A 57,671-nucleotide genomic window follows, 5' to 3' on the forward strand; every position below is an offset into this window, starting at 1 on the left:
CAATCTATTTGTTATAAACTTTCTATTAGTACACTACTCTGTTTCTTCCGCTTTCCTTAGCGTTATACAGCTTATCATCCGCTGTATTAACAAATCTGTCAACTGTCATATCCGAATTGTATGTTGCTGCGCCGATGGAAATAGTGAGACCGATTCTCTGGCCCTCACTTTCAAACTTATGATTTTGTACTTGCAGTCTAAGGTTCTCCAGGAATTCACCAAATTCCTTAAAAGAAATGCTTTCAGGCGCGATGAGCATGAATTCTTCTCCGCCCCATCTGCCGTACAAAAGTCCGGAACCACTATTGGCTTTAAATATTGTCACAAGCTCTCTTAACGCTTCATCTCCAACATTATGGCCATATGTATCGTTAATATTCTTGAAATAATCTATATCTACTATAGCTATCGAAAGATTGCTGTCAGGATAGGATTTGGCTCTTTCTACCTCTGCATCCAAGATGATCTGCATGCGCTTTCTGTTGTAAATTCCTGTCAGATAATCATGATCTGCAGCACTTTGAAGCTCAAAGTTTTTCTTGGACATTCTGAAATTATATATTCCTGTGTCCAGAATAATAGCAAGAAACGAGATGACAGCATTAACGTAAAACACTATTTCCGCAAGGCCATCACTTATGTTGTATCGAGTTGACAATAGTCCGTGATTTCCAAGGTAAGTAAGCATAATAAACGTAATGATAATAACCGCACTGAAAGTAAATATCTGTCTCTTTTGCTTCTGTGAAAGCTTCGGAGAAAAGATAGGCAAAAAGATGCTGGCCAAAGTACCAAATAGCCATAACTGGACACCGGCTTTTACCCCAAGGAAAATTGTGGCCAAAGCTACATGGAAATATACCTCCAAGATCATAATCCACACGGAAGTAAGTGTACGACCTTTTAGCACGATAAACGCACTGACTACATAGGTCAGAATACTGGCAACATTGATTATTATCATTGGAGTACATCCAAATGCGATGTACAAAATCTCCAAAAGGCAATGAACAACACAAAGTCCGATGGAAAAACCCAGGTACTGTTGCTGATCCAGGTAATCGACATCGTCCAGTTCTCGGTATGTTCTATCCCTCACGGACATTTTACTATCATTAGTTTTCATACTATGATTGTAATTCCGCTCACAAAAGTATGCAAATAAACAAATAATAAAGTGATGTATTTATAATTCGTCACTAACCTGGAAGATTACAAATTTAAGGTAGTAAGATGCTGCACCGCCCCAAAGTATCGGATGATCAGCTGCCTGCTGCCTAAATTCTACCTGACGAAGACGCTTATGAGCATCTCTTGCTGCATCGGCAATAGTCTTAAGGAATAATTCTTCATCCATGAAATGAGAACAGGAACAGGTAGCAAGATATCCGCCATCCTTTACAAGTTTCATTCCACGCATGTTGATCTCTTTGTATCCGGTTGCAGCCTTCTTGATTGAAGCTCTGGACTTGGTAAATGCAGGAGGATCAAGGATTACCACATCAAATTTCTCGCCCTTCTTTTCAAGATCAGGAAGAAGTTCAAATACATCTGCGCATTGGAAGGTAGCCACCTTCTCAAGGCTGTTTAATGCTGCATTTTCCTCTGCCTGTTTGCAGCCAAGGTCTGACGCATCGACTCCGATAACAGATGTCGCTCCTCCTGCTGCCGCATTAAGTGCAAAAGAGCCTGTGTGTGTGAAGCAGTCTAACACTTTTTTCCCCTTACAAAGTCCTCTTATTGACTGTCTGTTAAACTTCTGATCAAGGAAGAATCCTGTCTTCTGTCCATTTTCTACGTCAACATAGTATTTAACACCGTTTTCTTCTATGAGAACCTTGGTATCAAACTCAGCTCCAATGAAGCCTTTTTCTCTCTCAAGGCCCTCAAGTTCGCGAACCTTGGCGTCACTTCTTTCGTAGATTCCGCGAATCTGTACGCCATTTTCTGCCATAACTTTTTTGCACTTATCAAGGATAATGTCCTTCATACGGTCTGTTCCTAGTGCCAGTGACTCGATAACCAGTACATCCGCAAACTTGTCAATTGTAATTCCCGGAAGGAAATCAGCTTCGCCAAAGATCAGTCTGCAGGAAAGCTTTGTGTACTGTTCTTTAGTATCAGAGCACTTTAGGTACTCATCGATATAACTTGCCATTATGGCCTTTCTGTACTCCCAGGCAGTTCTTACTCTGCTCTCTATAAGCTCCTCTGTTACAGGATGATCCTTCTTCCTGGACATCATGCGGACTCTTATTTTGGATTTTTCATTAATAAAACCGTATCCAAGAAAATATCCATCAAAATCAAGAACTTCGATTACATCTCCGTTCTCGAACTTGCCTTCCACTTTATCAATCTCATTATCATAAATCCAAAGACCACCGGCTTTAAACTCTCTGCCCTGGCCTTTTCTCAGTATTACTCTTGCGTCTGCTGTTACAATTTTATTGTTACTCATATTGCTCCATTTCCATTAAATCTAAACTCAACAACTTCGTACCAAAATTTTAGACCAAATATGTTGACAACACAACATATTTAGTCTAAAATCAATTTTGTTGTCGCACCGAAAACAATAGCGATGATAAATGCGATAGTAGCTTAGTTGGTAAAGCGCCACCTTGCCAAGGTGGAGACCGCGGGTTCGAGCCCCGTCTATCGCTTTTTGAAACCCCAGATGTTTTCTGGGGTTTCAGTTGTTTTAGGCAAAAAATAAGTGGTCTTTTAGTGGTCTTTTTGGTCTTTCAAGCGAAGCATTCCCTGATTTTCTCAGCCTGTGTGTCACTCTGAACCGCTCTGATATAGTGCAGAGTAGTGTTCTTATCAACATGTCCTGCTGCATACATCACCGTCTGAATATCTCCTCCAGTTGCCCTTGCAAGGGCTGTAACACTCCAGAACCTGATCTTGTGACTTGAAAGATAGGGAATACCTACTGCTTCCGTTACCTTTTTCAGGTGCTTATTAAATTTGTTTCCGTCAAGTGGACTTCCGGCTGCGTTGCAACAGATGTGATCTGATACAACCTGCTGTTCCCTTAACGTTTTCAGTGCTTTTTCAGCCCTTTCAGATAAAGGAAGTACTCTCGCTCCATGTTCGCCGCCTTTGGTGTGATTAACTTCAATGAAATGGTTCTTTCCATCATCACCCTTTCGGAGAACTATCTCTCTTGAGATTGAAATCGTATGTTTTCTGAAATCTACATCCGACCATCTGAGAGCTCTCAGCTCACCGATTCTCACACAGAGGCAGAACATAAGCTCAATACCATATTCATAACCCGTCTTTTTTGCAAGTCCATCAAGATAGGCAAGTATCTTGTCTCTGTCTTCATCCGTATATCTGATGTTTTCATTGTCCACAGCCTTGAATTTTAAGTCCTTGCAGCTGATATTTCTGCTTAGATTGCTTGTAACAATGTCATTATCAACAGCTATATCGAAGACAACATTGAAGATACTCTTGATATTGACGAAGTTCTTTCTGCTCATGACGCGACCAGCGGTTAGATCCTTGAAGAACTGTTTAAGGTCTGATGCCTTGATCTCTGATATCGACATATCTGCAAGCGGAGCATCTTCATAATACTTGTTCCAGATCTGGCGGTATCTCGATACTGTAAGAGAAGATGTGTCAGCATCATGTTCCTTGTTGTTCATTACCTCTTCGAACAGTGACCTTACTGTATATCTGTCATCTCCAAACAGATATATATACATCCTCTCATAGGCTTCCTGCTCACTCTTGGCAGTAATCTTACTTCTGTCATCGCTCCTGAGCGCCTTTGGAATCCTTATCTTGTAACTTTTGTTGGTCTTGTCATAGACGACGATCTTACTTCCTTCCCTTGTATAAGGTAGAAAAGCCTCCTTTACTCTTAAAACACGTTTCCGTGCCAAATACTGCATCTTCATATTTGCAATCTCGGCACTCTCCTCTAGGAAAAGTGTAGCACCGCCGTAATCTGACTGTAAAGCAAATAAAGATCTGTTCCTGTTGTCTTTCCCCATATTCTCCTCATAAAGTAAGCTTCACCAAACTCGAAAGAACCTCGTTAGGTGAACTTGCATGGTTCGCACTAAGCTCGGAAATACCTCGCTAAGTGCTCTACTCAAAAGAGCCGGCAGCGAAGTGTAAACGCACCTCGTAAACCGACTCTAAAAACTTTATTCTTATATCCTTTCTATAATTATTTTTTTATTTCTTCCGTTTACCGTTTATCCGTTTATAGATAAAGATCAGGTAAAAGGTATCTCCATCTGTTCGGGGACAGGGACAAATCCGTCCGGATCCTCGACCACTGGTGGAGTGCCTTCCCTTCTCCATGCCCTCTGCTTGCCATACTCAAAGAAGTTGTGAGATGAAACATATTTCCATCCAGGCATGTTGTTCATGATTTCGGCGATAATCTTTGATTCACCCATCTTAGGTCTGTCAAAGAGCTTGCTGTGCCCAAGCGCCTCGTAATAGAGCATGTTGCCACAGACATAGTTTTCTTTGGTAGCATCTAAGAAGTCCCTTATTGATGTTTCCATGGGATCCTCGGGCACGAAGTCTTTCTGAAGCTCCTCCAGCTCATTCTCCATTTCTTCTGAAAGCGTCAGAGAGAAATCACCGCTTCTATAGACGACCATCATTTCAGCCCACATCTGCTCGATATATTTCCTTGACGACTCCTCATCTTTGAGGATGTGAACTTCCGCCAGATAAGCATTGCATTCAACAGGGATAAATCGTCTGTTCCCTGATTTATCCGGTGGAAGGAACTGTTTTTTATTGGAAGTTCCTGCAAACACGCACTTTCTAGGATGTTCGGAAGAAAATTTGTCATAGCGGATTCTGTAAACATCAACCTGCCTTGTAATGAAGGCCTTAATCTCTTCCTCATTGGCTGCTCTTATAGCAGCTAGCATTTCAGCCATCTCTACAATCAGATGTCCCTGAAGCTTTTCAAAAACATCCTCACCATCCAGCTTTTTCACATCATCGGTGAAATATCTGTCATTAACTGCCAGAAATCTTAGGAAAGTTGACTTTCCGGCACCCTGACCGCCCACAAGGCAGAGCATATAGTCAAACTTGTGACCTGGATCATAGACTCTTGATATTATTCCAAGCATGAACAGCTTCAATGCCTGATAGTTTAGCTCTGTTAAAGGCGCTCCAAGGAAATGGTGCAGTGCATATCTGACCCTTTCTTTGCCATCCCAGGCCAGTGACTCCCAGTATTCCTTGACAGGATGGTAGGGATTATCAAATGACACAGTCTTTATCGCCCTTTCTATCATCTTGTCAACCTTAAGCCCGTAATAGGTCTCAAGGTAAGTGATAAGATTAGCCTCATCCACATCAGACAGAGGCTCAGATGTTCTTCTCCATGGCATGGGCTTTATGATATCTATTCTTTCATTTAGCTCGTTATACCTGATGGCATCCTTAAGAACGGGATCCTCCCGAAGCGCTATCTTACAGTTAATATTGGACTGCTTAAGATTTCCTTTCATATCTGTTTCAAGCATTCCTCTTACAAGCTCACGCTGTCTTGTGATTTCATCCGTGGCTTCAGTGGACTCATTTTCTTTGTTTGCTGCGTACTGCTTGGCAAGTTCGGTCATGAATCCTGATTCTATAAGGACCTGCGCCATCTTTGACAGTTCATCATTATTCAAAGTTTTTAATTCGTTCCCCAATACTCTTTATCTCCTCTCCATAAATCTCCAGCACCTCGATCTGCTTGCTTCTTTCTCCAAAGCAAAGGTCATCAAGAAGCTCATTTATAAGATCAAGTTTGTTTAATGCCTCCACGAAAAAGGGATGCCAGTCGGCATCCCTCATATCTTTTGGTTCATATTTCTTTTTCCAATCCCATAAAAGCCTGTGATACTTTGACAAGGTATTGATTGCATCACGTCTAAGAATATCGAAAGCCCTGACTACCTCTCGACTGAATTCCAGATTCTTTTCCTGGCGGATCTGCTCCGGTGTTTTTGCTAAAGATTTGCTATCATATCCAAACTGTATTCCTAAGAAGAAATCTTCATTCACCTTCTTTGCTGACTCTATAGCGGACAGTCCGTAATAGTTCGATACAAAATCAATAGCATCACCATCAGCCCCGCATCCGAAACAGTGATATCTGGTATCGACCTTCATGCTGGGATTTTTGTCATTATGGAAAGGACAGCAGCACATCCCTTTGCTGCCTACCTTTATACCATAGTGGGTAATTACGTCCAAAGCAGTTACTTTTTCCTTTATCTCATCGAATACACTCATCCTGATACCTCCCTCACAGACACTGCTCGTGCCTTTTGTTTCTTGCAGGAATTTCCAGAACCTTTTCCTTTTTATCCCTCTGTATAGCATCATTCTTAAGATGAAGAGCTTCCAAAAGGCTGGGCTTGGCTTCTTCTTTAATCTTTTCAACGAGCCTGTCTCTCTTGGCTGTAGATGAGAAGGTCTTCTTTAGTGTGTCCACAACATTTCTCTTTATACCATGAAGTCTCTGCTGAAGTTTTGTAAGCTGATCCACCGCAAACTTACCAAGAGTCTTGGTTATCAGATTGTCCGATTCTGCGATCTCACTTTTGAGCTTGCTTATCTCTTTTGATTCTTCTTTTCGCATGGTCTCGGCGACTTCATCTATGACTGTCACACAGGCTTTGTCGTAAATAATTTCGGTTACATCACTTATAAAATCATCTACAGAAGCAAGTTTTATCTCTTTCTTAAGCCTTTCATCATCCAGCTTTTCGATATCGCAGGTAAGTTCCTGTTTCTGTTCTATAAGAGCACTGTTATTAAAAAGTAACTGAGTGTTTTCCGTCCGAAGCACCTGGTTCTTTTCATTGATCTGACTATTGATATACTCCTGCTTCTCAAGATATTTTCTTCCGCCATATATGGGTTCCATCTCAATCTGCAATCCGTGCTCTTTGCAGATTTCAATGAAGATTTTTCTGCATTCTGCATCGAAGCTCATCTTTCGATTGTTATATTTTCCCTCTTTTTTGTTCGGATCCGGCAGCTCAAATCCGAGCTCCCTAAGTGCCTGTTCCTGCTTGGGCTGCCTTTCACCATACTGATTGATTACATCGAAAACATGTCTTTCATGAATGTGGGGAGTCGCCTCATCAAGATGAAGCGCCCAGTTTAAGGTATGGTAATGATCACCATACCTTTCATGGATTGTTTCAAAAAACTCTGTTGCACACTCCAGCAGCACATCCGAATCAACAGTTCCATTGATGTTTCCGATCTGATATAGGCTTTCTTCAGGACAGGTCTTTTTGCTTTCACGAAGCTGATCCATAGTCCTGCATCTTTCCTTATGCCTTGCTTCAATGTTCCGCTGATTCTGACCGTCAAGATAATCCTTGTAGGCATCCTCATAGAAAATCTTCTCCACCTCAGTAAAGGAGATGCTGTCATCATCCCTTTCCCCATGACGGACTATTTCCTGGTCAATGCAGTTCCAGTAAACATTCTCATCTGTCATTTCTTTGTTTAGTTCTTCATTTTTATCAAGATCAAACTCTCTGTCATTATGCTTGGGATTATAACTTCCACATTTGCCAGAGCGTCCGTTGTGTCTTGAACATCTCATCATTTTAAAAACCTCCATTTGTGAAAATCACTTTTAGTTTCGCTTCTTTTGATAAAGAAGTTTCAGCCGGGGAGCACCGCCTTCAAAGGCATTTAAGTGCCATAAGCGACTAAAAATACCCAGTACGATGTGTCGCACACGACCACATCTACTGGGCGGGGTTTCACCCTCGACCTGACAAAGGAGCTTCGCCCCCTTGACCCCCTTTCTGCGAAAATGCGTGCACTCATTTTCGCTGGCATCTGCTTTTGGCAGCTGCATGCCTTTCCAAGCTTTGCTGTTTGCCCTCATCAAAGTTTGGAAAAGCAAATGACTTTGTTCCTGCGCATGGAACAAAGTCCATAATGGACAAATCAAAAGTCACCAGCCTGATATAGATAAACTGGTGACCATTCATTTGCTCATTATCAAAAGATAATCAGAGCTTGCTTCTTTTTATTTCTTTCTCACTTAAGCTTTTGCTTAAGGTGTCGTCTCACCGCCTGAGTTCCTGACAAGTCCTCTCTAGATCCATGTTAGCCATTTAGACTTTTTTGAGCTTTGTCGTTTTCTACCCTTGGCCCGCTCCACCTGTTGGTATCATCGCTTGGCTTCCCCGAAATAGTATTCATTTGGAACGCTCATTCACTTTTTCTATACTGATTGTCGCAAAATGAGCCTTCCCATCCCGTATATCCAAAAGGTTGGAAATTTTACCGAAACGATACTTTTTCCACTTTCTTGGAAAGAAGGATTTACACTTGTCAGATAATTGGATGCTTACTTTATTTCAGAAAGTCGTTATACTTATAATTGATTTTTAAATGATTGGGAGATCTAAGATATGAGGTGCAATCTTACTACACAGGAGAAGTTAAGAGACTTGCGTGCAAAGCTCGGATGTAAGCTCCAGCAGGTAGAAATGGAGTCCGGTGTTTCCAGCTCCACCATAAGCAACTATGAAAATGATGATACAAAGGACTTTCAGGTAGGAACCCTGAAAGCTCTGGCGAAATACTATAATGTATCTCTTGGTTATCTGCTTGGCCTTACGGATAATCTGACAGAGAACGGAACTCCTATTGACGAACTCCATCTTGATGATGAGACCATAAAGATCCTTAAGAGCCAGAAACTTAACAACAGACTTTTATGCGAAATGATCAAGCATCCTGAGTTTGAAAATCTGCTATGTGATATGGAAATATATGTTGATAACCATGCAGGTGCCATGATCCATCAGGTGAACAGCTATGTGACAGGACTTAGACGCCTCATCATGGAAAAAGCAAATGTTCCGGCAGATGATATTTATATGAAGACATTTGAAAAAGCAGTGATCGATGACTCCGCATACTTTGGTGATCTGATGGAACGAAGCCTTAAGACTATAGCCAGGGATATAAGAGAAGCTCACAAAGATGATTGGGATACGGGAGATGAAGAGAGTATTGCAGATAAATACATTGAATCAATAAAGGAACTTGCTGAAAGCATGAAGGCAAGTGATTCAACACCTCCTGCAATCGTAGAATGTGAAGAGGATGAAATGTCCATTGTAGATAAAGCTACAGTTATTCAGTGGGGAAAGAAACTAGATATCAATTTTGCCAAGCTATCTCCTGAGGAGACAAGAACCTTAATGAATATCGTTACAAAAGCTTCTCGTAATCCTCTTATCCGGCAGCCTTCTAAAGGCAGGGGAAAGAAAAAATAATGCTATCAAAATGTATTGAAACTACATGGTATCAGTGTTAGTATGAAAAAGGTCTTAAAATATAAAGAAAGAACGCTTTGCGTTTAGGTGAACTGTCATTTTTCTGATAATTTAACTTGAGTGAACACAATGATTTTGGGGATAGCTGCTTATGCAGCTGTTTTGTGTACGCTTAAATTAGATTATCATGCACTTGTAGCCTGAATGTATTGTATGTCTATTTGTGTGAGTCTATTTTGCGTACGCAGGATAGGCTTTTTTGTTTGCCATTATATAGGCAACAGAATACGGGGGTAAAAAAGTGCAAAAAATGATGAACAATGCTCTAAACAAAATACTTAATACGCCTATAAGATTGAATCTTGGTGGAATTATACTAATCTCTTTGGTGCAAGTATTCATTGAAGTTATTAGTATTTCAAACATAGAAATCTGTAGGAGAATGCTCAATTACTTACTGTCACATGAAACAAAACGGTTGATGATGAACAGCATGATCTTTTGTACCATAATGACTATCACTATCATTATGGGTCATGTAAATGCTTATCTGATAGCCCATGTGCGAGGAAGACTTCTACTTGCACTTAGCAACAAACTGCTGATAAAGAATTCAAATCTCTATTGCTGGAGTAGAGCGGATCTAAGTTCCAATGACAGAGTATCTGTTGTAACCGGAGACCTGGAAAGATATGTCGACAGTCTCATAAATAAAGCATTTCTGTTTTCTTCTTTTATGGTTATACCATGCTATGTAATATATGGAATAACCATAAATGCCTGGATCACCTTGATGATTATTGTTTCCAGCATAGTACTTAGTATCTTGAATAAAAACAATAAGTTAAAACTATATGAATTCAATAAAGAAATAAATGATAAATATGGTCTTTGGACCAATTATCTGTGGAAAGCCCTGGATAATCTGGAAGTTATCAGAGCATTCCTTTCCAAGAAAAAAATCATTTCCGAACACAGGAAGCGAGCTGATGACTACTCAAATACTGCGCGTAAATCATGGGAAGCTCAACTAAAAGTGTATCTTGTAGAAGAGACAGCTGATATGATGTTCACTTTAGTAATATTGAGCCTGAGCTTTGTAGCCATGATTATAGGGGCTATGCCGCCAGCTAATATGCTTGCAATGATTCAGTCACTTATTAGTGTTCAAAAGAAAATATTCGAGCTTCCGGAACAGATGATACAGCTGAAGGAACTGGAAAGCATTGCATCAAGGATTATAAAGTTTGAACAGATACCTGATGATAAAGGTGAGCTCGAACTTAATGAAGAATTCAGATTTCTTCAGGTTAAAGATCTGAAAATCAGTTATGACAATCAGGAAATAATAAAAGACATAAATTTCAAATTTGAAAAAGGGAAATTCTACGTTATTGCAGGCTCCTCCGGTTGTGGAAAAAGCACCTTACTTAAAGCAATCGCTAGGCTAATTCCTCTGGACGGAGGAAGTATATGTTGGAATAATACGAATCTTTCTGAGGTGACCAGAAAGTCATATTACCAAAAAGCCGGTTATGTTGAACAGAATCATGTTTTTATACAAGGCAAAATCAGAGAAAACATTGTGTATGGCAGCTTAAATGAGGTTGCATATAACAAGGCTTTGAAAGAGTCCAAACTGCTTGATGTATTTAAGAAAAACAATTTTACAGATGAACTTACAATAAGTCAGTCCGGATATCCATTGTCATCAGGCGAAAGGCAGATGCTGGCATTTGCAAGTGTGCTTTATAACACAAAAGAACTTGTCTTACTTGATGAGTCTTTTTCTGCGATAGATCCGGGAAAAGAAAGAATATTTTACGAGAAATTAAAGGAATGTTCTCGTAATGGGACAACTGTAATTATGGTCTCTCACAGACAGACAAATTTTGATATAGCTGATGAAATCGTCTATATGAATCATGGTAAGATTCTGGAAAACGGTAGTTTTGAAGAGCTATGCAGCAACGAGAATGATTTTTACAGGTGGATAAATAGTGATTTTAAAGAGGAAGAAGCATGATAAATAAACTTAAGAGAGCTTGTGTTCCATTGATGCTTAATAAAAATGCAAGAGGATTCTTTTTAGCCGATTTCTGTATGGAAATATACTATTTGATACAGCTGGCTTTATTGCCTGCATTTATCAATCTGATGATGGAACAATATGAAAACTACAATTATCGCGGAATGGCCATTTATACAGCCATATGGTTTTTGATTACAGCTATTTATATCGTAGTAAAATATCGTTTTGATATATTCATCAACGGAGAGTTCTTTTTCCGTGAAATTGAAAATGTGCGCGAGGAGTGTATTAATACGCTCTACAACTCAAACATGGCTCAGATAGATAAAAACTATGATGGGAACGAAGCATATTCGTTTTTGGCGGACAAAGCTCATATACTTGTTAATACTTTATTTTATTTGAACGAGATTCTGACAGATATGGTTGTTTTTATAGCTGTTGGAATTTGGAGCTTTTACATTGGTAGTTGGATGTCATTGGTGGTAATTATCGGAAGTGTGCTGCAATTAGCCATAGGAAAGCTTGGAAGTGAATCCATAAATAAGCAGAATAAGCAACTCTTTGAAGAAAAATCAAAGATTACCGGGGCATTTAAGCGCTTGATCAGTGGAACGGAGAGTTATATTGTAAGCGGAAAGTATGACTCTAACGTAGAAGAGGTCAATAAGCTATTTGTCGGATACACGAATAAATGTGAAAAGGCAGCATTTAACCAGGCGCAAAGATCGAATCTGATCAGACTATTAGATGCCGCTGTTTATATGCTTCTTTTGGTCACAGCATATTTTTTTATAAAAGACAGCAGCGTCCGAATAATTGTTACAATGTTTTCTGTATACAATACAATGAAGAAGTATATGGGACGTATCACATCTGCTTATATGGGAATAAAGGATAATTCTTATGTCCTTGATAAGTATTTAAAATATGTTGATTGCGAAGAAGGTAGCGTTGAAAAATGCGACGACAATCATGTTATCGAAGCAAAGAATATTAGTTACAGCGTAGATGGTCAGACAATACTTGATAGTATTGATTTTAGCATTACTAAAAACTCAAAGGTGGCGCTTATTGGTAAGAATGGATCTGGAAAGACGACATTTATAAGAATCCTGCTAAGCCTCCTTTCACCAACAAGTGGATGCGTAAAGAAACAGTCAGATGGAGTATACTCTTATATTCCAGTTGCACCTCAGTTATTTCCAGTTTCGATTCATGAGAACATATCATATGGAAATGACAAAAATATAGAATCGCGTATTCAAGAGATTGAGAATCTTGCCGAGCTCAAGAGTCTTGGAGATGAAAGACTTTCAGAAATATTACCTGACGGCGATGAAAATTTGTCAGGTGGCGAAGCGCAGAGAGTAGCCATAGGAAGAGCTATGGTCGCTGGCTCAGATATACTGATTGCCGATGAACCTACCGCAAATCTTGATCCTATAACATCTGGAAAAGTATTTGGAAATTTGATTAAGAGCGCTTCTTCCATTCTTTTTACGACCCATAATCCGGAATTATTGGAATATGCCGATGTTATTCACATCATGGATAGAGGAAAAATTGTTGCTTCCGGTACATATGATAAAATTTGTTCTATGAAAATATACAGGGAATGGGAAAATGAAGTGGTTCAGAATAATTAAATTGTATTTCTATATTTATAACCAATCTTACATAAATGTCATGATTATACTGCTTTGCATATGTCATGAGCTCTTTATATTTCGTAGTATACAAAAAGTGGGTATCGCCATAATAATGGTGCCCACTTTTTTAGATATTAACAATAAGAATCCTCAATATTTTCATATAATTAGCTATATACATATTATAACTAGAAATTGAAACCAACACCTCTAGCAGTAAGTGTTTCGTTATCTTCAAGCTTCATAAAGAAAACTGTCAGTTTAACAACGAAGAAATAGTATCCCAATTGATTTAAAGATCCAATTCTCTGAATTTTATTAGAGTTCAAACCTTCAAATATTAAAGCTTTACTATATGAGTTTATTAACTCAAAGCTCACAAACTTATCAGACATTACCCCATCCGGAATATACATATAGTCAAAAATACAATTAGACTTTAGTTCTGAAATAGGACCAGTAAACTTATCAATTGGAAGAACCGGAGCTAATGTCAATTTGTCTTTATTATCTATATGACAAGATGTACTAATAACCATTGCATCAGAAACAAAAATTTTCTGTGTCCCATCATCATCAAAAAAGCTAAATGGAACGCTTGAAAGAATATCTCCCTGAGACAATTCTCCTAATGGAGTTAGCATCATATATTTCAGTTGTTCGCCATCTTTTTCAAACTGTCTAATTGCGTTCTTTGCACCATCTCGAAAGTCAGGATCTACTGACGGCAAAACACTATCAACGAAATCAATGAATTCTATTAACATAAATCAAAAAAATTAACTCCTGTATCTTTTGATATACTCTTGATATAGCTTTTAACACCTGCAACTTCAGCAGCTGAAGCTGCTCGCATTACGCCAAATAATTCTCTGGCTTCTCTTTCGAGGGATGTATCTTTTTGTGCGTATAAATTGCCCATTTCAAGAGATGCTGCATAAGCAGTACTTGGATTTACGAATTCTGTATAGTATGCTGGTTTTTTCAATATACCATCACTAGGAAGAGTATTTACAACTAATGTACTATTACCATTCATGGCAGAAAGCGTGATACCAAAAACAATAGCTGTTTGCGTGGCATTTCTAATAAATGAATTTCGCTCCATTTTCAATACTCTCCTTTCTCTATTAGTGTAGCAAGTTTATTTTCAACAATACATCTCATGCTGCTTAAAAGATCATCAATAACCGCATCATTAGAGCAATAACCTTCAACATTATTAAATCCATATCGATCATTTATATCTATGATTGCACCAATAGTTTCAGCAATCTGATTCTTAATTGACAAAGATCCCGCTTTATTAATTTCTAAACCAGACTTAAGTAATCTTGCATTTTGTAAAAGAATATTAACAAAATATTTATCACTTTCTACAAAAGTATATTTTATATTTAAGTCATAAATATTTTTGATGTTTGCTGCATTTAAAAGTTTGTCTGCCAACTTCCCAGTTCCATTTGAAGAAACCTCATCATATAAAACACTCGATACAACGCCAACATAAGAATATTGATTATTTGTAAAAAGATTTAGAAACTCAAAAACTTTATTCATTCGTTCTCGAATATATTTCTCACAGCTTTCCCAGTCCTTCTCATATCCCTCATTGTAATGAACCTCAAAAGTTGCTGCCACTGGCGAAATATTTAGCTGTGCATGTTCATGAAGCGTTTTTACTATTATCCTTGGAATTTCATCAGGTGCATCTTCAGGAACAGGTAAAACTGTTGCCTCATTAAAGTACTCCTTGAGAATATCGACATTCGTATAATAAACTTTTTTTATTTGTTCAATCCTATTATAAGCAACAGATACAGATGTGCCTTGAAATAGCATTTTTATTCCTCCAAAGATGATATTTCTACAAATATATTGTACCACAATACATTATTTCTGTGTAAACCACATAAATACAGAACAATACAGTATTATATTTTATTCAGCTTTTATAATCAATTACTACTATCTTTTGCTATAGAGTATGTGGTCTTTGAAGTGGTCTTTTTCTTTCAAGTCGAAAATAGAAGTGGTCTTGAAGTGGTCTTTTTTGAAGAAGAGAGCGCCGAAAACCTCCTTTCCATGCAGTTTTCAAATGGGGCGTTTACTTCGAGCCCCGTCTATCGCTCTTTTTATTGCTTAAAAACCCCAGATCGTGATGATCTGGGGTTTTTGTTATATCTATAATGATTTAATTTCAGCCCTTTAAATCTGTATCTGAAATGACAGAGTCGAGTATTTCATCATCAGAAGCTGCAACAAGGATTTCTTTTTCCGCTTCAGCTGCGACAGCCTGTGCTACGTTTGAATCTGCCATATGAGCAAGATCCATTTTTCTAACGCCATATCCGGCTGCTGCTGAAATGATCATTGTAGCCAAAAGTAAATTAACAAATGATGAAAATCTTTTTCTGTCTCTCATGGTTCCTCCTAATGCCAAGACCCTCATGGCAATTGAATAAATTTCGTAATCTATTAATATATACGAATCAAATTATTCCATGGCAAAAGAAAAACCAATTCTAATTTATCCTAATTTATCAAGACTTTTGAGTTTGTTTCAATACGTACAGAGTAACTATCATAAGCATTATACCTGCGCCCAAGCAGATTACCCAGTTTCTCACAAAACCGGAGATAATGTATGCAACGAAGGATACAGCGGCAGCGGTCATTGCGTAAGGAAGCTGAGTGGATACATGTTTGATGTGATCGCACTGGGCACCGGCACTTGCCATGATTGTCGTGTCTGAAATTGGTGAACAGTGATCTCCGCAAACAGCTCCTGCCATACATGCAGAAATGGCGATGATCATCAGCTCGTTTTCCATATTTGAACCAAATACGTTAACAACTATAGGAATAAGAATACCGAATGTTCCCCAGGATGTACCTGTCGCAAATGCAAGGAAGGTTGCGATGATAAATACTACAGCAGGAATGAAACTCATAACAGCGCCGTTGTCAGCAAAGTTCTCGAAAATTCCTGCAACATAGTTGGCTGCACCAAGAGAATCTGTCATTGCCTTTAAGGTCCAGGCAAAAGTAAGAACCAGAATCGCAGGAACCATACTCTTGAATCCTTCAGGAATTGAATTCATACAATCCTTAAAGCTAAGGACCTTTGTTGCCATGAAGAAGATAACTGTAAGAATGAGAGCTCCTACAGATCCGTAAACAAGTCCTACAGAAGCATCTGATCCTGAAAATGCATCGACAAATCCTGTTCCTTCAAAGAATCCGCCTGTATAGATCATTCCAATAATACAGCAAATTATCAAAGTAACTATAGGGAAGATAAGGTGAATAACCTTACCCTTCTGAGATGTAGGAGGATGCGGCTGATCGCTGGCACCAAGGAGTCCTTCACCATCACCGAAGGGATTCATTATCTCTTTTACCTTCATATGCTCTTCTGCTTTCTTCATTGAGCCATAATCGAAATTCAAAGCAGTGAGGCCGAACATCATTATAATTGTAAGAAGTGCATAGAAATTGTAAGGGATAGCTCTTACGAAAAGAGTCAATCCGTTTACACCATCCACAAAGCCTGTAACAGCAGCCGCCCATGAAGAAATAGGAGCAATTATACAGATAGGAGCGGCAGTGGCATCAATAAGATATGCCAGCTTTTCTCTGGATATTTTCTGTTTATCGGTTACTGGTCTCATAACGGAGCCAACAGTAAGACAGTTAAAATAGTCATCTATGAAAATAAGCATACCGAGGATTATAGTAGCAATCTGGGCTCCGGCTTTTGTTTTTACATGAGACACTGCCCACTTACCAAAGGCTGCGGATCCGCCAGCCCTGTTCATGAGCATTACCATTGTTCCAAGGACAACAAGGAAAATCAGGATGCCGACATTCCAAGCATCAGAAAGTTGCGCGATCATTCCCTCAACAAAAACATGCTCGATTGTTCCTGTAAAACTAAATCCCGAATACAGCATGCCGCCTACAACAATGCCGACAAATAGTGACGAATAAACTTCTTTGGTGATTAGTGCCAGAGCTATGGCGATGATTGCCGGAAGCAGAGACCAGAAAGAGTCGATAAACATAGCGTTCTCCTTTGCATTAACGTGATAAAGTTATCTCTATTATTTTATGAAATAATGTTTATTGTCAATGGGATATTAGTATATAATATTCAATAGACGGTATATCGTTTGTTTTTCTTTTGATGGAGAATAAAAATGGAGAAAGGGAATGTATTAGTTGTCGGTTACGAAGGCGTAGGAAAATCAACGTTGATCAAAGCGGTCCTTGGGGATGAAGTAATGAAAAAATCTGCTTCCGCAAGTAAAGAAACTGCTTCTGACTTTCAGGTGTATGAAAACAAAGCGGTTCCGTTTAGATTGATTGACACAACCGGAATTGAGCCGGGAGTATTTAAAGAGCTCAAGGCCGTAAATGCTGTGCGAAAATGGTCCGGAAAAACAATAAAATCCGGCAAAAAAGACAATCAAATCAGCGTGATCTGGTTTTGCCTGGACAGATACACTGCCAAACTGTTCCCCAAAACAATTGAATCCTTTATGGATGCCATCAGCGTATGGAAAAATGTGCCTGTTATCACGGTAATTACACAGTCCTACGAAGAAAGCGATGCCAATGCCGCTAAGGAAATTGTTGAGAAAGCTTTTTTATCCAAGAAAAAATACATGACCAGGCTTTCGGAAATCATCTCTGTTGTTGCAAAGCCTAAAAAAACCGAGGATGGAAGCCTGCTTCCACCTATGGGTATTACGGAGCTTATCGAAGCTACAAATAATCTTTTACCTGAGGGCCTTCAGGCCGCGGAAAAAGATATTGCGCGATACAACCTTTCCAGGAAAAGAGCCATGTCACACGCAGTAGTAAGCGTAGCTACGCTGACCGGAATCACTGTTGGCAGTGTTGGACTGCCGGTTATGGATGTCATGCTGCTTAAGCCAACAGAATCCCTGGAAATAGAATCAATCTTCAAAATTTGGGGTATTAAAAAGACCAAGAAGGCAAAAGAGCTACTTAAATTCATTCTTGATATAGGAACCGTCAGTATCACCGGAAAGATGCTTGCTTCCAGTATGAAGCTTATCCCGGGAGTCAACCTGGGTGCCGCCGTAATCAATGGCGTTATCTCCGGAACCATTGTTTTTGCCCTGGGCGAAGCTTCTGCTTTTGTCTTTGAAAAGATATATACCGGTGAAAAAACTATAGACGACATGGAATGGGTTAAGAAAGTTGTAAGCGAGAGTCTGACCAGTAACGCTTTGGACAAGGTTACTTCCTCTGTGAAGGGCATAACCAAGAGCTCTGACAAAACTGAAATCCTTAATGCAGTCACTACTGCATTTACTAAAAAGGGCTTTGCGTAGCTTGAATATGGTTGTTAAATCTAATATAATACTCTTTGTTATTTTGTTTTAGCGATATCAAGAAAAATGCGATAAACAGAGAAGGCATTATATATGAACGAAAAGATGAGATCAGTCCAGAACGAGTTGGTAATGAGTAAGATCCAGGTGCTGAAGGCACTAGGTTTTGAACTCAGGAAGGACATGAAAATCCTTGATTTTGGCTGTGGCGATGGGGAAATTGTTCAAGGATTGTTAGAGCTTGGATATGACGCGCAAGGCGTAGATATTATGGAGTCTTCTGCACTGGATAGTAGTTATTACAAGCAGATTGAAATGAATCCATATCGTATTCCATATGACGATAACACCTTTGATTACGTTTTCAGCACATCAGTTTTCGAGCACGTACAGAATACAGAAGAAGCATTAAAGGAAATATATAGAGTTTTAAAGCCAGGCGGAATATCAACACACTGCATGCCTAGCAGATTTAGGGCAAAAGAACCTCATATCGGCGTTCCATTTGGTGGCCTCTGCCATTCAGATGCATGGCTTCGTATGTGGGCAGCTCTAGGAGTAAGAAATGAGTTTCAGACAGGTCTTCCGGCCAAAGAAGTATACGAGAGAAATAAAGGCTACTTCAGAGATTGCCTGAACTATATGAGTTATAGTAAGTTCAAGAAAAAGGTAGTATCCGTTTTTGGAAATATTAACATATACAAATGGAAACATATTAAGTACATGCCAGGCGGAGCAGTTAAGCTTGGAAAGAAGTTCCCTATTCCAGGCTACGGATATCTTCTTTTCGCCTTCAGAGAATGGAATATCTACATGAAGAAATAAATCAAAAACCCTCAGACATTTGTCTGAGGGTTTTATATTAGCTATTTTTAAGCAATAAAAAGAGCGATAGACGGGGCTCGAACCCGCGGTCTCCACCTTGGCAAGGTGGCGCTTTACCAACTAAGCTACTATCGCATATATGTAAAGTCGCTTTCGCGACAGCAAAATAAATGATACACTAGTGTTTTATATTTGTCAACAACATTTTTAAGATTTTTTAATAAATATTTTTCAACCTCAAAAACGTTGTTGACATCAGTATTTATGCGCCTTTACAGTTCTGCAAGAATTGCCATGGCAGAAAAATCTTTATCTGCCTGACCATATTTTTCAATTATCTTGAAACGTTCCATATCAATTCCAAGGTTCTTTCCATATTCTGAAAGGCTGACAGAATCAGCAAATCTGTGATAAACAACAAGTGCCTTATCTCCCAGCTCTCTGATAACAAGCTGAGATCCTGTAGGTTCATTGTAGCTATCTGTATCAGCTTCAAGAACTGTGGTCTTACCATCTTTTATAATATCTGAGACCTTGTTATAGAAGGCCATTCCCTGATCAAGGAGCTGCCACTGGTGGTCGCTCAGATCATAAACATCTCCGGAAAGTCCCATTCTGCCCAGGAATGTGGCGCAGATAGAATACCATATTCTCTCGTCACTGTCCCTTGCTCTCATTACTGCCCAGATCTGGCTCTGAGAGGGCTTAATTACTCTCTGAACATTGGCAGCGATAATAGGAAGTGATAAGCATTCGTGGGCATCGGAAAAGCTTGCCATGGAAGATAGTTCCATGAAGGAAGGCTCAAGGCGGTGTCCGCCACTGGAGCAGTTCTCGATTACAAGCTCCGGAATCTCGCGTTTCATTCTCTTAAAGAACTCCTGAGTAGCCAGAACTTTCTTTCTAAGATTCTCTCCCATTCCCTCAGGCCCGTCACAGCCCATACCCATGGTGTCATTGTAGTCAATCTTGATATACCCAAAGCCATTATCCTTAAGATTATCAATTACATATTTATCCAGATGTTCAATAACCCACGGATCTTCCATATCCAGGAAATGCACATTCCCAACAGTAAGCGGCACGCCGTCCTTTTTAACAAGGTGCTCTGTTTCATAAAAAGAAGGTGCCTCCTGAGAGGTATTCTCAAGTTCGTACCATATGCCGGGAATCATGCCCTTTGACTTAATATAATCTGTCAGTTCCTTAAGGCCATTTGGAAATCTCTTTGTATTGATTCTCCAGTCACCACGCCAATCCCACCAGTTGCCGCAATCTCCGTACCAACCGGAATCCATGACAAGGTATTTAATGCCTTTTCCTTCAATCTTATCTGCCAGCTTCTTGAGATTGTCTATAGTTGGATTTCCCCAGGTTGCGCAGTATTCGTTAAATACAATTCCCATATCCTCATCCACCGGGCTGATATCCGGATTCTGGGCCTTTACCAGCTTGTCGCAGACATCCAAAAGAGAATTACCGCAGGCAACAAGTGCCTTGGGCGCTTCATAGCTCTCCCCAGGCATAAGCTTCTTGGTCCAGTGTCCAAAATCCCTGTCCGCAAGACCTCCTGCAATCTTAACTACATCTCCGGACTTAACGCACACTTCTATCTGCCATGAACTTGGGGCATACAGCTGTACTGCTGTAAAGGTAGAAGTCTCAGAATCCTCCACGGCAACAAATGGGAAAAACTGTCTGACAGGCATTGATCCCAGGTTTCCAAACTTAAGAACCCTGTAGCCATGATCACTCCAGGAGTGCTCCATATCAAGTTCTTTTATTGTATCCACCTTGTGCCTGCCCTCTGCGCTCCAGAAGGACGAAAACCTGTGAATCTTGTCAGCCTTTATTCCCTTTAAGAGGACAGAAGTCAGCATCTCCATAGTCAGTGGCTCTTTTCCCTCGTTGCTCACCACTGTAATAACCTCTGTAGCCTCTGAAAGAGAGCTTTTCCTATTAGTAACCTCAAGTACAAGACCATCCTCTCGTCTGTACTTTGCTACTTCATCTGTTTCTTTTTCCAGCTTGAAGCCATCCATAGAGCCGCTTCCAAGCATTGTAAGACCACATGTATAGTTATCAGAATATCTTTCTCCGATTATCTTAACTTCTGCAGTTGATTTCATAATCTTTTTCACCTCTAAACTTATGCTCAAACTTCATATACTGATTATATTGATTAGCAATCTGCCATGCAATTCAAGCCGGCGCTGATCACATAAATTAATAGAACTTTTACCAATCGGCAATTTATATGCGTTTTCTCGTATGCTAGAATAGTATATGGGGTTTATTGCGATTTTTGATTCATGAATTCATGAGGGTAAACAATGACCTTGTTCTTTAACTTTCCGGAAAAAAATAAATCTGCTTCGGAAACCTACGAAGATTTCCTTTTGGAAAACAGAGCTAAGATCAATCAGTATCTTAACAAAGCTCTGTGGTTCTGCGTCTTGACAGGCCCTGCCATCGCGCTTGGCGTTGCCACGGGTGTTTTTAAAGATGTCTCATATTTAGCCTGCCTAAATATAACAGTTTTCGTTGTAATACTTACCCTAAGTCATATTTTGGCTATAAAAAATAATCCTCAGTCCGATTTTACCAGTGTATACGCTCTGTTTATACTGGATATTCTTTTATTTTACCTGGCCTATTCTCACGTTTATCTTCGTCTGACCTGGTTTTTGGTTCCACTGTTGTCGCTTCTTTTTTGTAGCTACAGAGTCTACTTCATTTCCCTTATCATAAACTATGGCACAATGCTGATGACTACATGGGTTACTGCACCCTTTTATGCAAGCCATCGTGCCGATTACAATTCGGTCATGAAGTATTTCTTCAATGTTATCAGCGGAAATACTATCGAGATGTTCATCATGCTGATTGCAGGCTTTGCTATTCTAAAGACAACTCACCGCTATCTACGTGAGCAATTTGATATGTACAACACCATGAAAGAACGTGAACAGCAGGCTGCCGATTCCGTTAACACCCTTTCTTCCATGGCAGGTATTTACGACAGGGTTAACCTCCTAAACTTCCGCAATATGACGGAACATTCTCTTTCTGACATTGACACTGAGCAGGCCACACTTAACATCAACGGCTTCGACCACACCAGCATGGTTATGGGCATGAGAAAGCAGGTTGCTCCGGAGCAGCTGGATTCCTTCTGGGAATTCACCAATCTAACCACCTTAAGAGAACGTTTATTGGAAAAGAAATCCATCTCCGCGGAGTTTATCAATATTGTTTCCGGCTGGTTCAGAGCCCAGTATATCACTGTTGAAAAGAACGAAGATGGTATTCCTATTACCATTATTTTTACTGTACAGAACATAGAAAAAGACAAGCAAAAAGAAGAAAAACTCATCAGAATCGCCATGACAGACGAGCTTACCAGGCTTTATAACCGAAGAAGCTATGACGATGATATAGCAATTTACAGAGAAAATGGCCTTGATGAAGACTTTATACTATTGTCGGCAGACGTAAATGGGCTTAAAATAACCAATGACACCAAGGGGCACGCAGCAGGCGATGAACTTATAAAGGGCGCCGCTGATTGTCTGCAGAAAACCATTGGAAGTAGCGGCAAAGTATACCGTACCGGAGGCGACGAATTCATTGCTATCATCCATATGGATGACTACAAGAATCTCATGGAAAACATTGTAATCAACACCAGAACCTGGCATGGTGCATATTCAGATTCTCTTTCCATCTCCATAGGATTCGCCAGCCACAAGGAATTTCCTGCAGCCTCAGTGGATGAACTTGAGCGTATTTCAGACAGCCGCATGTACGAAAACAAGCAGGCATACTACAGGCAGACTGGGCATGACCGAAGGAAGAAATAGGACTTTTTACTATGAGTTTTAATGGGGAAAAGATAAAGAACACTATTGGGGCAGTACTGGGCTTTATCGCGTTTATAGTATTCATTTATATAATCAGATTCGCTATGGGAAATGATGTATGGTACGACGAAGTCTTTTCCCTTTCCTTTGCGGAGCATAATTTTTCCGATATCACAGCCCTTACATCAAGGGATGTTCACCCACCTCTATACTATTGTTATCTAAAAGTAGCCGAATCTCTGATCTCTAAGCTTTCAGGCTATGCGAACATTATCAGAGTAGCCAAGATAGCATCTCTTATTCCATGGGCATTTCTCTTTATCCTTGGCATAACCTATATCAGAAAGCACTTTGGAACTCTGACTTTTGGACTTTTCATGCTGCTTATTACTGTAATGCCTCAGATTCCAAGCTACTATTTAGAGATAAGGATGTATTCCCTGGCACTTCTTTTCATTACCGCAGAGATTCTTATTTCTTACCAAATCCTTACCAATTTGGATAAAAAGAATAATCTGGCCTGGACTCTGTTTTTCTTAATCGGAATACTTACCGCCTACACACAGTACTACGCCTGCATTGCCATCATTGGCTCCTATATTGGTGCTTTTCTTTTGCTTGTTGTTCTTAAGGGGCAAAAGAAAGCCGACAACCTGGTTCGCCTTGTTGTATGCAGCGTTTTATCTGTTATCTGTTACCTTCCATGGCTTCCGGTGTTGAGTAGCCAGATAGCTAACATCTCAGGTAAATACTGGATCCAGCCCCTTACTCTTAGAAGTATCCTTGGCTGCATCAAGTTCATTATCCTTCCTATTGTTTACTTTGGAAAAATGCCGGAAATATCTGCAGGGCTTCTCATTTTTGCTCTCGCTGTGCTGACAATTTTCTTTTTCATGAAGGCCAAGAAAGGCGACTACATTCTTATTGTCTGCTGCCTCATGCCGATTATAATTGTGGTAGTCAGCGGATTTATCCTCTCCGCCTTGGGAACTCCCATCTTTGTATACAGATATCTCGTTCCTACTCTGGGCGGCTTGTGGCTTTTTGTCAGCTTTATGGTTAATAAAGTATCCGACAAAAAATTGTTCCTGCTGCCTCTTATTATTCCTATGCTGCTTGTTGGCACTCTCAACATGATGGGACTAAGAACAGAAGAAGGCGGAAAGCTGACAAATATGCGAGCTTCCGACGAGGCGCTTTCACAGATACCTGAGGGTAGTGTAATAATCACAAACTTTGATCACGTATGTGCGGTCATGGCTTACTACAGACCTGACTGCAAGGTTCTTTTGTATGAGAACGAAATCGACAAGCTCCTTCCGGATATGCTTGGAAATATTCAGGATAATGTCACTGATGCAAATATTGTCACCCTGATTGAGAGCGGCAATGAAAATGTGTATTTCTGGGGAAGCTTTAACTCAAGGGAAGAAATTGTAGCTTCCTGGGAAAGCCTTGGAATAAATAATAAATTACTTCATAACATTCTCATAGAGAGATATTGGATAAACGTATATAAACTAAGTGGAGTTTAATGATGACCAAGAAATTTTCACCGGATTTTATAAAAGAACACATTGTAGCCGCAGTGCTCATCCTATTCATGGCTGTAGTCTATATTTACAACATGTTTACCAATAAGCCTTGGTATGACGAGCTTTATACCTACTACTACTTCATTAGCAGGGGGCCGATTTATGCAGCGATTCACTGGCCTGTTCCCAATAACCACGTAGGATATTCTGTTGTATCAGCATTCCTTGATTATTTGGGTAATCCATACATTGGCCTTCGCGGTATTTCCTGTATTGCCGCAATTGCCAATCTGATACTGATCTACAAGCTTTCTTATAAGTTCATGAATAAATGGTACTCGGTAGCTGCTACAGCTCTCTATGCCGGAACATATCTGGTTTTCAGACTCGCGTTTCAGGGAAGAGGCTATACCCTTTCCACCACCTGCCTTTTGGTAGCGATTCTCGCCGCATACAGAGTTGCCCTCGGAGACTGCAGAATCAAGAATTACTTTTTCTTTGCTGCTGCCCTCACCTTTGGACTTTACATTGTTCCAAGCTCAATTTACTGGGTAATACCGGTTTGCATAACAGGAGGTCTGTATCTCCTTATTCAAAAGAGATACCGAGACCTCTGGCATCTTGTTTTATCAGGCATCATCGCAGCCTTGGCCACACTCTTTTTATACATGCTGATATGGCTGGCCATCGGAGCAAATCTTGTTAGCAAAGACGCATCCAGTTCCTTTTATGGGATTTCACAGGTTAAAATAATCCTCAAAGCGCCTTTCCTTGCTGCCAAAACCGGTATCGACTACATGCTGGCAACACCATACATTCAAAGCATAGACAGGTTTGAATGTATCAGAACAATGCCCGAGTACTTCATATCTCTTTTGGGTAACTTCTATGACAGGGCCGGCTTAGCTGTATTTATCCTCTATATCGCTGTAGCGATACTTTCAGTAATATCACTGATAATGCTTATAAGACATAGGGAGAACTTTTTCCTTAGCCTGTTTATCAGCTGCGGACTTATCCTTGTTCCAATAATGCTTATTGTTCAGAGTGTCCACCCTTATCTCAGAGTCCTGAGTTTTTTGGCGGTATTTCTTTTTATAGGACTGGTATACATGCTGAATCAGGCTCTTGAGCTTATTAAGAGAGATTCGCTCCTTATCAGATGCGGCTATGTGCTCGCTGGTTGTACGATATTGATCACAGTAATAAACTGCGTTAGTCCATTTTACAGAAGCCCTCTTGCAACGAGAGAAAATGATATTCAGGCTGCTCTGGCTAAGATGGATAATCCTACCGATATCGACAATATCTTTTACGCCGATGATTTCCAGAAATATGTCCTGAAATTTTACTACGATGTGACCCCTAATGAGGTTTACGCCTTAGAAGCCGCTGATTTCGTTATGACCGGTCCTGAGTTTAGCGATCCTTCAAATGAGGTTCCGACCTGGCCTGTACTATACGGCTACAGCAAGGACATGGAAGACTATGTCAAAGGCAACATGACAGAGCTTGTACATACAGACAGCTACAGCATTTATAAGAAATAAAGAAAATCCTGATACCAATCATCAAATCGGTATCAGGATTATTTTTATGGTCCAAAGTATTTCATGCCCAGCATGGTGATATCATCAAACTGTTTGGCATCTCCCACGAATGCTTCAATTGATTTTGTCATGTTGCCAAGTACTGTCTCCGGTTTTGCATCAGGGTCTTTATTAAGAGATTCCATCATTCTCTCAGTTCCAAAGAGAACATTCTCGTTATTTGTTGCCTCAGGAACACCGTCAGTGTAAACAAAAAGGCTGTCCCCTGGATTAAGCTGGAATTCATGCTCTCTAAAAGGTATTCCCTCTATAGTTGCCACAGCCGGTGAATGCTTATAGGTTACAAGCTCGTAATTCCCATCTGCTCTTCTTATTACAGGATGCTCATGGCCTGCATTTACCGCCACACCCTTGCCTGTTGAAAGAGATATAACCGCCAGCCATACTGTAACGAAAAGCTCGGCCTTATTTCCTTCACAAAGCTGATTGTTCACGCTTTCCAGCGCCTTTGCGGGACTGTCTCCAATCAGTACTCTGTTTCTTATGAGTGTCCTGGCAACCATCATAAATAAAGCCGCCGGTATTCCCTTTCCGGAAACATCCGCCATAACAAGGGCTATATGATCATCATCCACCATGAAAAAGTCGTAGAAGTCGCCGCCAACCTCTTTTGCAGGATTCATTGTGGCGTAAAGATCAAACTCTTTTCTCTCCGGAAGATAAGGGAAGGTCTTGGGAAGGATATTCTCCTGAATGTCTGCGGCCAGTGTCAGATCTCTGTCGGCAACAGCTTTTTCTTTTCCCTGAGCAACGTTCAAAACGCAGTACATGAGGAGTACGTCAAGCATTACCACACCCGCACTAAGGCTCAGCCCATAAACAGCCAGTGTCATGATTCCCACAATCATAGGTGCAAAAGCATAGATCACAAAAACCACCATCTGATATGTCTGCAATTGTTTTCGTTTGATTCCAACGGCAATCAGTGCGCCAATCAAGGTAATAAGCGGATACAACATGGATACCGGATAGAGCGGCTGTCTATGGTAAATATCTTGAGCATCTACTATAAAGTACCATCCTGTCACAAGATTCAGGATTCTCATTCCAATAGATATTAGGAACCCTATCTGAATTATCTTTCCAAACTTTTGGATCACGCCTTTGTTTATCTTGAGATAGTTCATGGTATACAGCCAGAAAAAGCAGGCTTCAGCCGGAGCACACATATAATAAAGGGTATTGTCGATAATATTGACTACCCTGAGCCCCTCTACTCCGTCCACAAGCCACGCAACAGCATCTGTAAACAGGCCCATATAAGCCGCATTTAGAAGATACAGGAAATATCTATGGTCTGTGCCATTTTTCTGTACATCAATTATGCAACAGACAAAAACCAGATACCCCATTACCATTCCGAATATATCGCCGGAGATATTAAAAATATAAATAGGAATTAGATTAGAGATTCCTCTTATAAAGAGAAACTGACAACATAAGAAAATCATTGAAATGTAGATAAGACTTACTATTGTGACCTGTCTTCTCTGCTTTTTGCTAAGAAAATTCATTGCTCCCCCCATACAACGCCTAAATGCCTATATGTATTATACCCCAAGGAATGCACAAGAATTTATTAAGAAAAAATGAAAAACTCAGTTATTCGATATTTTCGAACAACTGAGTTTCCTTCATCATCTATAGTCGAGGCGACAAGATTCGAACTTGCGACCTCTGCGTCCCGAACGCAGCGCTCTACCAAACTGAGCCACGCCTCGATAAACTGATAATGCTTGCAGTGCTGTCCGCAAGCATTATCGATTATAACAATATTTCTATTCTTTTACAAGCTTATACTTCTTCAGGCTCTGCTTTTTCTTCTTCGCCTTTTTCTTCAGACTCTTTTGCCTCTGCTTCTGTATCAGATGGCTTATCAGTCTCTCCCTGATCCTTGGTACCTGCTAGAACTGACAGATCCTCAAGGTCCTCACGAAGGATAGTCATCATATCATCTCCAGAAGGATTCTCAAGAGTTGAGATTCTTCTTGCCTGGTTGGTAATGATCTCCTCAAAGAGGTTTCTGATTTCTCTTGCGTTAGCAAAATTATCGATGTTCTCAAGCTTCTTGGCTGTAATAAGTGCTCTGATCTGATGCTTAACTTCCTCATCAACCTTGTAGTCGTACTTATTGCAGTTCATGTAGAAGATTTCTTCAAGCTCATCAATGCTGTAGTCAGGGAACTCGATGTACTTGTTGAATCTGGACTTCAGTCCCGGGTTAGATTCTATGAACTTCTTCATAGACTCTGTGTATCCGGCAACAATTACAACAAAGTCATCTCTGTTATCTTCCATAGCCTTGAGGATTGTATCAATAGCCTCCTGACCAAAGGCATCATCTTTCTGGGAAAGAGCATATGCCTCATCAATGAAAAGAACTCCGCCCTTAGCCTTCTTGATCTGCTCCTGTGTCTTGATAGCTGTCTGTCCAACATATCCGGCAACAAGTCCTGATCTGTCAACTTCAACCAGCTGACCCTTGGACAACACTCCTATCTGCTTGTAAATTCTTGCAATAATTCTTGCTACTGTAGTCTTACCTGTTCCCGGGTTACCTGTAAATACAAGGTGAAGTGATACAGGAACAGACTTAAGTCCCTGATCTTTTCTGGCCTTCTGAACCTTAACAAAAGCGGCAAGTTCTTTAACGTCATCCTTGATTGAAGTTAATCCGATAAGCTTATCAAGAGATTCCATCGGATCCTCTTCAGGCTCCTGTGGCTCTTCCTTGGCCTCTGCAGACTTGATATTAGGGTCTGCAGCAATCAGGTTCTTGGCCTCGCCAAGAGCTGCATTTGCATTCTCTATAGCATCTCCGAGAGAATCTGCTTTCTCTTCTATTTTCTTTTCCTGTTCAAGCTTCTCAGGATCCTTGGCAAAAGACTTATCATTTGCCATTGTATTGTTTGAGGAAGCAGAAAAGAAATCTCCGTAAATACTGCCCAGCAAATCCTTTTGCATATTTGTAATCTTATTAAGTGTTTCTAACTCTTTATCTAAATTAGTCATTTAAAAACCAGCCGTTTCTAGAAAGGAATGTACGGTTAGCAACCAGTGAATTGATGTCGTAACCGATAATGGCTGAGGCCTTAGCAACATAAGTCTGCTGCTGATTGGTTCCCATAGCCTTGTAGTAGTCGTATGCCATCTTGTGGGTTCCGTCCAGGTTCTTAAGACCCTGTGCGATATGGCTTTCCATCTCGTGAGCATCATCTGTCTCTCTAAAGAGGATAAAGCTCTTAATATATGGGTTCGTTGAAGCCATTGTGTATGCATAAGCAACTGAAGCTGCCTGCCACTCTTCGCCAAAATCTGATGTGAATCCGATTTCTGAAAGAGAAATATCACGAACCTTGCCTGTTGGGCTAAGGAATGAAGACTGGCACATATAATCTGTAAGAACGTACAGGTTCTCCATTGTGATATATTTACTTGTTACGTTATTACTAACGTACTGTGACTGCTGTTTCCATGTGTATGGATCATACAAAGGAGCGTTGTAAGGATGAATTGAAAGTCCCCAGTCAACGTTACCTTCTCTTGTCATGTAGTAGTTGAACCTATCAAGGAAGTCCTTGGAAAGAGAACATCCCGGATTAGATTTTCTCTGCCATTCCTGGTCGATTGAATTGTAAACCTTGGCATTGGCATTAACTGCCTTGATCTCGTTGTAGAAAATACGGAAAGCCTTAACATACTCACTTACATTAAGCTCAAGGTTTGTTGAGCTCATGTAGTACCACTCTGTTCTGGCATTAACCTCATTACCGATTACCCAGTTATCAATGGTTCCGTAAGCGCCGCCTGAATATCTCATAGCAAGGAATGCTGCGATAGCCTTAAGGTGCTGTGTACCGCCATCTTCCTTAGTGTTCATGGCATAACCAGGGCAAACATGAGAATCTCTAGCAAGTGGATGGATAAGATCTGCACCTGCAGCAGTCTTGTTGTTAAGGATTGTCATTGTAAGCTGGAAACCGCTTAAATGGCACCAACGAACAAATGCATCATACTGACCAAGTGTTGTTGGGTTGAAATAGTAATCTGTTCCGTTGTAATTAAAAAGGATTGCTCCCGGAACTGTCGCATCACAAACGATATCGCCCATGTACAGGTTATAAACCATCTGAGCAACACCAAGATCCTTGAATGTAGCTGCGTCAGCGTTTGTAGGAAGAATTCCCTTGATACCATGATCATTTCTGGCAACTGTCTTGTAAGCATTTCCTTCAGGGTTAGTGATGTAATGCTCATCACTTACCTGGATCATAGATCCACCGCTCTTTACAGCAACCAAAAACTTTCTGGAAAGATTAGATTCAGCTGAATTATATCCAAGAGGGAAAGAGAATGTAGCGCTTGTGCCTCTCTGGGCAGTAGCAACTACCTTTCCTGTTGTTCCATCCTGATATACTTCATCTGCATACAGATAAAACAAACCATCATCAGAAGCCGGTACTGAGCTGCAGGAAACATTAGCAACAATGTTTCCGCCCTGGATCACACAGGAATTGAACTTAACCGGTCTTCCGGCAGCTTCTGAAATAACCCCCGCATTATCAGTTACAACATGGGCTGTCTTAACGCCGCATGCTATCGTAGCCGCCATAGTAACTATAGCGACAATCTTCTTAATCACACTTGTACTCTTTTTCACACTCAACCTCCAAAAATAATCTTATTACGCCTTTACAATGGCATCCGTAAATGCCTCAAGGCTCTCAGTATCTTTTTTATGAAGTGCACTTTTTATTGTAAGACTCTCTTCGAGAATTGTCACGTTTTTAAATGACTGAAGTTTTTCTGTCATAAGTTTAACCGTGGCAGGAGCCCATGTTCCGTTCTGTGCCATCGCAAAAATTCTGTTCTGAACCCCAAGAGCAGCCATGTCGCTTATAAAACTCTCCATTGGAGGATAAATTCCATTATTATAAGTCGGGCACATAAGTACAAGCTTCTTGCAGCGCCAAACCTCTCCAATAAGATAGGACACATCCGTACCTGATACATCATACACCTTAACACGGTCTTTTGTCTTGCCCATTAAGCTGGAAGCAACAGCCATAGCAGCACTTGCAGTATGTCCGTACAAGCTTCCGTAAATAACGGCAATATCATCTGTCTCCGGCTCATAGGTGCTCCACTTCTGGTACTTATCAATGAACCAGGCAATATCCTTTCTCCAAACCGGGCCATGCAAAGGAAGCAGCATCTGTATATCCAGACCCTGAGCCTTTTTAAGAACAGCCTGAACCTGCATTCCGTATTTTCCCACAATATTTGCATAATAACGTCTTGCAGAATCAAGGAATTCCTTCTCGAAATCATAATCATCCGCAAACAGTCCGCCATCAAGTGCTCCAAAGGTTCCAAAGGCATCAGCACACAAAAGAGCCTTGCTGCTTTCATCATAAGCAAACAAAACCTCCGGCCAGTGTACCATAGGGGCTGTCACAAAGTGGAAAGTATGACTACCGGTTGAAAGAGTATCTCCTTCCTTAACTTCAAGCTTATTAAAGCCAGCTGCCTCCGGGAAGAACTGCTCCATGATCTGAAATGTCTTGGCATTTCCAACCAGTGTAACTTCAGGGAAAAGACCTACTACAGTACTGATAAGTGCGCAGTGATCCGGTTCCATATGAAGGACAACCAGATAATCAAGCTTTTTGCCATCAAGACAATCTTTCAGATTTTCCAGATATTGATCTGATACTGTAATATCCGCAGTATCAAAAACAGCTGTCTTTTCATCATCTATAAAATAGCTGTTATACGAAACCCCTTCAGGAATAGGAAAGATATTCTCAAAACGAGCCAGTCTCTTGTCGCTTCCGCCTATCCAATATATTCCGTCAGTTACTTTTTTTACACCCTTCACGTTTTTACCTCCATTAATAACCTATTTTCTCATATTCTGCGTACAAAATAAACCTTATTTATTCTTGAATTCCATGATGGTCTTCTGAACAACCTTGAGATCAAGCGGCTTGGTGACATGGGCATTCATGCCGGCATCGAAGGCAAGCTGAACATCATCGGCATAGGCATTTGCAGTCATGGCAATGATCGGTATTCTCTGGGCCCAATCCGTTTCAATACTTCTAATTGCAGCTGCTGCCTCATATCCATTCATAACAGGCATCTGGATATCCATAAGGATCATGTCATAGTCACCTTCCTTGGCCTGTTTGAACAGATCAACAACTTCCTGCCCGTTGCAGCCTCTGGTTACCGTTGCTCCAAACATATCCATAAGCTCGATCAGGATATCTGCATTGATATCGTTGTCTTCCGCAGCAAGGAATTTCATGCCCTCAAGAGGATTTGTTGGAGCTTCGCTTTCTTGCTGCTTGGTCTTGGTAATGTCCTCTATAGCCTGCTTAAGTGTAGTTATAAATACAGGCTTCTGTAATATTTCATTACATCCCGCTGACTTTATCGCATCTTCATTCTTTTCATAGTTTTCAGTAACTGCAAAAATAAGGCTGTTATTCTTACTGTCCCTTGCGCGGATACTCTTTATCAAATCCACAACAGACATATCGTCTATAGTTTCATCTATCAAGATGAAGTCGAAATGTTTGTTAACGGAAACCATCTCATCAACAAGTTTAAGAGCCTCTGCGCCGCTAAAGGCTCCGGATACCTCAATATCTTCATTAGCAAACGCCTTTTTATGCTTTTCATCCTCCTGCTTGTCCCCATTAACAACAAGCATTGTGGAGATTCCATGAGCCTTCCAGAAGCCCACTTCTGATTCAACCGCTTTAAGTCTCAGATTAACAATAAAGGTACTTCCTTTTCCTTCTGCGGTCTCAACTCTGATAGTTCCGCCCATGAGCTCTACAAGGCTCTTTGTAATGGCCATACCAAGACCTGTTCCCTGAATAGTCTTTGTTGCGCCCTTTTCCTCTCTGGAGAAGGCATCAAATATCTTGTCCTTGTACTCAGGCTTCATTCCGATACCGTTATCCTTAACGGTGAAGGTTACATTCTGGAAGCCCTCGGAAGAAGAAGGAGACTCGTTGATGGTAAACTCAATTCTTCCTCCTTCAGGTGTATACTTAACCGCATTGCCAAGGATATTCATGAGAATCTCATTGATTCTCTGCTTATCACCCATGAAGATGTCATGCTGCATATCTCCAATCTTAACAATATATTCCTGATCCTTATTCTTGGCCTGGAAGCTGATTACAGAATTAATTTCCTCCAGCAAAAGACCTATTGGCACTTCCTTGATATCAAGAGTTGTCTTTCCACTCTCAATCTTACTCATATCAAGAACATCATTAAGCATAGACAACAGATTCTGAGAAGCAAGACTGATCTTGTGCGTATATTCTTTTACCTTGTCAGGCTCATCTGCGTGCTTGTCTATAAGCAGGTTAAAGCCTGTGATTGCATTCATAGGTGTCCTGAAATCATGGGACATATTTGCAAGGAAGCTTGTCTTGGCCTTATTAGCTGTCTCTGCGGCGTTAAGGGCTTCCTGGAGCTGATGGTTTCTCTTAATCTCTTGCGTCCTGTCATAAAGGGCCATAGCAGTTCTCTGGCCACCATCATCAATAGTTGTAACCATAATTCCACGGTAGTACAAATGCTCACCGGTCTTAACATTCTCAAGCTTGATCTCATCCTGAACAAACTCTTCTCCGGTATCTCTGCACTTCTTAAATACATCCTCCAGAACTATTCCATCTGTAGTTTGTGAATCATGAGCTCTGTCGATACTTCTGATATCAGCTTTCACATCCGAAATAGGGATTCCCAAAACATCTTCAACATTAGAAGTTACAAAACTTGGTGCATAGCTGTCTCCATCCAGAACCGCCAGAATATCATTGTTCTTTTCAACCACAAAATCAAAGAGCCATTCTCTGTAATGAATATCATTATCTTTGGATTGAAGGTCTTTTTCATTTCGCTCATTGATTTCCTGAACCATGGCATTTAGCTGCCCAGCCATTCCTACCATGGCGGTAGACAGCTGTCCGATTTCATCTTTATAATTGTCATTATCCGTAACGTTAAAGTTACCTTTTCTGATCTCACCGGCCATGTCATTGAGGTTGTTGATCCTGCGACTGAATCTACTTGCATAAAGTGATGCAACTATAAATGCCAGGGCAAAAAGAACTATCGCTATAACCGTATCTGATGCCAAAATCGACAATACATCCGCTGTAATTTCCGCTCTGTCAACATAGTAAAAAAGCTTCCAGGAGTTTTCAAAGTTCTTGGAGGATGCCAGGAAATAGTTCTTTCCTTCAGCAATTTCATTATTCATGAAATCAAGGCCATATCCCCTTGCGACCTTACATATTTCAGTATCAAGCGTTTTGTCGGCTATTCCCTTGTGAATTACTATATTTCCATCGCTATCAACAATAAGGATTCCATTGTCCAGATAACTGGAGTTATTCAGTGATGAGAAAAAGGTATTGTTGTTTACTTTTATTACAACTACTCCAACCAGCTTGGAAGATGTTCCCAGATCCAGAAGCGCCTTCATAACATACACGCCACCATGGTTATCTGTAACCCACATGGTGCTATACTCATCTCTGCAAAGTTCATACCAGGACTTTTCATCCTCTGTTTCCGGTTGATGCATAAAGTCCCCAATATGATCCTGGGTTATCAACTCCGAATAGATATTAATTGATTCAATGCTGGTGTCACTACTAAGGTAATACCAAATCAACGGCTCTATATTGCTGCTCATTTCATCTGAAAGGGCATAGGGATTACTATTTGCATGTTCAAGAGTTTTTCTCAGGTTCTCTTCATAGGTAAAAAACTTTATGATGTCATTTTTTCTCTTGCAGCTACTTTCAAGTTCGTTGGCAATAACATCCGTATTGCCTTGCATAGCAATCTCTGTCTGCTGTATCAGATTTTTTCTGGCAACATAGTACATGTAAACACCAAGTATAATGATCGGCGAAACAATTAACACAGCCAGAATAATTCTAAGCTGAGTCTTTATGCTGTATTTCCAGTTTCCTCTTGCTTTAGCAACCATAACAGGCCCTCTTAATCTTCTCTCAAAATCTGCTTAACCTCATCATCAATAACCTGGAAAGCCACTTCTATAGACCTCTCACCAAGTACAACTTTCTGTAATTCCCGGCCAAACACTTCATATATCTGACTACTGTTTGTTCCCCACTGATTCCATGGCATTACTACTCTGTCCGAACTTGTAAACGCCCTGATTTCATCAAATTCATCAGGATTGTCGAATACAACGTTTTTTAAATATGTCTGCCCTCCCTGTCTGTCAGACCAAAGGGCTCTCTGCCCATCTTCCGTGGATATTGCTTTTACCACTTCCATAGCAGCGGTTTTATTCTTTGAAAAAATATTTACTGCAAATCCACAGTCACATCCACCTATAAGCATCGATTTGCTTATAGTATCACCGGGTATTGCCATGGTCCCCATGCACATTTCCGGATTAGCTTCTTTTATCCTGTTATAATCTGTAAGTCCTCCCAGGTACAAGAAGCTTTTTCCGGAGACAAATTCATCAATGGCAGATGCTTCATCCATAATACACATATCTCTGGTATACAGCCGATGTATACACATTTCCTGCCACTTGTTCATGTACGGTCTTATTTCTTCCCTAAATGTTGTCTGTCCGTAAGTCAAACGACTTCCAAATTTTTTGCCCTGAGCAGTACTAAGATATCCGGCAGCCAATATAGCCAGGGCGGTATCTGCTACCTTATCTGAGTCCTTAAGTCCTGCGGAAAGAGGTTTGACATCCATATTAGTACGCATATAATCACATAGCTCTAGAAAGCTGTTATATGATATCGGTAATTTTTGCCCACTTTGCTCAAGCAAATCCTTGTTGTAGAAAAGGCACTGATAATCACTGGTACTTGGTACAGCATATATTCTGTTTCCATACATAAAAGCTTCTCTGCCCTTATCTGTGAAATTATCGCAGTATAAAGTCAGGTCCTCTATGTACCTGTTTTTTGCATGCTTTTTAGCCATAGTAGGTGTCATCATAACAATCTCTGTGGCCATCTTGGAGGAAAGCTCGGCATCAATAATAGATTCATAGCTTTCCTTTGATATATATCTGTATTTAAATTTGTACTGTGGGTACTGATTGGCAAGAAATGCCATAAGATTTTTTACGCAGGATTCATCAAGCCATCCTGAAATCTGAATAGTGTTAACCGGGTCATAAAAATCCAACTCATCAGTTACACTACTATCGTATTCTTCCAATAATTGCGCAAAATCATCAGAGCGTGGATCCGACTCAGCGCAGCCGGATAACACGCCTATTGATAAAAGAATCAAACTAAGTAAGATAGAAAAGATATTCTTAAACTCTTTAGTTCTCATATGCCCCTCATAAGCACATTTGCACTATTGTTATCTAATTAATACCTTCTTTATCTCCCCCACGTATATTATGTAATCCTCGAAATCCTTCGGTAAAGCATCCGGAGTGTATGTGTCTACAAATCCATCCTTACCGATTTCTTTCTTATAGATGACGTTACATACAATAGCATTGCTGGCTTCTTCTATAAGCGGAACCCCCTCATAGTATCCGATATTAAGCCTTGCCCCTTTGATTTTATCCTCGTCTTTACCGGATACGGCTTCCAGGTATTTTATCGCGCCGCGATATTCATCATTATCGATGAAATTAAGCGAATATTCCCCTGCAGCGTCAATGATTTCTCTTGTATATCTGTTCTTCCTAACACAGATAAAGGTAACTCGCTTTCCCCACATCTGACCAACACCGCCGTTACGCGTAACCGCAGTATTAACCCTGCTACCATCTCCCGCTGTTACAAGGAATTTTTTTCCTCCGAAAGTAAAAGAACCAGTCTCAACTTCTTCTGGATTAAAGTCCTGGAATACTCGCATAAGCACCTCCGCTAAGCTGTAAAAGCATTAGAAATCTCTTATTTTGTCTTCCTCTGTCAGCCCTGTGTTCTCAATTTTCATTATCGTTATTTCATAACTAAAATTATCGCTTACTTTAATATTAACACGGTCACCTACCTTATGTCCAAGTAATTGTTTACCAAGGGGAGATTCAATGCTGATAAGGCCTTTCAGGGAATTCTGCCTCATGGTTGTGACAATTTTATAGGTTTCCTCGCTGCCATCTTCCTCGATGCGGACAGTTACTGACTTGTTCATTCCTACTTGATCTTCTGTAGTATTATCATCAATAACTTTAGCAGTCTTGATCATTCTCTCCAGAAATCTGATTCTGCTCTCATTCTGGTTTTTGGCCTTCTTGGCAGCATAATACTCGAAATTCTCAGAAAGATCTCCCTGAGCACGAGCCTCTTTTACATGCTCAAGCAGCTCTTTTCTCACCACAACCTTGCGGTGTTCGATCTCTGCCTCCATATCCTCGATGTCTTTTCTTGTTAGTTCGTTGTTCATTGGTATTCCCCCATAACAAATATAGATATATAAACAGCAAAGGGCGAAGCCTTACGGCCTCGCCCCAATTTACTCCTAAAACAAATCGCATCAAGCCTTGCCAACTGATCCGAAGAGTTCCATCTTCTCCTTAACTGTAGCCTTGATAGCTTCAGCACCTGGAGCAAGAAGCTTACGAGGGTCAAAGCCCTTTCCTTCAAGATCCTTACCAGCCTCAACATATTTACGAGTTGCATCAGCAAATGAAAGCTGACACTCTGTATTAACGTTAATCTTGGATACGCCAAGTGTGATAGCCTTCTTGATCATGTCTGCAGGAATACCTGTGCCGCCGTGAAGTACGAGAGGCATAGCTCCTGTCTTCTGCTGGATAGCATCAAGAACGTCGAATCTAAGTCCTGGCCATCCCTCTGGATACTTACCATGGATGTTACCGATACCAGCTGCAAGCATATCTACGCCAAGATCAGCGATTCTCTTGCACTCGTCTGGATCAGCGCACTCGCCCATACCAACAACGCCGTCTTCCTCGCCGCCGATTGAACCAACCTCAGCCTCGATAGAAAGACCAAGCTGATGAGATACGTTAACAAGCTCAGATGTCTTAGCAACGTTCTCCTCGATGTTGTAGTGTGATCCATCAAACATGATAGATGTGAAACCAGCCTTGATACACTTGTAGCATCCTTCGTATGTACCGTGGTCAAGGTGAAGTGCAACAGGAACAGTGATTCCAAGGCTCTCGTCCATAGCCTTAACCATAGCTGCTACTGTTGTGAAACCTGTCATATATTTACCAGCGCCCTCAGAAACACCGAGGATAACTGGGGACTGAAGTTCCTGTGCTGTAAGAAGTACTGACTTAGTCCACTCCAGGTTGTTAATGTTGAACTGGCCTACTGCATAGTGGCCTTCTTTTGCTTTTACAAGCATGTCTCTTGCGGATACTAACATTGTTTTTCTCCCTTGTTTATGTAGTATTGATGGTTAAATCCATTATATACTCCTTGGGTAAAAAAATAAAGTTAATCATTTCACAAGCATCAGCCAAAATCAAAGTAGTTATCAGCCCAGAATTCATCATCTGATACCGGTGCAAAGCTGTTATATCTGAGCACGGTTCCGGATCTTCTGGAAAGTGTAAGTGTAAGCACACCATCCTTGACCCTTACTGATGAGCCGTCAGAAGTATAGCCGGTGTAATCAGAAGTAATCAAGTTGCTAAGTTTGGTATCACGAGGAATTCCTGTAGGCCAAACCTCTATTTCCTTGGTTACTTCAAAGTCGTTATTGTTAATTGCGACTATAACAGCCGCAGTTCTGTTAAATCTGCCGTAGGCAATGAAATTATTATCTGCAAGCAGTTCTCTGATTGATCCGCTGATAAGCTCAGGACAGGATTTGTGGATTGCTATCATAGCCTTGTGGAAAGCAATCATTTCCTTGTCTTCATGTCCCCATGGATAGGTTCTTCTGTTATCAGGATCTGTAAAGCCGCATACTCCGGCCTCATCTCCATAGTAAATGGTAGGTGCTCCGGGCCATGTCATCTGAACAATTACAGCTTCTCTCATCACGCCCTTATTAATACCGGTCTCAGCTGACTGAGGCATAAGATTGCTGCTTCTGCCAACCTTCTGAGAGGTTCTGGTAATAAATCTTGAGTGATCATGGTTAGAGAGCTCGTTCATTGCTGTATAAAGCGAAGACATGCTGAAGTTCTCGCCGCCGCAATATGCCATGGTATCAAAAAACTCTCTGGCATTTCCTATTCTCTGGGGCTGGAATTCATCAGAATGCTTCTCCATACCTGTAAGGAACCAGGTAAGGGGCTCCATGAACGCGTCATAGTTCATGACTGTATCCCACTCACCGCCCTGAAGCCATTCTCCTGCAGGACCGTAATGCTCTGCCAGGATGATTGCTTCCGGATTAGCTTTTTTAACTTCTGTTCTGAATCTTTTCCAGAAGTAATGGTTGTATTCTCTTGAATGGCCAAGGTCTGCTGCCACATCAAGTCTCCAACCGTCTGCATTATAAGGCGCAGATACCCATTTACGTCCGATTCTGAGGATATACTCCTCCAGCTCCTTGGATCCTTCGTAGTTCAACTTGGGAAGAGTATCATATCCCCACCAACCGTCATAATTTAAATTATATGGCCAATTTCCTCCGTTAAATGAGAAAAATTCTCTATAGGGACTCTCACCGGAAACATAAGCTCCCTTTTCGTAACCCTTGGAATTCTCATAAATACGCTCTTTATCAAGCCACTTATTAAATGAACCACAGTGATTAAATACTCCGTCGAGGATAACCTTAATGCCTCTCTTGTGAGCTTCCTCTACAAGTTTGGCAAACAGCGCATCACTGGCTTCAAGATTCTTCTTACTGGTAACGCGGCTAATATACTTGGTGGACTTTGAGTTGTCCTGGTTATCCTGGTTAAGCTCTCCCTCGTCCTCGATTATTACACCAAAATGAGGATCGATATGATCATAATCCTGAGTATCATACTTATGAGATGAAGGTGATACAAATATAGGGTTAAAATAGATTACATCTATTCCTAAGTCCTGAAGATAATCAAGCTTATCCAGTACTCCCTGAAGATCTCCGCCGTAGAACTCTCCAAAATCCCAATAAGCATCCGGATACTGATCCCAGTTTTCTACCTGAACACTCTTGTGTCCGTTATAGTAATACTCACCGGTCTGAACATCGTTGGATTTATCACCGTTACAGAATCTATCAACAAAAATCTGATACATTACTGCGCCTTTAGCCCAGTTTGGAGTGAAAAATCCAGGGAATATCTTAAACTTCATGCTATCAAGGATAGTTCTGCAACAGCCTCTTTTGTCATAGAATGTCCAGTTACCATCCTGAGCTTTTATCTCGAAGAAATAAGGAACTGCTTCACTTCCTGTCTTAACACTTGCGTCAAAGTACACAAATTCGCCATCCTTTTCACTGCGGCGCATTGTCACACGATCGTTTCCCCAAACGAGTGTGACATCAACGTCATCTTCCTTTGAACATCTGAATCTGACCTGTGTTTTTCTATTTTTATCAGGTTCCGCTGGTCTTAAATAGTCCAGGGTCATATCATGAAATAAAGCTTTTGTATTCATTCTCTTTCCTATACATGCAAAAAAGACAGCTACGATGCTGTCTTTTTAGAGAAGGTATTTCTTTCTTATGGGGTATAGCAAAAAACTATATAATGTATTGGGGGGTTACGCATATTATACTAGCACCGCCCACAACCCTCGTAAAGACTAATACTTCACAAATTTGTCAAAAACAGCTGTATGTTTTTGTGCACTTTTAACAATTATAATTCTACTTCCACATCTGTGGTAATGTCTCTCCCCTCAAAGAGAGCTTCAAATTCTTCTCTGCCGATCTTTTCCTTTTCAATCAACAGATTTGCACTGCTATGAAGTATATCCTCGTAACCCAGAATAATTTCCTTAGCTTTTGCATAGCACTTATCGATAATCATCTTAACTTCCTTATCGATTTCCCCTGCCATAAATTCGCTGTGCTTCTTGGAATGAGAAATATCATACCCGATGAATACATCTTCCTCATTCTCATCATAATTTATCACACCAAGATTTTCTGACATACCATACTTGGTAACCATATTTCTGGCCTCAGAAGTTGCCTTCTTGATATCACTTGATGCACCTGTTGTGATATCTCCAAAGATAATCTCCTCGGCAATTCTGCCACCTAAAGATACCATGATATCTTCAAGCATTCTCTTCTTGGTAATAAACATTTCATCCTTTTCAGGAAGTGGCATAGTGTAGCCTGCTGCCCCAAGTCCTGTAGGAATAATTGATATTGTATGTACCGGTCCGACTTCTGGAAGAACATGGAAAAGGATCGCATGTCCTGCCTCATGATAAGCAGTAATCTTCTTTTCTTTATCTGAAATAATACGGCTTCTCTTCTCGGTTCCTATTCCGACCTGGATAAAGGCCTTCTCCACATCAGCCTGTTTGATAAATGCTCTGCTATCCATAGCTGCGTTGATTGCTGATTCATTAAGAAGGTTTTCAAGGTCTGCACCGGTAAATCCGGCTGTAGTCTGTGCAACCTTTTTAAGATCAACATCATCAGAAAGTGGCTTATTGCGAGCGTGTACCTTGAGAATCTCTTCTCTTCCGCCAACATCAGGCCTTGCAACTGTAATCTTACGGTCAAATCTTCCGGGTCTCATAATGGCAGGATCAAGAATATCTACTCTGTTAGTAGCAGCCATTACGATGATTCCTTCGTTTGTTCCAAAGCCGTCCATCTCAACAAGCATCTGGTTCAAGGTCTGCTCTCTCTCGTCATGGCCACCGCCCATACCTGTTCCACGTCTTCTTGCAACAGCGTCTATCTCATCGATGAAGATAATACATGGTGCATTCTTCTTGGCATCGGCAAACAGATCTCTAACTCTGGAAGCACCGACACCTACAAACATTTCCACAAAGTCTGAACCGGAAATAATAAAGAACGGAACTCCTGCCTCACCGGCTACAGCCTTGGCAAGAAGTGTCTTACCAGTACCGGGAGCACCCTCAAGAAGTACACCCTTGGGAATTCTTGCTCCAACCTTGGTGAATTTGCCGGGATCCTTGAGGAATTCTATTATTTCAGCAAGCTGCTCCTTCTCCTCTTTAAGACCGGCTACATCATTAAGCTTTATCTTGTTTTCTTCGCTGGTTGACATCTTGGCTCTGCTCTTGCCAAAGTTAAGCATTTTAGAGCTTCCGCCGCCACCGGCCTGCATTCCCATCATCATGGTATACATAAACACCATGACCACAACGCCTACTATTATGGGAATGATGCCATTGATCAGCACATTCTCGGAAGGAATGTCCTTGACCTCCAGCCTTACTTTTTTGTCGTTAACCTTTGACTCCACCACGGTAACATCTGTGGAATAAAAAACCACATCACTTGCTCCATCATTAAACGAAACTCTTACCGCACCGGTTGGTGTCTCAGCATTCGGCATTATTATTACGCTTTTAACTCTATCCTGGTCCATATCGCTTTCAAGAGCAGATACATTGTAAACATCAGCACCTGAAGAAAACAGGTTTCTGCTGTACTGTATCACCACGACAAACGTCAGCAAAATCATGGCAACCATTATTATAGAGCTAAAATTTTTAGACTTATTCAAATTCCCCATTGCCCCCTTTAAAGGTGATCAATTAAACTCAACAACACCAATATAAGGAAGATTACGATATCTCTGATCATAATCAAGTCCGTAACCTACTACGAACTCATCAGGAATCTCAAATCCTGTGTAATCAACCTTAACATCTGTCACTCTTCTCTCAGGCTTATCAAGAAGTGTGCAAAGTTTGATACTGGAAGGGCCTCTATCTCCAAGCATCTTTATAAGATATGAAAGTGTTCTGCCTGAATCAACGATATCTTCTACGATAAGTACATCTCTATCCTTAAGAGGTTCATCCAGATCTTTGACAATCTTAACAACTCCACTGGATTTTGTTGAGCTTCCATAGCTTGATGCTGACATGAAATCCATGGTAACAGGAACTGTAATACGCTTTGCAAGCTCACACATGAAGAATACGCCACCCTTCAAAACACATACAAGGTGAACTGACTTTCCTTCATAGTCTCTGGAAATCTGCTCTCCAAGCTCCTGAATTCTCTTATCAACTTCCTCTTCCTTGAGTAGTACACGAACTGATTCAGCCATTATAAAAACCTCCATTATCAATATTGATTTCTAATATTCTGCCCGTTGTATCGTTTATCTTGTAAGCTCCACTCATCCTTATGCCCGGAACCCACAAGACATTACTACCATCCGTCAAAAGATAAATCTCATCCCGAACAGCCTTGGGAACCTTTTCATCTGTCATAAGCTTGCCAATTTTTTTCTTATGAAGGCTTTCTCCCTGCTCCAAAAGGATGTAGTCATCCGGCTTTCTTGGCCTGATTATGGCTCTTTGTATTCTATCATAATCAAACCATTTAGTATACTTTGCGGACGGAAATAGTTTCCCACCATTATATTGCAATACCTTGATATGTGCTATACCTAAATTTGGAATATCTATCTTAAGTTCATCGCCCACTTCCAGATTTGACGGTATTTCAAACTCTTTTTCTGCATTCAATGAACTTTTTGTGTCCTTGGTTCCGATAGTCAGGCTATCGTAGCTTCTTACAGCCTCCAGATTATATGGAAGGTCTATCGAAGCTGTTCCGGCCGTCTCTGCTGCTATCGCAAGAATCGAATCCACATGGGCCGAAGTTATATCCTTCCTGCTTGGAGTAAGACTCTCAAGACATCTTAGTATAATTGCTGATTTGATGGCATCATCCTTGTCCCTGAAGTCCTTAAGTTCTATTTTTACCAGACCCTTTTTCTCATGAACAACGGCCTTATATACCTCATCCGCCTCGCTTTGTATATAGCCATCCGCCTTGGCAAATTCAATAGCTGCCCTGCAAAGATGCGCCACAGCATTCTTATTTACATCTTTTTCCATCCTTGGGATGAGAATATTTCTCACAATGTTCCTGGTATGGATATTCTCATCATTGGTCTTATCATGGCAAAAGAGCTGTCTCTTATGTCTTAAATACTTCTCGATTTCGTCTCTGTTAACGCACAAAAACGGCCTGATAATATTGCCTCTTACCGGCCTGATGGCACCTGCCCCATGAAGGCCGCTTCCTCTTAAGAGATTCATAAGAAGAGTTTCTGCCACATCATTTTGATGGTGTGCTACAGCTATTACAGAGGCACCATTTTTCTTGGCCGTTTCAAAAAAGGCTTCATACCTTGCCCTTCTTCCTGCCTCTTCTTCTGTCATCTTCCATTTTTTGGAGAGCTTAGGAATATCTTTTTGATAAAAGAAACACTCTATATCATGTTCTTTGCAAAAAGACCTGACAAAAGCCTCATCCTCTTCAGCTTCCTTGCGAATTCCATGGTTTACATGAACGGCAATCAGCTTAATATCCAGAACATTCTTAAGGCTGCAAAGCGTGAGCATCATTGCGGTTGAATCCGCACCACCAGAAAATCCCGCCAGTACAACACTGCCGGGTTCAATCATATTGTTTGCTCTTATGAAATCTAATACTCTACTCTCGAAGCTATTCATATCACCTTGTAAAATCAAAGCGCAGACTTCATACGTTCCTCCGTAGTGATGCCTGCGCCTATGTTCACAATTAGTTGTTTTCGTTCTTGAAGATAATCTCTCCCGGATATACCAGTCCGAGCTTATCTCTTGCTGTATCCTCTATGTATTTACGCGTGTGCGTGTACTTCTCAAATTCGGCAATTTCTGCACTTCTCTGCTCTTCCTGTTCAATCTGTGAAACCAGTGCCTCTTCTCTAACCTGATACTCATTGGCCTTTTTCATGAGTCCGACACTTTTTATTGATACCACTGAAACCAGGATAAGCACTACAATGCTAGCCCAGATAATACCTGCCGTGTTTTGGAAGCGACGACGCTTATAGCGTGCTCTGCTTGCCATGTTACACCCCTCAAATTAAGAAAGAATTAAATTTTTTCCTAAAATTATAATAATACAGTACTTTAATCCATGTCAAATATAACGATACAGCGAAGTTACATCTTCTTTGTGGATTGTTTCCTGGATGTCTAATACCTCTACGCTTACATCCTTATTTCCAAAACCGATGGTGATCTTATCACCAACCTTCACCTCTGCAGAAGCCTTGGCAGGACGGCCGTTTATCGTTACTCTTCCTGCATCGCATGCTTCATTGGCTACGGTTCTTCTCTTTATAAGTCTTGTTACCTTTAAGTACTTGTCTAAACGCATTTCTAATCTCCTGATGATGCTGATGCTGTACTTGCAGCATCGCTTATTTCTGCACTGCTCTCTGAGCTTGTGCCCTTCTTGGAAGACTCACTTCCTGACGAGTCCTCAGATTTTCCTTCACTGCTTTCTTCTTTTGATGAAGATTCTTCAGCAGGTTCCGAAGATGCCTCTGATGCTGCATCCGATGAAGCTTCTGAAGGAGCCTCAGTGGAGGCTTCTTTTGACGAATCCTTAGTTGAATCCTTGGAAGCATCTGAAGAAGTGTTGTCTTTACTGCTATCAGATTCCGTTTCATCTTTCTTTATCTTGACCATATCAGGAAGTCTGTAGGAAAGGTTTGTTTCCTCTTTGTCGATGTTGATCCTGTAACTTCTGGTTTCATAACCTTCTTTTTTGACTATGAATTCGTGATTGCCTGAAATCTTGGTAACACTACACGGAATCAGTCCGATATAATTTCCATCAAAGTACAATTCTGCTCCGTTAGGCTCATCGATATATATTTTGTACCCTTCAATTACCTGATTTGTTGCACTTGAACTGCTACTGCTCTTGCCTGAAGAATTGGAGCTTACTGATTTACCTGACGAATAAGCTGACGCAAATCTGGAACTGTCATCCTTTTTATCCTTGGTTGTAGCTACTGTGCTGGCATCAGATGACTCCTTGTGAGGAAGCGTTGAGCTCTCTGAAGCGGCAGAACTTGCCTCCTGGGCAGATTCATCTTTCTCAAGAGTGATGCTGATTACTGACTTTGGTGTACCAACCTTAAGGTACTTGGTCTGTGTAATGTATCCGTCAGCTATTATCTTGAGGTTATGATAGCCGTACTGTATTGACTGTGGCACTCCTGTCAGCATTCTTGTACCGTCAACAAATACATCTGCTGTTTCAGGATCAATTTCAAACGTAACCAGACCCTCTTTTGGTCTTGAAATAGTTACATTACTTGTATCAATGACTGTTTCCTGGTTTCTGCTGATAGTAACCTCATCCTGATAATTGGCGCCGTTTCCCAAAATCTGGAGAGTGTAGTCCCCCTCAGGCGCACTAAGCAGCATGTTTGGCGAAATCTTGTGAATAACTTCATTGTCAAGCTCAAGCCATGCTCCCACAAGGCTCTGGTTCTCTACTGTTTCCGAGGAAAGGCTCACATATCCGTGGCCACTCTGAACCACAACACTATAAATATCTTTTCCTATTCCGCTTACTGTCACGGAATCCGTTGAAAGAATATCCTCTGCCAGCGCCAGCTGATTCTCCGCCATGATAAGGGTTCTTGGGTCAATCTTGTATACGCCGCCGTTAACTACAGCTGTTCCGTCATTTCTGACAAGATCGTGATCTCTGGTATTTCCGATAACCCAGGCATCTTTGGACACATTAAGAGTCGTAATATGTTTGGAGCTCTTTAAAAATGTAACTTCTACGATCTGCCCCTCAGACAAAAGCCTTGGAGAAAGCACGCTTCCGTAGATGTCATACATCATACTTGTGTTGTCATAGCTAAGTGTGTAGGTCTTACCTGTAGAATGATTTCTGAATCTGATTTCCTTTTTATCGGTATCTACTGATCTTATGGCAGCCACATCTGCAGAGTCGTATCTACCAAGAAGTGAAATATTGATTTTTCCTGAGTTGTCCTCACTGGCTATACATGAAGCCGGTGATAAAGCTACCAGTATTACTGAAAGCAAAAGAGCTACAAATGCCTTCATTATCAGATTTGTCTTTTTCACGATCTTACCCCTCATTGATCCTTCAAAAAAGTACTTAGGCGCTCCGGCTCTAGCAAATACTCTTTGGAATTGTGCTCCGGATTATCAATAACATCCGAAAGCATTCTTCCAAGTACATCTCCGATTTTCTTCCCGGGTGTAACTCCCTTGCCTATCAGGTCGCTTCCGTTCACGGCCAGGTCTTTTAGGGTCACACACTCTTTTCTTGATTTGATTTCTTCATAAATTGCACTGATTTCTTCTATCTGCGCAATCTTTTCTTCTCTTTGATAATCACTTTGGGCCATGGTGTCGGCATATCTTACTTCTATGAAATCCGGAAAAGCATCGACGCCAACCTTATTCATTGCTCGTCTTACATTCTTGGCATCAGCAGGAAATCTCCAATCATGGTACTTGATGAGATTACATACCTTGTCCATTGTGTCTCTGTCAAACTTGAGCCTTCTGAAAATATCTTTGGCCATCTCTGCTCCCTTAAGATCATGGCCGTAGAAATGGCTCACACCCTCTTCATCTACTGTCATTGTAACAGGTTTTCCCATATCATGCATCAGCATTGTAAGCCTCAGAACCCTGTCAGGTCTTATGTTTAGCAGTGTCTGTATGATATGTTCTCCAACTGAAAAGGCATGATGGATATTGTTTTGCTCTGTTTCCATGCAGGCATCAAACTCCGGAAGAATCACTTTTGTAATTCCCATTTCATAGGCCTGCCTTAGTTTATCAGGATGCTCCGACAAAAGAAGCTTAACAAGCTCTACCTGAATTCTCTCAGCACTGATTTTCTCAAGGGTCGGAGATAGCTCTTTTATGGCTTCTATGGTCTGCTCCTCAATTTCATAGCCAAGCTGCGCCGAGAATCTGATGGCTCTCATTATCCTGAGAGCATCCTCGGAAAATCTTTCGTAGGGATTTCCGACACACCTTATAAGCCCCAGCTCAATGTCCTCCAGGCCTCCAAATCTGTCAATCAGACCCTCTTCTTCATTGTAGGCCATGGCGTTTATGGTGAAGTCCCTACGCTTCATGTCCTCTGTCAGGTTCTTGGTAAATGTCACTTCACTTGGGTGTCTGTTATCTTCGTATTTGCCGTCTATTCTGTAGGTTGTTACTTCGTAGCCCTCTTTTCCCATCATTACAGTAACTGTTCCATGCTCAATTCCTGTATCAATGGTTCTTTTAAAGAGCTTTTTTATATCTTCCGGAACTGCATTTGTTGTGATGTCCCAGTCCCCAGGCACTCTTCCAAGAACTGCATCCCTTACACAGCCTCCTACTACGTAGGCCTCAAATCCAGCTTCGTGTATCGTATCTAATATTGTTTTTGCATTTTCCGGTAAATTGATCTTCATAATTAAATAATATCGTATTGCTCCTGTCTTGTGAATAATATACTAGGCATTTTCTACTATAAGAAGTATACTAAATATATGTAATAATGAGGATTATTGTATGAAATATCAAAAAGCCATCAAAGCATCTGTATTTGCTTTCGTCCTGTTATTATTAATTTTGGCTATAGTTGTTTCGGTGAATGTGTCTAATCAGGTGATCTTATCTCCTGATTCATTGACAGTGATCAATGACAACTGGACCATCAATAGCAAAGGACAGATAATTCAAAACGATGATGTATCTCAAGCTGACATTGGAGTCATTAACGAGCTGGAAACTGTTTCTATTTCCAGAATCATTGATGATGTGGGCTTTGATAATCCGTGTCTTACATTCTTTTCTATCCACTCAATTGTAAATGTTTATCTTGATAATGACCTTATCTATACCTATGGTCAGAATTTCTATGACAATAAAAATATCGTCCCGAAGCGCGCTCATTACATCCCTTTAGGGTCCTCCTATGCAGGAAAAATACTGAAAATAGAGTTTATAGGCTCAAGGAATGCCTCTTTTTCCGGTATTACATCTATTATTGTTGGCGAAAGAGATGATATTTTAACCAATGATTTCAATAATGGTGCCATAGCTATAATTGTCGGTGGTTTCCTGTTTGTCCTTGGCATTTTGCTAATAATACTTTCCCCTTATCTTTTCTTTTATCACAATAAGGATCTTCGAATATTCTTTAGCGGCCTTATTTCACTTATGCTTGGCATATATATCATGGGATACTACCGCATATTTGACCTTTTGATAGACAACAGCATGCTAAACACTTTTTTGGAATACATGTCTCTTTATAATATTCCGACAGTTATCATCGGCTATCTGATGTGCGTTTACTCCGGTAAGATCAGGAAGCTTTTTGTAACAATATTTATCATTGATGTAGGCCTTTTCCTTACATCTGTAATTTTGCACCTGATTCAATACGCAAGGTTTACCGATTTTACAGTCGTCTTGCACATTGCATCGGGTATTGAATTCGTCATTACCGTAATCATGATTTCCAGGGATTATATAAATAACAAAAACAGCAATATCAGAAATGCCTACTCTGCAGATAATATCTTCGTCCTGGGTCTTATTATATTTATGGCTTTATCACTTGTTGATATTCTGCGATACAACTTCTACAAATATGGAAAAAGCTCAGGAGAAACCAATGCACAACTTATCGGTTTTACCATTGGTGCGCTGATCTTTGTAATATGCCTGATGATCAGCTATCTATACTACAATATTTTCAGTTCAAATATTGCATCTATGCAAAGTAAGATCATCGACCTGGCCTACACGGATTCTTTAACCGGATTGTCCAACAGAGCCCGCTGCGAACAGATGATGCAGACAATTTCTGAAGAGAACGGAGTATATGCCATTATAAGCCTTGATCTTAACAAGCTTAAATTTGTAAACGATACTCTTGGTCATCATGAAGGTGACAGACTTCTTACAGGTTTTGCCACTATTCTCTCAGACTGCTTCTGGGATGCAAATCTTATCGGCAGAATGGGTGGCGACGAATTTATTGTTATTCTTTTGGAAGACAGAACCATCAATCTTACCAGGCGCATTCACGAACTGTACTCAATTATAAATGATTGGAATCATAAAGAGCAGGTATTTAAGTACAGTGCTTCTTATGGTTATGCCTACAGCTATGAAGTTCCCAATGGCTCAGCAAATGAGGTCTATATGCTGGCTGATAACAGAATGTATGAAATGAAGCGTGAGCATCATGAATCGGGACAGGAGGTGATACAAAATGCGTAAAACTTCCTCCTTCCTGGCTGTTGCCATTACTCTTTTTGTCCTTATTATCGGTGGACTTACCCATCTTTTCAGTTATTCGCCCCAGTATCCAGTGGCCAGGTTAACGGACGACTGGACTGTTGTATACAGAAACGACCAATATATCAACACCAATCTGGAAACCCTTAGCAAGCAGGTGGGTTCAACATTTACCAAGGGAGACTCTATTACCCTTAATTTGGCAAGCCCTCTTGCCTTCGATGATATACCATTTCCTTCCGTAGTGTTCAAATCCCAGTACTGTGCCTATGAGATATACCTAAACGATGTTCTGCTTGAAGACAAAAACATGGATTATCTCTCGGGAATTAAATTTCTTGGGATTAGCTATAACTTTATAAATCTTCCACCTGACTCTGTAGGAAAAAAACTAACTATTAAGCTTTACGTGACAGAAAATAATACCAGAGCAAATTTGCTGACTCCTCTCCTTGGCAACTTCGATGATGTTTACCGAACCGTTCTGCACGATGCTCTTTTCCCGGCATTTACAGCGATATTCCTGATAGTATTCGGTTTTGTATTCCTTATTATTTCGCTGGTATTTTATCTGAAAACTTCCGGCGTATCTTCTCAGGTAATATGTTCAATCCTAAGCACTGTCCTGGGCGTATGGATGATTAATGCCTACGATGCCATAGATTTTTATATTGCACCAAACGTAGCGACCTTTACAGAATTCTGCGCACTGTATTTGATGCTGCCGCTTCTGTACATGCTTATTTATAACCTCCATATCAGGCGGCGCAATAGTGTCGTGGTTTTCCTTGGCTATAGCAGTCTTGCCTTTGCCATTTTATTTATTGTCCTTCATTTAACCAACATTGTGCACATAAACCATTTCCAGTACCCATATTACTTAATGTCCGGTGTTGGTATGGTGATCCTTTTTGTTTATGCATGTTTTGATCTTCGCTATAGAGCTAAGAATTCCTCAAGACTCATACTGATGCTTGGATTGGTAGTTTTGGGTTTGACTATGTTAGTTTATGTTATTTCTGCAATTGCCAAACTTTTTGTAGATTACAGACAAAGCAGACTCCTAAATATGCTTGTTCCTTTTGGATGTCTGTTCTTTGTTGTGACGCAGCTTCTTAACCACTTTATTTTCATGACTCACATGTTTGCTCAGAGAAAAGAGTATGCTTCTCTAACTCAGATTGCTTATGAAGATAATCTGACGGGTATTCCGAACAGAGTAAGCTGCGACAAACGATTGGTGGAAGTAGCTAAAACGGATAGTGATTTTTGTATCCTGAGTCTTGACCTTAATGGATTAAAGGAAGTAAATGACAACTCCGGTCATCCTGCAGGCGACAGACTTCTTAAATCCTTTGCCGGCGCTCTAAAAGATGTCTTTGATGGATCCGGAGAATATTTCAGGGTAGGCGGCGATGAATTTATAGTTCTTTTCACAAATATTGAAAAGAGTCTTTTAGATGAGATGCTGAGAACTCTTGAATCCAAGCTGTTAAAGCTTGATGAAGAAGATCCCGAAGCCAATCACAGCGTATCTTACGGATATGCCTACAGATCGGAAACCAAAGAAAGAGATACTCATGCAGTATATATGCTGGCTGATCAGCGAATGTATGAGTTTAAGAGAGCCTATTACAGCCACATGCAGACCAGATAAAGTCTTCAGAAAAATTAAAGCCCGGAGTAGCTATATGATATGATATTATCTATAACTACTACGGGCCTTTTTAGTTGTATTTACGGTGTATTAATATGCGCGTCCCCAGTAAACCATCTTCTTGGCTGGCTTTCCGCAAATTACGCACTTATCGGAAAGAGTATCCTGCTCAAATGGAATACAACGGCTGGTTACGTTGAACTCTTCTTTGATCTTGTCTTCGCACTCGCGGCATCCGCACCACATAGCCTTTACAAAGCCCTTAGTCTCCTTGAAGGCCTCAGCAAACTCTTCCTTATTGTGAGCCTCAAAGGTATGAGCCTGAAGGTGCTTCTTAGCTCTGTCGAACATATCGTTCTGAATCTGATCAAGAAGCTCTGCCATCTTGGTTGGAACGTCTGCAATAGCACACTCAATCTTTTCTCTTGTATCACGGCGGCAAAGTACGCACTTACCTGCCTCAAGATCCTTAGGTCCGATCTCAACACGAACAGGGATACCTCTCATCTCCTGCTCAGCAAACTTAAAGCCTGGTGTTCTGTCTGTCTCGTCAACCTTTACTCTGAAAGCTGAAAGGCTCTCTGCAATCTTGTTTGCTGCCTCAAGAACGCCTTCCTTCTTCTGCTGGATAGGAATAACAACAACCTGGATTGGAGCGATCTTAGGAGGTACTACAAGTCCTGAGTTGTCACCGTGTACCATGATCATAGCTCCGATAGTACGTGTTGTAAGTCCCCATGAAGTCTGGTTTACATAGTGAAGCTGGTTGTCCTTACCTGCATACTGGATACCGAAGGCCTTGGCAAAGCCATCACCAAAGTTATGGCTTGTTGCGCTCTGAAGAGCACGTCCATCATGCATAAGAGCTTCTACTGTGTAAGTAGCTTCTGCTCCTGCAAATTTCTCTTTATCTGTCTTCTGTCCCTTGATAACAGGGATAGCCATGTCATTTTCAAGGAAATCAGCATATACATTAAGCATCTGCTGTGTACGCTCTTCTGCCTCTTCAAAAGTAGCGTGAGCTGTGTGTCCTTCCTGCCAGAGGAACTCACGGCTTCTAAGGAAAGGTCTTGTCTCCTTCTCCCAACGAACTACTGAGCACCACTGGTTAAGAACCTGTGGAAGATCCTTGTATGAGTGAATCTCTCCCTTATAGTAATCGCAGAAAAGAGTCTCTGATGTAGGACGTACACAGTATCTCTCTGTAAGTGGCTCAAGTCCACCATGTGTTACCCATGCTACTTCAGGTGCAAAGCCTTCTACGTGATCCTTCTCCTTCTGAAGAAGTGACTCAGGAATGAACATAGGAAGATAAGCGTTCTGAACTCCTGTTGCCTTGAATCTTGCATCAAGATGCTTCTGGATAAGTTCCCAGATTGCATAGCCTGCAGGCTTGATTACCATACAGCCCTTGATGTTAGAGTAGCTTACAAGGTCTGCTTTGATGCACACATCAGTGTACCACTGTGTGAAGTCCTCATCCATGGAGGTGATTTCTGCTACGAGTTTTTTGTCTGCCATTTTTCTTTTCTCCTTTTCATTGTTTATTGGGAAAGAAAGCAATAAAAAAAGCTTATCAATCCCCTACAACAGGGACCGAAAGCCTCGGCGGTACCACCCTATTTAAATTCAGGTATTGGCAAATCCCTGAATTTCTCTTCATTACCCCTTAACGCGGGAAACGCTGTGCTTATGCTTGTTAATGGATTATCACAAATGCGTTCACACAGGACTCCAAGGCAGGTTCGCTGTTTGGTCGTAAAAGCCTTCCACCACTGGCTTTCTCTCTGAAACGCTTACGCAGTTACTATTCCTCTTCAACGTCTATTTATATTTAAAGATGATTTTATTCATATTTTGAAACAATGTCAAGATTATTAGTGTATAATCGATAGATACGATTTTTAGAAGGAATAAAATCATCATGGCAAAAAAGATATTTAAAACCAGTCTGATACTTCTGCTTAGCATCAGTATTTTGTGCGGCTGTGAACCTTATCAGGATCCTGATGGGGAGGAAATACAAAGCCTTCTTTCTGCAACCGAAGAGAATCTCTTATATGCTAGTTATCTTCGCATCGATGGAACCTGCAATTATACAGAAAGTTACCAATATAAGACAGCCAATAGTCCGGGAAAACCTCTTACTATGCATACTGTTAACGAGGACACCACCATTAAATATAAGCGTACATATCAGGATGCGCAAAACTACATGAGTTGCTTGTCCGCTTCAGGTGAATATGCATACACCGACATAAGCGCAAATAAATATAAACCTGCCAAAAGACAATATGGTTACACTGGATATTATGGCGTAGTAGACGATAATGAAAAGGAGCACCTGGAATGTAATGATTTCCCTATAAAAAAGGCCCCTGTTATTGAGGATTTAATATGTCCTGACTTAACAGATTGCGGCCGCTCTTTAGACTATTCCGACCCTGATTATTATATTCTGACAATCACCTATGGTTTCGCGAAATTTGATCACTATGTGACTTTAATCAGCAAAGAATACCGGGCAGACAACTATATTACCGGCATGAAGTATTACTATGATAAGGACACAAAAGTATTAAAGCGCATAGAAATCCAGGGTTCAAAAGATAAAACCCAAACAAAAGAAATCGCTACAGTTAAAGTCACTGAAGGATTTCTTTACAGTTTTAATATGGAATTAAACATTTCAGAATATAGCTTTAAAGAGCATAAAATGATTGTCTGCCCTGAAGAATAATCTTATATACAAACGCTAAATCCGCCATCTGATAAAGTTGGCGCAGCACCTGAGCCGCCCATAGCTGCTCCCGGCATTGATATTACCGGAGTAATATGGGTGGCTTTATTATTACCAAATATTGCAGTTGCAGAGCCCGCTGATGTCGCACCTGTGGACATACTTCCGGCGTTTTCTGCCTTTTGTTTCTCATGTTCCATTATGCCCTTCAGATACTCTTTATCTGCCTCGGCAATTTCCTTCATCTCTTTGGCGCGATGCTTGATCTTCAGCATCTTAAGGTCATCCTCAGACATATTGGGATCTGGAGCATAAAGAGTCTGTGACAGTTCTGTCAGGTCTAAATCTTCCATCATATCTTCCATAGCCTGCGACATCTCATCCATCATTTCAGACATGGAATCGCTCGATGTTTCCGCCATCAGCTCCTCATATTCCTGCTGATTTTCCTGCAAAAGCTGCTCCATTGCATACTGTTGCTGCTCTATGGCTTGCTCAAGCTCATACTGATAATCTGCCTCAGGAACATACTCATCGTCTACATCCAGCCCTTGTGCAGCTTCCTCCAGTTTCTCATCATCTAACTCTTCAGGATTCTCACTCTCATCTTCTTTCTTTTTATCCTGAATTTCTTCAAGCGCAGCTCCAAAGCCCTTATGAGCTCTTTCCACCATTTCTTCCTGCTCAAGGTGTACCACTTTTTTCTTGGCCACGTGCTCCATGCTCTTTGCATGATCTATAGCAAGCTGGAGCTCTTCATCATCGTATTCTCCGCTGCCCTTAAGGCGTTTAAGACGTGAAATTTCTCTTTTTGCAGCCTGTACTGCCTTTCTTGCACTGATAGAATTTTTACTGCGGATTATCTGAGAGGATATCTTTTTAAAGTTATATTGGAGTTTCTTTTTCTCGTTAGATACTTCTTTAGATTTTTTTCTTGCCGCCTTCATCTGCTCCGCGTAGCTGACGCTTTGTTCCACAACGCTCTTGCTCTTTTCCTGCTTCCAACAGTCATATTCAAGCTTTCTGAGCATATCAGATCCTGTGCCTTCGCTCATTCCTTTATCATAATCGGCTGCTGATTTGGACGCAGAATCGCCCCATGAAGAATTTGATCGGTACATATTCGAATAATTATTCGCATTTATACCTATAGACATTTTGCATCCTCCATGACGCGCATACCATCCCTATCAGTTTTTATATCGGAGAAAAGAGTTGTTTTTTTAATATTATTATAGAAAATACTGAACTTTTTCGGATATATGTTCATGATATTCCACATTTGGTGCGATGTAAGCACTTACAAAAGAATATCTTTTAATCTATCATATGGATTGTAAGCAATTGAAGTTTATCAGTATTGATGGAATATTGATGAAATATACGTTAGCTAGGAGGCCGCTATGGGAGATGGAAGATTTGATCTGTTAACCTTTGGTGAGATAATGCTTCGTCTGTCACCACCCAATTACGAACGCATGACAAGAGGTGATGTGTTTGATAAGAGGGCTGGAGGCTCCGAGCTTAATGTAGCGTCAGGTGTAGCACTACTTGGCCTTAGAACAGGCGTTATTTCGAGACTTCCTCAGAATCCACTTGGAACCTTTATCAAGAACAGGATTCGATTTGAGGGTGTATCAGATGATTACCTCATATACGATGAGTCTCCTGAGGCCCGCCTTGGTATTTACTACTATGAAAACGGTGCTGCTCCCCGTAAGCCATCTATCGTATATGACAGAATGAATTCATCGATCACAAGAATCTCTTTGGATGAGATTCCTGAAAGTGTCTATACTTCCACCAGAATGTTCCACACAAGTGGCATAACACTTGCCCTTAACAAGAACACCTGTGAAGTAACCACTGAGATGATCAAACGCTTCAAAAAAGGCGGTGCAATGGTTTCCTTTGACTGTAACTACCGCGCTAATCTCTGGAGCGAAGAGGATGCAAGAGCTGCCATCAAGAATATTTTGCCTTATGTAGATATTCTTTTTGTTTCTGAGGAAACCTCAAGACGAATGATGCAAAAAGATGGGGACCTCCAGGATATTATGAAGAGCTATACTACTGAGTATCCGGTCCAGATTGTTTGTACCACTCAGAGAGAGGTAATAAGTCCTCGCAAGCACAACTTCACATCCACAATTTATGATGCGAAGCGTGATGAATTCTTTACAGAAAAGCCTTATACAAATATTGATGTAATAGATAGAATTGGTTCCGGTGATGCTTATGTATCAGGTGTTCTCTACGGAATGCTCAAATACAATGATGTGCAGAAGGCTCTTGCCTATGGTAACGCCACATCAAGTGTCAAGAATACTATTCCCGGTGATCTTCCCGCAAGTGATCTTAGGGAAATAGACAGCATCATCAGAAATCATCAGTCAGACGGTCCTACAAGTGAGCTTAACCGCTGACACATTACTTTCGCCGAATTACGTTCGCCATAACGTATTTCCTTTATAAAAACCTCTAATAATTGTGGGAGAAATCCTGCAAACAAAAAAGACTGGATCCCCCAGTCTTTTTTGTTTGTCATTTGTCATATGAGTTAAACGAATCTTGATTCGTCTCTGTCATTGTACTTGGAAAGAACTATCTCTCCGTTCTGTAGAGATCTTTGAACATCTATAATTCTCTGATTCTCGGAGCCCCTGAATCTAAGCATAAGGTTCTTTTTATCCAGAACGAACTCACCATCTACCAGAATATCTGTCATAGAAAGAATTGCGTCTGTATCTTCTCCATGGCATCTTTTGTTATCAGCATCTATAAGTTCTTCCCATAGATAACCGGAATAAATCCAAATGGTAGCCTTTGGAACTTCTCTTTTAA

The 57,671-nt window shown here is 40.7% G+C and carries 44 protein-coding genes, 3 tRNA genes and 1 other annotated feature (1 of these 48 only partly in view); of the genes, 13 read left to right on the forward strand and 34 right to left on the reverse strand.

Annotated features, from left to right (window positions below):
- Window positions 1-25 precede the first annotated feature (25 nt).
- Window positions 26-1,126 (reverse strand): GGDEF domain-containing protein, encoded by a 1,101-nt coding sequence (locus G613_RS18400; RefSeq protein WP_081647757.1) that lies wholly within the window; start codon window positions 1,124-1,126, stop codon window positions 26-28.
- 60 nt (window positions 1,127-1,186) lie between these two features.
- Window positions 1,187-2,461, reverse strand: coding sequence for a class I SAM-dependent rRNA methyltransferase (locus tag G613_RS0103325; protein ID WP_029231305.1), 1,275 nt, complete (start codon window positions 2,459-2,461; stop codon window positions 1,187-1,189).
- 132 nt (window positions 2,462-2,593) lie between these two features.
- On the opposite strand from G613_RS0103325, the gene G613_RS0103330 reads away from it, so the two are divergent.
- A tRNA-Gly gene (locus G613_RS0103330) sits at window positions 2,594-2,666 on the forward strand.
- 81 nt (window positions 2,667-2,747) lie between these two features.
- Here G613_RS0103330 and G613_RS0103335 read toward each other — a convergent pair.
- The 4 genes from G613_RS0103335 to G613_RS19630 all read right to left on the reverse strand — a co-directional run bounded on the left by G613_RS0103335 (window position 2,748) and on the right by G613_RS19630 (window position 7,612).
- The gene (locus tag G613_RS0103335; RefSeq protein WP_029231306.1) at window positions 2,748-4,013 is read right to left on the reverse strand and encodes a tyrosine-type recombinase/integrase; all 1,266 of its coding nucleotides are present in this window, start codon (window positions 4,011-4,013) and stop codon (window positions 2,748-2,750) included.
- A 228-nt stretch (window positions 4,014-4,241) separates the two neighbouring features.
- Window positions 4,242-5,522 carry a VapE domain-containing protein gene (locus G613_RS0103340; RefSeq protein WP_029231307.1) on the reverse strand — a complete coding sequence of 427 codons (1,281 nt, stop codon included), beginning with the start codon at window positions 5,520-5,522 and terminating at the stop codon, window positions 4,242-4,244.
- 142 nt (window positions 5,523-5,664) lie between these two features.
- Window positions 5,665-6,279, reverse strand: coding sequence for a CHC2 zinc finger domain-containing protein (locus G613_RS0103345; RefSeq protein WP_029231308.1), 615 nt, complete (start codon window positions 6,277-6,279; stop codon window positions 5,665-5,667).
- 13 nt (window positions 6,280-6,292) lie between these two features.
- Entirely contained in the window at window positions 6,293-7,612 is a 1,320-nt protein-coding gene (locus tag G613_RS19630) for a hypothetical protein (protein WP_051151023.1), read from the reverse strand.
- Between the two features lie 820 nt (window positions 7,613-8,432).
- Here G613_RS19630 and G613_RS18405 point away from each other — a divergent pair.
- From G613_RS18405 to G613_RS0103370, 3 genes are all read left to right on the forward strand, one after another.
- Window positions 8,433-9,305 (forward strand): helix-turn-helix domain-containing protein, encoded by an 873-nt coding sequence (locus G613_RS18405; protein ID WP_029231310.1) that lies wholly within the window; start codon window positions 8,433-8,435, stop codon window positions 9,303-9,305.
- Between the two features lie 442 nt (window positions 9,306-9,747).
- Window positions 9,748-11,331 carry an ATP-binding cassette domain-containing protein gene (locus tag G613_RS0103365; RefSeq protein ID WP_196805032.1) on the forward strand — a complete coding sequence of 528 codons (1,584 nt, stop codon included), beginning with the start codon at window positions 9,748-9,750 and terminating at the stop codon, window positions 11,329-11,331.
- Entirely contained in the window at window positions 11,328-12,986 is a 1,659-nt protein-coding gene (locus tag G613_RS0103370) for an ATP-binding cassette domain-containing protein (RefSeq protein ID WP_029231312.1), read from the forward strand. Before G613_RS0103365 ends, G613_RS0103370 begins: the two co-directional genes overlap by 4 nt.
- Before the next feature lie 191 nt (window positions 12,987-13,177).
- On the opposite strand, the gene G613_RS0103380 is transcribed toward G613_RS0103370, so the two are convergent.
- The 5 genes from G613_RS0103380 to G613_RS0103400 all read right to left on the reverse strand — a co-directional run bounded on the left by G613_RS0103380 (window position 13,178) and on the right by G613_RS0103400 (window position 17,056).
- On the reverse strand, window positions 13,178-13,720 hold the full coding sequence (locus G613_RS0103380; RefSeq protein WP_155828024.1) for a hypothetical protein: 543 nt from the start codon (window positions 13,718-13,720) through the stop codon (window positions 13,178-13,180).
- 29 nt (window positions 13,721-13,749) lie between these two features.
- Window positions 13,750-14,097, reverse strand: coding sequence for a hypothetical protein (locus G613_RS0103385; protein ID WP_029231315.1), 348 nt, complete (start codon window positions 14,095-14,097; stop codon window positions 13,750-13,752).
- 2 nt (window positions 14,098-14,099) lie between these two features.
- Entirely contained in the window at window positions 14,100-14,831 is a 732-nt protein-coding gene (locus tag G613_RS0103390; protein ID WP_029231316.1) for a hypothetical protein, read from the reverse strand.
- A 358-nt stretch (window positions 14,832-15,189) separates the two neighbouring features.
- Window positions 15,190-15,414, reverse strand: coding sequence for a hypothetical protein (locus tag G613_RS0103395; RefSeq protein ID WP_029231317.1), 225 nt, complete (start codon window positions 15,412-15,414; stop codon window positions 15,190-15,192).
- A gap of 118 nt (window positions 15,415-15,532) precedes the next feature.
- A complete protein-coding gene (locus tag G613_RS0103400; protein ID WP_029231318.1) occupies window positions 15,533-17,056 on the reverse strand; it encodes a Na+/H+ antiporter NhaC family protein in 1,524 nt (507 codons plus the stop codon).
- 135 nt (window positions 17,057-17,191) lie between these two features.
- On the opposite strand from G613_RS0103400, the gene G613_RS0103405 reads away from it, so the two are divergent.
- Complete coding sequence (locus tag G613_RS0103405) at window positions 17,192-18,355, forward strand: GTPase domain-containing protein (protein WP_029231319.1); 1,164 nt, start codon at window positions 17,192-17,194, stop codon at window positions 18,353-18,355.
- Window positions 18,356-18,448: 93 nt separating this feature from the next.
- Window positions 18,449-19,180, forward strand: coding sequence for a class I SAM-dependent methyltransferase (locus G613_RS18410; RefSeq protein ID WP_029231320.1), 732 nt, complete (start codon window positions 18,449-18,451; stop codon window positions 19,178-19,180).
- 62 nt (window positions 19,181-19,242) lie between these two features.
- Here the strand turns inward: G613_RS18410 and G613_RS0103415 are convergent.
- Together G613_RS0103415 and G613_RS0103420 are read right to left on the reverse strand one after the other, a co-directional pair.
- Window positions 19,243-19,315 (reverse strand) — tRNA-Gly (locus tag G613_RS0103415).
- 137 nt (window positions 19,316-19,452) lie between these two features.
- Window positions 19,453-21,309: a glycoside hydrolase family 36 protein gene (locus G613_RS0103420; RefSeq protein ID WP_029231321.1), complete on the reverse strand. Its 1,857-nt coding sequence runs from the start codon at window positions 21,307-21,309 to the stop codon at window positions 19,453-19,455.
- Between the two features lie 204 nt (window positions 21,310-21,513).
- On the opposite strand from G613_RS0103420, the gene G613_RS18415 reads away from it, so the two are divergent.
- The 3 genes from G613_RS18415 to G613_RS0103435 are packed head-to-tail and all read left to right on the forward strand — an operon-like array spanning window position 21,514 to window position 26,128.
- On the forward strand, window positions 21,514-23,043 hold the full coding sequence (locus G613_RS18415; RefSeq protein WP_029231322.1) for a GGDEF domain-containing protein: 1,530 nt from the start codon (window positions 21,514-21,516) through the stop codon (window positions 23,041-23,043).
- 11 nt (window positions 23,044-23,054) lie between these two features.
- Window positions 23,055-24,578 carry a glycosyltransferase family 39 protein gene (locus G613_RS0103430; protein WP_029231323.1) on the forward strand — a complete coding sequence of 508 codons (1,524 nt, stop codon included), beginning with the start codon at window positions 23,055-23,057 and terminating at the stop codon, window positions 24,576-24,578.
- 2 nt (window positions 24,579-24,580) lie between these two features.
- On the forward strand, window positions 24,581-26,128 hold the full coding sequence (locus G613_RS0103435; protein WP_029231324.1) for a glycosyltransferase family 39 protein: 1,548 nt from the start codon (window positions 24,581-24,583) through the stop codon (window positions 26,126-26,128).
- Window positions 26,129-26,172: 44 nt separating this feature from the next.
- Here G613_RS0103435 and G613_RS18420 read toward each other — a convergent pair whose 3' ends face one another.
- From G613_RS18420 to G613_RS0103525, 18 genes are all read right to left on the reverse strand, one after another.
- A complete protein-coding gene (locus tag G613_RS18420) occupies window positions 26,173-27,702 on the reverse strand; it encodes a PP2C family protein-serine/threonine phosphatase (protein WP_029231325.1) in 1,530 nt (509 codons plus the stop codon).
- Window positions 27,703-27,835: 133 nt separating this feature from the next.
- Window positions 27,836-27,909 (reverse strand) — tRNA-Pro (locus G613_RS0103445).
- A 73-nt stretch (window positions 27,910-27,982) separates the two neighbouring features.
- Window positions 27,983-29,200, reverse strand: a complete 1,218-nt coding sequence (locus G613_RS17830) for an AAA family ATPase (RefSeq protein WP_029231326.1) — start codon at window positions 29,198-29,200, stop codon at window positions 27,983-27,985.
- Entirely contained in the window at window positions 29,193-30,848 is a 1,656-nt protein-coding gene (locus tag G613_RS0103455) for a DUF5722 domain-containing protein (protein ID WP_029231327.1), read from the reverse strand. The genes G613_RS17830 and G613_RS0103455 overlap by 8 nt, the downstream gene beginning before the upstream one ends.
- Before the next feature lie 24 nt (window positions 30,849-30,872).
- A complete protein-coding gene (locus G613_RS0103460; protein WP_029231328.1) occupies window positions 30,873-32,069 on the reverse strand; it encodes an FprA family A-type flavoprotein in 1,197 nt (398 codons plus the stop codon).
- A gap of 54 nt (window positions 32,070-32,123) precedes the next feature.
- Complete coding sequence (locus G613_RS18425; RefSeq protein WP_029231329.1) at window positions 32,124-35,219, reverse strand: ATP-binding protein; 3,096 nt, start codon at window positions 35,217-35,219, stop codon at window positions 32,124-32,126.
- An 11-nt stretch (window positions 35,220-35,230) separates the two neighbouring features.
- Window positions 35,231-36,565, reverse strand: coding sequence for an ABC transporter substrate-binding protein (locus tag G613_RS0103470; protein WP_029231330.1), 1,335 nt, complete (start codon window positions 36,563-36,565; stop codon window positions 35,231-35,233).
- A 30-nt stretch (window positions 36,566-36,595) separates the two neighbouring features.
- Window positions 36,596-37,102 (reverse strand): flavin reductase, encoded by a 507-nt coding sequence (locus tag G613_RS0103475; RefSeq protein WP_029231331.1) that lies wholly within the window; start codon window positions 37,100-37,102, stop codon window positions 36,596-36,598.
- Between the two features lie 27 nt (window positions 37,103-37,129).
- Window positions 37,130-37,633, reverse strand: a complete 504-nt coding sequence (greA, locus tag G613_RS0103480; RefSeq protein WP_029231332.1) for a transcription elongation factor GreA — start codon at window positions 37,631-37,633, stop codon at window positions 37,130-37,132.
- 90 nt (window positions 37,634-37,723) lie between these two features.
- Window positions 37,724-38,587: a class II fructose-1,6-bisphosphate aldolase gene (gene fba / locus G613_RS0103485; RefSeq protein WP_029231333.1), complete on the reverse strand. Its 864-nt coding sequence runs from the start codon at window positions 38,585-38,587 to the stop codon at window positions 37,724-37,726.
- An 89-nt stretch (window positions 38,588-38,676) separates the two neighbouring features.
- Window positions 38,677-40,767, reverse strand: coding sequence for an alpha-glycosidase (locus tag G613_RS0103490; protein WP_029231334.1), 2,091 nt, complete (start codon window positions 40,765-40,767; stop codon window positions 38,677-38,679).
- Between the two features lie 203 nt (window positions 40,768-40,970).
- On the reverse strand, window positions 40,971-42,839 hold the full coding sequence (ftsH, locus tag G613_RS0103495; RefSeq protein ID WP_051151024.1) for an ATP-dependent zinc metalloprotease FtsH: 1,869 nt from the start codon (window positions 42,837-42,839) through the stop codon (window positions 40,971-40,973).
- Between the two features lie 18 nt (window positions 42,840-42,857).
- Window positions 42,858-43,382 carry a hypoxanthine phosphoribosyltransferase gene (hpt, locus tag G613_RS0103500; RefSeq protein ID WP_029231336.1) on the reverse strand — a complete coding sequence of 175 codons (525 nt, stop codon included), beginning with the start codon at window positions 43,380-43,382 and terminating at the stop codon, window positions 42,858-42,860.
- Window positions 43,375-44,754 carry a tRNA lysidine(34) synthetase TilS gene (tilS, locus tag G613_RS0103505; RefSeq protein ID WP_029231337.1) on the reverse strand — a complete coding sequence of 460 codons (1,380 nt, stop codon included), beginning with the start codon at window positions 44,752-44,754 and terminating at the stop codon, window positions 43,375-43,377. The genes hpt and tilS overlap by 8 nt, the downstream gene beginning before the upstream one ends.
- A gap of 118 nt (window positions 44,755-44,872) precedes the next feature.
- Window positions 44,873-45,184 (reverse strand): septum formation initiator family protein, encoded by a 312-nt coding sequence (locus G613_RS0103510; RefSeq protein ID WP_029231338.1) that lies wholly within the window; start codon window positions 45,182-45,184, stop codon window positions 44,873-44,875.
- Between the two features lie 72 nt (window positions 45,185-45,256).
- Window positions 45,257-45,496 (reverse strand): RNA-binding S4 domain-containing protein, encoded by a 240-nt coding sequence (locus G613_RS0103515; protein ID WP_029231339.1) that lies wholly within the window; start codon window positions 45,494-45,496, stop codon window positions 45,257-45,259.
- A gap of 2 nt (window positions 45,497-45,498) precedes the next feature.
- A complete protein-coding gene (locus G613_RS0103520; protein WP_196805033.1) occupies window positions 45,499-47,235 on the reverse strand; it encodes a PEGA domain-containing protein in 1,737 nt (578 codons plus the stop codon).
- Between the two features lie 11 nt (window positions 47,236-47,246).
- A complete protein-coding gene (locus G613_RS0103525) occupies window positions 47,247-48,590 on the reverse strand; it encodes a CCA tRNA nucleotidyltransferase (protein WP_029231341.1) in 1,344 nt (447 codons plus the stop codon).
- Window positions 48,591-48,690: 100 nt separating this feature from the next.
- Between G613_RS0103525 and G613_RS0103530 the strand changes: the two genes are divergently transcribed.
- Together G613_RS0103530 and G613_RS0103535 are read left to right on the forward strand one after the other, a co-directional pair.
- Complete coding sequence (locus G613_RS0103530) at window positions 48,691-50,412, forward strand: diguanylate cyclase domain-containing protein (protein WP_029231342.1); 1,722 nt, start codon at window positions 48,691-48,693, stop codon at window positions 50,410-50,412.
- Window positions 50,405-52,087 carry a GGDEF domain-containing protein gene (locus tag G613_RS0103535; protein ID WP_029231343.1) on the forward strand — a complete coding sequence of 561 codons (1,683 nt, stop codon included), beginning with the start codon at window positions 50,405-50,407 and terminating at the stop codon, window positions 52,085-52,087. The genes G613_RS0103530 and G613_RS0103535 overlap by 8 nt, the downstream gene beginning before the upstream one ends.
- 90 nt (window positions 52,088-52,177) lie before the next feature.
- Here G613_RS0103535 and proS read toward each other — a convergent pair whose 3' ends face one another.
- Window positions 52,178-53,608: a proline--tRNA ligase gene (gene proS, locus G613_RS0103540; RefSeq protein ID WP_029231344.1), complete on the reverse strand. Its 1,431-nt coding sequence runs from the start codon at window positions 53,606-53,608 to the stop codon at window positions 52,178-52,180.
- Between the two features lie 67 nt (window positions 53,609-53,675).
- Window positions 53,676-53,917: a binding site (T-box leader), on the reverse strand.
- Window positions 53,918-54,011: 94 nt separating this feature from the next.
- Between proS and G613_RS0103545 the strand changes: the two genes are divergently transcribed.
- Window positions 54,012-54,827, forward strand: a complete 816-nt coding sequence (locus G613_RS0103545; protein WP_029231345.1) for a hypothetical protein — start codon at window positions 54,012-54,014, stop codon at window positions 54,825-54,827.
- Window positions 54,828-54,829: 2 nt separating this feature from the next.
- On the opposite strand, the gene G613_RS0103550 is transcribed toward G613_RS0103545, so the two are convergent.
- Window positions 54,830-55,984 (reverse strand): hypothetical protein, encoded by a 1,155-nt coding sequence (locus tag G613_RS0103550; RefSeq protein WP_029231346.1) that lies wholly within the window; start codon window positions 55,982-55,984, stop codon window positions 54,830-54,832.
- Window positions 55,985-56,230: 246 nt separating this feature from the next.
- Here G613_RS0103550 and G613_RS0103555 point away from each other — a divergent pair, with 246 nt between their 5' ends.
- Window positions 56,231-57,253 carry a sugar kinase gene (locus tag G613_RS0103555; RefSeq protein WP_029231347.1) on the forward strand — a complete coding sequence of 341 codons (1,023 nt, stop codon included), beginning with the start codon at window positions 56,231-56,233 and terminating at the stop codon, window positions 57,251-57,253.
- Window positions 57,254-57,387: 134 nt separating this feature from the next.
- On the opposite strand, the gene nrdG is transcribed toward G613_RS0103555, so the two are convergent.
- On the reverse strand, window positions 57,388-57,671 hold the 3' portion of the coding sequence (gene nrdG / locus G613_RS0103560) for an anaerobic ribonucleoside-triphosphate reductase activating protein (protein ID WP_029231348.1). The gene runs 268 nt beyond the window's last position; the window shows 284 of its 552 coding nt (coding positions 269-552); its start codon lies beyond the right edge, outside the window; it ends in the stop codon at window positions 57,388-57,390.

Origin of the sequence: Butyrivibrio sp. VCB2006, assembly GCF_000420945.1 — a bacterium.
GTDB lineage: Bacteria > Bacillota > Clostridia > Lachnospirales > Lachnospiraceae > Butyrivibrio.

Bases quoted from the DNA above. Each gene is read 5' to 3' on its own strand.
- G613_RS0103370 (WP_029231312.1), top strand. From the start codon at position 11,328: ATGATAAATAAACTTAAGAGAGCTTGTGTTCCATTGATGCTTAATAAA.
- G613_RS0103555 (WP_029231347.1), top strand. From the start codon at position 56,231: ATGGGAGATGGAAGATTTGATCTGTTAACCTTTGGTGAGATAATGCTT.
- G613_RS0103400 (WP_029231318.1), bottom strand. From the start codon at position 17,056: ATGTTTATCGACTCTTTCTGGTCTCTGCTTCCGGCAATCATCGCCATA.
- proS (WP_029231344.1), bottom strand. From the start codon at position 53,608: ATGGCAGACAAAAAACTCGTAGCAGAAATCACCTCCATGGATGAGGAC.
- G613_RS18410 (WP_029231320.1), top strand. From the start codon at position 18,449: ATGAACGAAAAGATGAGATCAGTCCAGAACGAGTTGGTAATGAGTAAG.
- greA (WP_029231332.1), bottom strand. From the start codon at position 37,633: ATGAACAACGAACTAACAAGAAAAGACATCGAGGATATGGAGGCAGAG.
- G613_RS0103405 (WP_029231319.1), top strand. From the start codon at position 17,192: ATGGAGAAAGGGAATGTATTAGTTGTCGGTTACGAAGGCGTAGGAAAA.
- G613_RS0103325 (WP_029231305.1), bottom strand. From the start codon at position 2,461: ATGAGTAACAATAAAATTGTAACAGCAGACGCAAGAGTAATACTGAGA.
- ftsH (WP_051151024.1), bottom strand. From the start codon at position 42,839: ATGGGGAATTTGAATAAGTCTAAAAATTTTAGCTCTATAATAATGGTT.
- G613_RS0103385 (WP_029231315.1), bottom strand. From the start codon at position 14,097: ATGGAGCGAAATTCATTTATTAGAAATGCCACGCAAACAGCTATTGTT.
- G613_RS18415 (WP_029231322.1), top strand. From the start codon at position 21,514: ATGACCTTGTTCTTTAACTTTCCGGAAAAAAATAAATCTGCTTCGGAA.
- G613_RS0103335 (WP_029231306.1), bottom strand. From the start codon at position 4,013: ATGGGGAAAGACAACAGGAACAGATCTTTATTTGCTTTACAGTCAGAT.
- G613_RS0103535 (WP_029231343.1), top strand. From the start codon at position 50,405: ATGCGTAAAACTTCCTCCTTCCTGGCTGTTGCCATTACTCTTTTTGTC.
- G613_RS17830 (WP_029231326.1), bottom strand. From the start codon at position 29,200: ATGACTAATTTAGATAAAGAGTTAGAAACACTTAATAAGATTACAAAT.
- G613_RS0103550 (WP_029231346.1), bottom strand. From the start codon at position 55,984: ATGTCTATAGGTATAAATGCGAATAATTATTCGAATATGTACCGATCA.
- G613_RS18420 (WP_029231325.1), bottom strand. From the start codon at position 27,702: ATGAATTTTCTTAGCAAAAAGCAGAGAAGACAGGTCACAATAGTAAGT.
- tilS (WP_029231337.1), bottom strand. From the start codon at position 44,754: ATGATTGAACCCGGCAGTGTTGTACTGGCGGGATTTTCTGGTGGTGCG.
- G613_RS0103475 (WP_029231331.1), bottom strand. From the start codon at position 37,102: ATGCGAGTATTCCAGGACTTTAATCCAGAAGAAGTTGAGACTGGTTCT.
- G613_RS0103490 (WP_029231334.1), bottom strand. From the start codon at position 40,767: ATGAATACAAAAGCTTTATTTCATGATATGACCCTGGACTATTTAAGA.
- fba (WP_029231333.1), bottom strand. From the start codon at position 38,587: ATGTTAGTATCCGCAAGAGACATGCTTGTAAAAGCAAAAGAAGGCCAC.
- G613_RS0103365 (WP_196805032.1), top strand. From the start codon at position 9,748: ATGCTCAATTACTTACTGTCACATGAAACAAAACGGTTGATGATGAAC.
- G613_RS0103420 (WP_029231321.1), bottom strand. From the start codon at position 21,309: ATGAAATCAACTGCAGAAGTTAAGATAATCGGAGAAAGATATTCTGAT.
- hpt (WP_029231336.1), bottom strand. From the start codon at position 43,382: ATGGCTGAATCAGTTCGTGTACTACTCAAGGAAGAGGAAGTTGATAAG.
- G613_RS0103345 (WP_029231308.1), bottom strand. From the start codon at position 6,279: ATGAGTGTATTCGATGAGATAAAGGAAAAAGTAACTGCTTTGGACGTA.
- G613_RS18400 (WP_081647757.1), bottom strand. From the start codon at position 1,126: ATGAAAACTAATGATAGTAAAATGTCCGTGAGGGATAGAACATACCGA.
- G613_RS0103340 (WP_029231307.1), bottom strand. From the start codon at position 5,522: ATGCTTGAAACAGATATGAAAGGAAATCTTAAGCAGTCCAATATTAAC.
- G613_RS0103510 (WP_029231338.1), bottom strand. From the start codon at position 45,184: ATGGCAAGCAGAGCACGCTATAAGCGTCGTCGCTTCCAAAACACGGCA.
- G613_RS18425 (WP_029231329.1), bottom strand. From the start codon at position 35,219: ATGGTTGCTAAAGCAAGAGGAAACTGGAAATACAGCATAAAGACTCAG.
- G613_RS0103545 (WP_029231345.1), top strand. From the start codon at position 54,012: ATGGCAAAAAAGATATTTAAAACCAGTCTGATACTTCTGCTTAGCATC.
- G613_RS0103435 (WP_029231324.1), top strand. From the start codon at position 24,581: ATGACCAAGAAATTTTCACCGGATTTTATAAAAGAACACATTGTAGCC.
- G613_RS0103470 (WP_029231330.1), bottom strand. From the start codon at position 36,565: ATGAGAACTAAAGAGTTTAAGAATATCTTTTCTATCTTACTTAGTTTG.
- G613_RS0103525 (WP_029231341.1), bottom strand. From the start codon at position 48,590: ATGAAGATCAATTTACCGGAAAATGCAAAAACAATATTAGATACGATA.
- G613_RS19630 (WP_051151023.1), bottom strand. From the start codon at position 7,612: ATGATGAGATGTTCAAGACACAACGGACGCTCTGGCAAATGTGGAAGT.
- G613_RS0103430 (WP_029231323.1), top strand. From the start codon at position 23,055: ATGAGTTTTAATGGGGAAAAGATAAAGAACACTATTGGGGCAGTACTG.
- G613_RS0103390 (WP_029231316.1), bottom strand. From the start codon at position 14,831: ATGCTATTTCAAGGCACATCTGTATCTGTTGCTTATAATAGGATTGAA.
- G613_RS18405 (WP_029231310.1), top strand. From the start codon at position 8,433: ATGAGGTGCAATCTTACTACACAGGAGAAGTTAAGAGACTTGCGTGCA.
- G613_RS0103530 (WP_029231342.1), top strand. From the start codon at position 48,691: ATGAAATATCAAAAAGCCATCAAAGCATCTGTATTTGCTTTCGTCCTG.
- G613_RS0103395 (WP_029231317.1), bottom strand. From the start codon at position 15,414: ATGAGAGACAGAAAAAGATTTTCATCATTTGTTAATTTACTTTTGGCT.
- G613_RS0103515 (WP_029231339.1), bottom strand. From the start codon at position 45,496: ATGCGTTTAGACAAGTACTTAAAGGTAACAAGACTTATAAAGAGAAGA.